Origin of the sequence: Ewingella americana (genome assembly GCF_006438725.1) — a bacterium.
GTDB classification, from domain to species: Bacteria; Pseudomonadota; Gammaproteobacteria; order Enterobacterales; family Enterobacteriaceae; genus Ewingella; species Ewingella americana_A.
Map to the genome: position 1 here is coordinate 1 of NZ_RCZD01000011.1, position 57,671 is coordinate 57,671.

General features: G+C 54.3%; 50 protein-coding genes (1 of these 50 running past the window's edge). 28 read left to right on the forward strand and 22 right to left on the reverse strand.

The window, feature by feature from the left end; translation table 11 throughout:
- From EAH77_RS18445 to EAH77_RS18460, 4 genes are all read left to right on the forward strand, one after another.
- The coding region (locus EAH77_RS18445; RefSeq protein ID WP_140474286.1) for an RcnB family protein at window positions 1-117 on the forward strand (117 nt) is incomplete at its 5' end.
- A 71-nt stretch (window positions 118-188) separates the two neighbouring features.
- On the forward strand, window positions 189-1,169 hold the full coding sequence (locus tag EAH77_RS18450) for a GlxA family transcriptional regulator (RefSeq protein WP_140474287.1): 981 nt from the start codon (window positions 189-191) through the stop codon (window positions 1,167-1,169).
- A gap of 77 nt (window positions 1,170-1,246) precedes the next feature.
- Entirely contained in the window at window positions 1,247-2,257 is a 1,011-nt protein-coding gene (gene gap / locus EAH77_RS18455; RefSeq protein ID WP_140474288.1) for a type I glyceraldehyde-3-phosphate dehydrogenase, read from the forward strand.
- Between the two features lie 332 nt (window positions 2,258-2,589).
- Window positions 2,590-4,320 carry an ABC-F family ATP-binding cassette domain-containing protein gene (locus EAH77_RS18460; RefSeq protein ID WP_140474289.1) on the forward strand — a complete coding sequence of 577 codons (1,731 nt, stop codon included), beginning with the start codon at window positions 2,590-2,592 and terminating at the stop codon, window positions 4,318-4,320.
- Window positions 4,321-5,161: 841 nt separating this feature from the next.
- Here EAH77_RS18460 and EAH77_RS18465 read toward each other — a convergent pair.
- Window positions 5,162-6,235 (reverse strand): LacI family DNA-binding transcriptional regulator, encoded by a 1,074-nt coding sequence (locus EAH77_RS18465; protein WP_140474290.1) that lies wholly within the window; start codon window positions 6,233-6,235, stop codon window positions 5,162-5,164.
- A gap of 267 nt (window positions 6,236-6,502) precedes the next feature.
- Between EAH77_RS18465 and EAH77_RS18470 the strand changes: the two genes are divergently transcribed.
- Window positions 6,503-7,762, forward strand: a complete 1,260-nt coding sequence (locus EAH77_RS18470) for a maltoporin (protein WP_140474291.1) — start codon at window positions 6,503-6,505, stop codon at window positions 7,760-7,762.
- Between the two features lie 200 nt (window positions 7,763-7,962).
- Here the strand turns inward: EAH77_RS18470 and EAH77_RS18475 are convergent, their stop codons facing one another.
- The 6 genes from EAH77_RS18475 to EAH77_RS18500 form a co-directional block, all read right to left on the reverse strand.
- The gene (locus EAH77_RS18475) at window positions 7,963-8,280 is read right to left on the reverse strand and encodes a glucose PTS transporter subunit EIIB (RefSeq protein ID WP_140474292.1); all 318 of its coding nucleotides are present in this window, start codon (window positions 8,278-8,280) and stop codon (window positions 7,963-7,965) included.
- A gap of 99 nt (window positions 8,281-8,379) precedes the next feature.
- Window positions 8,380-10,440: a beta-galactosidase gene (locus EAH77_RS18480; RefSeq protein ID WP_140474293.1), complete on the reverse strand. Its 2,061-nt coding sequence runs from the start codon at window positions 10,438-10,440 to the stop codon at window positions 8,380-8,382.
- 53 nt (window positions 10,441-10,493) lie between these two features.
- On the reverse strand, window positions 10,494-11,654 hold the full coding sequence (locus tag EAH77_RS18485; RefSeq protein WP_431306781.1) for a glycoside hydrolase family 53 protein: 1,161 nt from the start codon (window positions 11,652-11,654) through the stop codon (window positions 10,494-10,496).
- A gap of 46 nt (window positions 11,655-11,700) precedes the next feature.
- Window positions 11,701-12,552: a sugar ABC transporter permease gene (locus EAH77_RS18490; protein WP_140474295.1), complete on the reverse strand. Its 852-nt coding sequence runs from the start codon at window positions 12,550-12,552 to the stop codon at window positions 11,701-11,703.
- 10 nt (window positions 12,553-12,562) lie between these two features.
- Complete coding sequence (locus tag EAH77_RS18495) at window positions 12,563-13,870, reverse strand: carbohydrate ABC transporter permease (RefSeq protein ID WP_140474296.1); 1,308 nt, start codon at window positions 13,868-13,870, stop codon at window positions 12,563-12,565.
- A 58-nt stretch (window positions 13,871-13,928) separates the two neighbouring features.
- Entirely contained in the window at window positions 13,929-15,164 is a 1,236-nt protein-coding gene (locus EAH77_RS18500; protein WP_140474297.1) for an extracellular solute-binding protein, read from the reverse strand.
- A 364-nt stretch (window positions 15,165-15,528) separates the two neighbouring features.
- Here EAH77_RS18500 and EAH77_RS18505 point away from each other — a divergent pair, with 364 nt between their 5' ends.
- Window positions 15,529-16,635, forward strand: coding sequence for an ABC transporter ATP-binding protein (locus EAH77_RS18505; RefSeq protein ID WP_140474298.1), 1,107 nt, complete (start codon window positions 15,529-15,531; stop codon window positions 16,633-16,635).
- A 130-nt stretch (window positions 16,636-16,765) separates the two neighbouring features.
- On the opposite strand, the gene EAH77_RS18510 is transcribed toward EAH77_RS18505, so the two are convergent.
- On the reverse strand, window positions 16,766-17,374 hold the full coding sequence (locus EAH77_RS18510; RefSeq protein WP_140474299.1) for a TetR/AcrR family transcriptional regulator: 609 nt from the start codon (window positions 17,372-17,374) through the stop codon (window positions 16,766-16,768).
- A 291-nt stretch (window positions 17,375-17,665) separates the two neighbouring features.
- Between EAH77_RS18510 and EAH77_RS18515 the strand changes: the two genes are divergently transcribed.
- From EAH77_RS18515 to map, 7 genes are all read left to right on the forward strand, one after another.
- A complete protein-coding gene (locus EAH77_RS18515) occupies window positions 17,666-18,328 on the forward strand; it encodes a DUF3313 domain-containing protein (protein ID WP_140474300.1) in 663 nt (220 codons plus the stop codon).
- A 14-nt stretch (window positions 18,329-18,342) separates the two neighbouring features.
- Window positions 18,343-18,963, forward strand: a complete 621-nt coding sequence (locus EAH77_RS18520; RefSeq protein WP_140474301.1) for a paraquat-inducible protein A — start codon at window positions 18,343-18,345, stop codon at window positions 18,961-18,963.
- Complete coding sequence (locus tag EAH77_RS18525) at window positions 18,956-19,582, forward strand: paraquat-inducible protein A (RefSeq protein WP_140474302.1); 627 nt, start codon at window positions 18,956-18,958, stop codon at window positions 19,580-19,582. The genes EAH77_RS18520 and EAH77_RS18525 overlap by 8 nt, the downstream gene beginning before the upstream one ends.
- The gene (locus EAH77_RS18530) at window positions 19,575-21,200 is read left to right on the forward strand and encodes an intermembrane transport protein PqiB (protein WP_140474303.1); all 1,626 of its coding nucleotides are present in this window, start codon (window positions 19,575-19,577) and stop codon (window positions 21,198-21,200) included. Before EAH77_RS18525 ends, EAH77_RS18530 begins: the two co-directional genes overlap by 8 nt.
- A complete protein-coding gene (locus tag EAH77_RS18535; protein ID WP_140474304.1) occupies window positions 21,197-21,841 on the forward strand; it encodes a PqiC family protein in 645 nt (214 codons plus the stop codon). Before EAH77_RS18530 ends, EAH77_RS18535 begins: the two co-directional genes overlap by 4 nt.
- Window positions 21,842-21,964: 123 nt before the next feature.
- On the forward strand, window positions 21,965-22,219 hold the full coding sequence (locus tag EAH77_RS18540) for a ParD-like family protein (protein ID WP_140474305.1): 255 nt from the start codon (window positions 21,965-21,967) through the stop codon (window positions 22,217-22,219).
- Window positions 22,212-22,973 (forward strand): type I methionyl aminopeptidase, encoded by a 762-nt coding sequence (gene map / locus EAH77_RS18545; protein WP_140474306.1) that lies wholly within the window; start codon window positions 22,212-22,214, stop codon window positions 22,971-22,973. Before EAH77_RS18540 ends, map begins: the two co-directional genes overlap by 8 nt.
- A gap of 62 nt (window positions 22,974-23,035) precedes the next feature.
- Here map and EAH77_RS18550 read toward each other — a convergent pair whose 3' ends face one another.
- Together EAH77_RS18550 and EAH77_RS18555 are read right to left on the reverse strand one after the other, a co-directional pair.
- On the reverse strand, window positions 23,036-31,621 hold the full coding sequence (locus EAH77_RS18550; protein WP_140474307.1) for an autotransporter outer membrane beta-barrel domain-containing protein: 8,586 nt from the start codon (window positions 31,619-31,621) through the stop codon (window positions 23,036-23,038).
- Between the two features lie 487 nt (window positions 31,622-32,108).
- Window positions 32,109-32,504 carry a (R)-mandelonitrile lyase gene (locus EAH77_RS18555; protein WP_140474308.1) on the reverse strand — a complete coding sequence of 132 codons (396 nt, stop codon included), beginning with the start codon at window positions 32,502-32,504 and terminating at the stop codon, window positions 32,109-32,111.
- A gap of 185 nt (window positions 32,505-32,689) precedes the next feature.
- On the opposite strand from EAH77_RS18555, the gene EAH77_RS18560 reads away from it, so the two are divergent.
- The 4 genes from EAH77_RS18560 (at window position 32,690) to EAH77_RS18575 (ending at window position 36,194) form a co-directional block, all read left to right on the forward strand.
- Window positions 32,690-33,583, forward strand: a complete 894-nt coding sequence (locus EAH77_RS18560; protein WP_140474309.1) for a LysR family transcriptional regulator — start codon at window positions 32,690-32,692, stop codon at window positions 33,581-33,583.
- A gap of 191 nt (window positions 33,584-33,774) precedes the next feature.
- Entirely contained in the window at window positions 33,775-34,197 is a 423-nt protein-coding gene (locus tag EAH77_RS18565; RefSeq protein WP_140474310.1) for a hypothetical protein, read from the forward strand.
- 318 nt (window positions 34,198-34,515) lie between these two features.
- Window positions 34,516-35,760, forward strand: a complete 1,245-nt coding sequence (gene mtr / locus EAH77_RS18570; protein ID WP_140474311.1) for a tryptophan permease — start codon at window positions 34,516-34,518, stop codon at window positions 35,758-35,760.
- Complete coding sequence (locus tag EAH77_RS18575) at window positions 35,760-36,194, forward strand: hypothetical protein (protein ID WP_140474312.1); 435 nt, start codon at window positions 35,760-35,762, stop codon at window positions 36,192-36,194. The genes mtr and EAH77_RS18575 overlap by 1 nt, the downstream gene beginning before the upstream one ends.
- On the opposite strand, the gene cynR is transcribed toward EAH77_RS18575, so the two are convergent.
- Complete coding sequence (gene cynR, locus EAH77_RS18580; protein ID WP_140474313.1) at window positions 36,151-37,080, reverse strand: transcriptional regulator CynR; 930 nt, start codon at window positions 37,078-37,080, stop codon at window positions 36,151-36,153. The two genes, EAH77_RS18575 and cynR, sit on opposite strands and share 44 nt — an antisense overlap.
- 112 nt (window positions 37,081-37,192) lie before the next feature.
- Between cynR and EAH77_RS18585 the strand changes: the two genes are divergently transcribed.
- Together EAH77_RS18585 and cynS are read left to right on the forward strand one after the other, a co-directional pair.
- Window positions 37,193-37,846, forward strand: a complete 654-nt coding sequence (locus EAH77_RS18585; RefSeq protein ID WP_140474314.1) for a carbonic anhydrase — start codon at window positions 37,193-37,195, stop codon at window positions 37,844-37,846.
- Between the two features lie 34 nt (window positions 37,847-37,880).
- The gene (cynS, locus tag EAH77_RS18590; protein WP_140474315.1) at window positions 37,881-38,351 is read left to right on the forward strand and encodes a cyanase; all 471 of its coding nucleotides are present in this window, start codon (window positions 37,881-37,883) and stop codon (window positions 38,349-38,351) included.
- Here cynS and EAH77_RS18595 read toward each other — a convergent pair.
- The 6 genes from EAH77_RS18595 to EAH77_RS18620 form a co-directional block, all read right to left on the reverse strand.
- Window positions 38,348-39,166, reverse strand: a complete 819-nt coding sequence (locus EAH77_RS18595) for a Cof-type HAD-IIB family hydrolase (protein ID WP_140474316.1) — start codon at window positions 39,164-39,166, stop codon at window positions 38,348-38,350. The two genes, cynS and EAH77_RS18595, sit on opposite strands and share 4 nt — an antisense overlap.
- Before the next feature lie 93 nt (window positions 39,167-39,259).
- The gene (locus EAH77_RS18600) at window positions 39,260-40,420 is read right to left on the reverse strand and encodes an MFS transporter (RefSeq protein ID WP_140474317.1); all 1,161 of its coding nucleotides are present in this window, start codon (window positions 40,418-40,420) and stop codon (window positions 39,260-39,262) included.
- 136 nt (window positions 40,421-40,556) lie between these two features.
- Window positions 40,557-41,552, reverse strand: coding sequence for an ROK family protein (locus EAH77_RS18605; protein WP_140474318.1), 996 nt, complete (start codon window positions 41,550-41,552; stop codon window positions 40,557-40,559).
- 40 nt (window positions 41,553-41,592) lie between these two features.
- Window positions 41,593-42,630 carry a Fic family protein gene (locus EAH77_RS18610; protein WP_140474319.1) on the reverse strand — a complete coding sequence of 346 codons (1,038 nt, stop codon included), beginning with the start codon at window positions 42,628-42,630 and terminating at the stop codon, window positions 41,593-41,595.
- 18 nt (window positions 42,631-42,648) lie between these two features.
- Complete coding sequence (locus EAH77_RS18615) at window positions 42,649-43,074, reverse strand: thiol-disulfide oxidoreductase DCC family protein (protein ID WP_140474320.1); 426 nt, start codon at window positions 43,072-43,074, stop codon at window positions 42,649-42,651.
- 28 nt (window positions 43,075-43,102) lie between these two features.
- Window positions 43,103-43,864 carry a FadR/GntR family transcriptional regulator gene (locus tag EAH77_RS18620; RefSeq protein WP_140474321.1) on the reverse strand — a complete coding sequence of 254 codons (762 nt, stop codon included), beginning with the start codon at window positions 43,862-43,864 and terminating at the stop codon, window positions 43,103-43,105.
- A gap of 222 nt (window positions 43,865-44,086) precedes the next feature.
- Between EAH77_RS18620 and EAH77_RS18625 the strand changes: the two genes are divergently transcribed.
- The 8 genes from EAH77_RS18625 (at window position 44,087) to lldD (ending at window position 51,530) form a co-directional block, all read left to right on the forward strand.
- On the forward strand, window positions 44,087-44,827 hold the full coding sequence (locus EAH77_RS18625; RefSeq protein WP_140474322.1) for an SDR family oxidoreductase: 741 nt from the start codon (window positions 44,087-44,089) through the stop codon (window positions 44,825-44,827).
- Window positions 44,828-44,872: 45 nt separating this feature from the next.
- Window positions 44,873-45,715, forward strand: coding sequence for an ureidoglycolate lyase (locus tag EAH77_RS18630; RefSeq protein ID WP_140474323.1), 843 nt, complete (start codon window positions 44,873-44,875; stop codon window positions 45,713-45,715).
- A 31-nt stretch (window positions 45,716-45,746) separates the two neighbouring features.
- Complete coding sequence (locus EAH77_RS18635; protein ID WP_140474324.1) at window positions 45,747-47,024, forward strand: L-fuconate dehydratase; 1,278 nt, start codon at window positions 45,747-45,749, stop codon at window positions 47,022-47,024.
- 20 nt (window positions 47,025-47,044) lie between these two features.
- A complete protein-coding gene (locus EAH77_RS18640) occupies window positions 47,045-47,905 on the forward strand; it encodes an amidohydrolase family protein (protein WP_140474325.1) in 861 nt (286 codons plus the stop codon).
- A complete protein-coding gene (locus EAH77_RS18645; protein ID WP_140474326.1) occupies window positions 47,883-48,659 on the forward strand; it encodes an SDR family oxidoreductase in 777 nt (258 codons plus the stop codon). The genes EAH77_RS18640 and EAH77_RS18645 overlap by 23 nt, the downstream gene beginning before the upstream one ends.
- Window positions 48,656-49,000, forward strand: a complete 345-nt coding sequence (locus tag EAH77_RS18650) for an L-rhamnose mutarotase (RefSeq protein WP_140474327.1) — start codon at window positions 48,656-48,658, stop codon at window positions 48,998-49,000. Before EAH77_RS18645 ends, EAH77_RS18650 begins: the two co-directional genes overlap by 4 nt.
- A 105-nt stretch (window positions 49,001-49,105) precedes the next feature.
- Window positions 49,106-50,335: an L-fucose:H+ symporter permease gene (gene fucP, locus EAH77_RS18655; RefSeq protein WP_140474328.1), complete on the forward strand. Its 1,230-nt coding sequence runs from the start codon at window positions 49,106-49,108 to the stop codon at window positions 50,333-50,335.
- 49 nt (window positions 50,336-50,384) lie between these two features.
- Window positions 50,385-51,530, forward strand: a complete 1,146-nt coding sequence (gene lldD / locus EAH77_RS18660) for an FMN-dependent L-lactate dehydrogenase LldD (RefSeq protein ID WP_140474329.1) — start codon at window positions 50,385-50,387, stop codon at window positions 51,528-51,530.
- A 68-nt stretch (window positions 51,531-51,598) separates the two neighbouring features.
- On the opposite strand, the gene EAH77_RS18665 is transcribed toward lldD, so the two are convergent.
- The 4 genes from EAH77_RS18665 to EAH77_RS18685 all read right to left on the reverse strand — a co-directional run bounded on the left by EAH77_RS18665 (window position 51,599) and on the right by EAH77_RS18685 (window position 56,813).
- Window positions 51,599-51,820, reverse strand: coding sequence for a hypothetical protein (locus EAH77_RS18665; RefSeq protein WP_140474330.1), 222 nt, complete (start codon window positions 51,818-51,820; stop codon window positions 51,599-51,601).
- A 101-nt stretch (window positions 51,821-51,921) separates the two neighbouring features.
- Entirely contained in the window at window positions 51,922-53,235 is a 1,314-nt protein-coding gene (locus tag EAH77_RS18670) for an NtaA/DmoA family FMN-dependent monooxygenase (RefSeq protein ID WP_140474331.1), read from the reverse strand.
- Between the two features lie 420 nt (window positions 53,236-53,655).
- Complete coding sequence (locus EAH77_RS18675; RefSeq protein WP_140474332.1) at window positions 53,656-54,678, reverse strand: hypothetical protein; 1,023 nt, start codon at window positions 54,676-54,678, stop codon at window positions 53,656-53,658.
- Window positions 54,679-55,703: 1,025 nt separating this feature from the next.
- Window positions 55,704-56,813: an AI-2E family transporter gene (locus EAH77_RS18685; protein WP_140474333.1), complete on the reverse strand. Its 1,110-nt coding sequence runs from the start codon at window positions 56,811-56,813 to the stop codon at window positions 55,704-55,706.
- 254 nt (window positions 56,814-57,067) lie between these two features.
- Here EAH77_RS18685 and EAH77_RS18690 point away from each other — a divergent pair, with 254 nt between their 5' ends.
- The gene (locus tag EAH77_RS18690) at window positions 57,068-57,292 is read left to right on the forward strand and encodes a YgdI/YgdR family lipoprotein (protein WP_140474334.1); all 225 of its coding nucleotides are present in this window, start codon (window positions 57,068-57,070) and stop codon (window positions 57,290-57,292) included.
- Window positions 57,293-57,362: 70 nt separating this feature from the next.
- On the opposite strand, the gene EAH77_RS18695 is transcribed toward EAH77_RS18690, so the two are convergent.
- Window positions 57,363-57,671, reverse strand: the end of a protein-coding gene (locus EAH77_RS18695) for a cation:proton antiporter (RefSeq protein WP_140474450.1). 1,047 nt of this gene lie beyond the right edge of the window; the window shows 309 of its 1,356 coding nt (coding positions 1,048-1,356); its start codon lies off the right edge, out of view — the gene reads right to left on this strand; the stop codon is at window positions 57,363-57,365.

Consider the following 57,671-nt stretch of genomic DNA (forward strand, 5'->3'; position numbering starts at 1 on the left):
CTGCCTGCACCATCCGCTGACAGCCACTGGACCTACATTGGCGGCAGCTATGCGTTGATCACCAACACTGATGGCAAAATCCTCAAAGCGGAATCTGGCGATATCTTTTTCCAGTGATCGTGTTCAGGCAATAGAGCTTTCTCAGAAGTGATTGTTGACTTATTTTGTCATTTTTGTATTTTAAGGACATGCAAACATTTCTAATTATCGTCCCCGAAGGTGGCATGCTGTTTGAATCGGCAGGTATCGCCGACATTCTGATGCAGGCAAACCGCCTGAGGATGGGGAGTACCGGTAAGCCGCTTTATCAGGTGACCGTTGCCACCACGCAACCGCATCGCGTCGTCCACGGACTGTCGGGCTTAAATCTGCTGGCGGATCACAGACTGCAGGATGTTGACCCTGAGGTTACCCGTGACACCATCATGATCACCGGACGGGGAACCACTGAAGCGGAAGGCGATGCCGTTGTTGAATGGGTCCGCCGCGCGGCACCTCATGCACGACGCGTGGTCTCTATTTGCGGCGGCGCCTGGCTGCTGGCGCGGACCGGTCTGCTTGACGGCAAACGTGCCACCACGCACTGGCGTATGCTCGACAGTCTTCAGACCTGTTTCCCTGAAGTGAACGTCGAGAAGGGGCCGATCTATGTTCAGGACGGTGCTGTCTGGACTTCGGCAGGCGTCAGTTCCGGTTTTGACCTCACGCTGGCGTTGGTGGAAGACGACCACGGTTTTACTCTCGCCCGCGACGTCGCACAGGATCTGGTGATGTTTCTGCGCAGGCCTGGCGGGCAGTCACAGTTCAGCCGTTTTCTGCATAATCAGGCTCCCTCGCCCGGTCCCCTGCGGGATCTGCAAAGCTGGATCATCGAAAATTTGGACTCAGACCTTTCGGTTGAAAAACTGGCCGAACGTCTTGCCATGAGCCCGCGTAACTTTACCCGCGTCTTCACCCGCGAGACCGGTACCAGCCCGGCAAAATATGTAGAAGAAGTGAGGCTGGATAGCGCCCGACAGAGGCTGGAACAGGGCTCAGAAAAAATCGAACAGATCGCTGCCGTCACCGGTTTTGGCAATAGCCTGAATCTGCGCCGGGTATTCGAAAGAAACCTTCAGCTCACGCCCACAGAATACCGCGAACGCTTCTGCTCCCGCTCATTGGCGTAAATTGATTCTTTATTGTCATTTACGCCAAATGGCTGCCCGTCTATTTTTAAGTCAGGCAGATAACTAAGGAGCACATCATGGTTAAAGTAGGCATTAATGGATTCGGCAGAATTGGTCGTAACGTATTGCGCGCTGCGCTGGGTCGCGACGATTTTCAGGTCGTTGCCATCAACGATCTTACCGACAGTAAAACCCTCGCCCACCTCCTGAAATACGACTCACTTTCCGGCACATTGCAGGCCAGCGTTGAAGCGGGTGATAACCAGCTATGGGTTGATGGCAAAGCGATCCGCGTTTTCTCCGAACGCGACCCGGCAGCGATTGCCTGGAGCAGCGTGGGCGTGGATGTCGTGATTGAAGCGACGGGTTTCTTCACCGAGAAAGCCAAAGCCGAAGTTCACATCACCCAGGGCGGCGCCAAACGTGTGATTATCTCGGCACCCGGCAAGGATGATGACCTGACCATTGTCATGGGCGTCAATCATGAGAAATACGATCCCACCAGACATACCGTGGTCAGTAACGGCAGTTGCACCACCAACGGGCTGGCCCCGGCGGCGCAGGTTCTGCATCAGAGTTTTGGTATTGAACACGGCCTGATGAACACTACACATGCCTACACCAACAGTCAGGCACTGCACGACCAGCCGGAGAAAGATCTACGCGGGGCGCGTGCCGCCGCGCTGTCTATCGTGCCCTACTCCAGCGGTGCGGCGAAAGCGCTCGGCAAAGTTATCCCTGAACTGGACGGCCGTCTGACCGGTTACTCCCTGCGTGTGCCGGTGCCGGTAGTTTCTGTGGTCGATCTTACCGTCACGCTTAAACGTGATGTCACGGTCGAAGAAGTGAATGCCGCATTCCGTAAAGCCGCAGAGTCTGGTCCGCTGAAAGATATTCTGGGCTACAGCGATGAACCGCTGGTGTCGAGTGATTACCGGGGCGACCCGCGTTCATCCATCATCGACGGACTCTCCACGCTGGTGATCGGTGGCAATCTGGTGAAGATCCTCGCCTGGTATGACAACGAGTGGGCCTTCTCCAACCGTCTGGTTGATCTCGCCGTGCTGATGGAAAAACGCGGCCTCTGATAGCACATGGCAGTCTGCGGGCCGGAGCTGCTTAATATTAGCGCTCCGGCCCTTTTTTTATCCTGCTGGCGAAAACCCTAATTCCCCAATATAATCAGTCCATTCATTCACCAACGTTATATTAAGGAGGATTGCCATGCTGACCCGTGAATTGTTTTTAACTTCACTCGTCCTTAGCGATCGTCACTGCTCAAGCGTTACCGGTATCGTGCTGCGATAACCTGCTTGAGCGAAGCTAACTGACAATCTGAGAACTTCCCTCCGGCTTACCGGTTATCGTCGGCTTTATTGACGAGAGGCATTGCTATGCCTAAAAACCTTGAGTAAGCACTATGACTTTACTATCTGCACAATCCCTTTCTTTTGATAACACCTTCGGCCCTCTGCTGGCTGGGATCTCCTTTGGCCTGAAAAAAGGCGACCGCATCGGACTTATCGGCCATAACGGCTGCGGTAAAAGTACTTTACTGAAAATCCTCAGCGGCGATCTCGACGCGACTTCCGGCACACTCACCCAGTCAAACCAGTGCCTGATGGCAAGGGTTGAACAGCACCTCCCTGACGAACTGCATGATTGTGCGCTGCTCGACGCGGTGCTTAACCACCTGCCCGACAGCCTGCATCAGCCCGAACGTTGGCAAGCGGAAGTACTGCTGGTTAGTCTGGGATTTGATGAAGCGTCCTGGACGCTGACGGCCGGAACACTCAGTGGTGGGCAGCACACCCGTCTACTGCTGGCCCGCGCACTGATCCGCCAGCCGGATTTACTGCTGCTGGACGAACCCAGCAACCATCTGGACTTGCCAACGTTATTGTGGCTGGAGCAGTTTCTAAAAAACTGGAGCGGCAGCTTTGTGCTGGTCTCCCATGACCGCAGCCTGCTGGACAACGTCACCAACAGCACCTGGATTTTACGCGATAAAACGCTGCAATTTATCCGCCTGCCCTGCACACAGGCGCGTCAGGCACTGGAGGACAAAGACGCTGCCGATGCTCTGCGTCGCAGAGCCGAGCAAAAAGAGATCGACCGCGTGGCGAAAAGCGCCAAACGGCTGGCAATCTGGGGCAGCGTGTACGACAACGAAAAACTGGCGCGCAAGGCCAAGCAAATGGAGAAACAGGTCGACCGGATGAAAGATGACCAAACTGAAATCACGGCCGGGAATCTGTGGAAGCTGCGTCTGAATGGCGAAGCATTGCCGGCCGACCGCGTGCTGGCATTATCTGCATTGCAGGTGCGGCCTGCGCCGGATGCGCCTGTGCTGTTTGAACTGGACGAGATGCGGGTGAAAAGCGGCGATCGTATTGCACTGGTTGGTCGCAACGGCTGCGGTAAATCGTCACTTCTGCACCGCTTATGGCGGGCGTTCTGCCAGCCGGAAAGTACTGAGCCGGGCGTGGTGTTCCATCCGAAAGTGCGTGTGGGTTATTACGATCAGAGCCTGCATCAATTGCTCGACGAAGATACGTTAAGTGAAGCTCTCGCACCTTTTGCACCGCTGACGGAAGACCAGCGTAAAATGGCACTGATTGGTGCCGGTTTCCCTTACGTTCGCCATCAGCAAAAAGTCAGCACGCTGAGCGGCGGTGAACGGTCACGGTTGCTGTTTATTGGCCTGACGCTGGCCAACTATTCGTTGTTGCTGCTTGATGAGCCAACCAACCACCTGGATATGGAAGGCAAAGAGGAGCTGGCGGAAACACTGAAAACGTTCAGCGGCGCGGTGTTACTGGTTTCCCATGACCGCACGCTGATTGAGCAGAGCTGCAACCGCTTCTGGCTAATCGATAAACAGCGGCTGAAGGAGTGGCACACACTGGCACCGGTGTATGACATTCTGGCTGATATTTCTGTACCCGCCACATTGGCCGCGCCGAAACAGAGTACAGGGTCAAGGATATTGCCGGAAACCGAGGAAGAACGCCTGCTGGCGACGCTGCTGGAGCTGGAAAGTAAACTGGAAGAAGATCTGTCGCGTAAAGTCAGGCACCAGAAGCCAGAATTGCAACGCCAGTGGCAACAACAAATTGCTCAGCTCAGCGCTCTGCTAGATTTGGGATAAAGTTCTGATTGATGTTGACGGAAAGTAAGCTGACAACGCCCTAATGATAAAAGCCCCGGCGTGATTGCCAGGGCTTTTAAGGTACTACAGACTTAATATTTAACATTAATCAACTTAGTAACATAACACTACACTAAATATTTCTTCAAAAGATGTACTTTTATCACAGGATATATTGCTAACACTGTTTGGTCTTGTCCTCCGATAAATTATTGAATGAGATGACAATCCTGTTTAGCTCACTTAACCATTTCAATACTCATTTGGTTATGTGATGTACATCACCCTCGCGATATATACTCTTTGATGCGTTGCCTTACTTTCGTCGCGACATTCTCGATTTCAAATTTACACACCCAAAATCGCGAACATTACTCTTCACAACAAGGCCTTACATCATCGCGTTACGTTCCCAGCATGCGATTGCAGAGATTTACTGCGTGGCCTCAGAGCACCGTCGAATGAGTTGGATATTAAACTCAACATCGACTCTCCCATACTAAAATACTTCGTGGCCTTCATCGCACTTTATTGACTGCTGTACTAATAACTGTCTTTACAGTTATTTAAAACACCGGGTTAAAAAACATCTTACTGCCGTTTGCGCCGGTGCTGAGTTCTAATCTACTCACTCTCAGCGAGGTGTCAACACTGTTTTTAATAACATGATTTTATTATCAGTAGTCCAGTAAGATTCTTTAAGACGTTGATGCCCCCCCTCCACGGATAATAATTATTTGTTATGGCAACACTCGCTTTTTTTCAGCATCTCGCCCAAGGCAATTAATCCCGCGACAACAACCCATTACGGCACATTTCCCCGCGAATGCTCACGATGTTCTCAACACTCCAACCGCTGGGCTATCTGTCGCAACGCCTCGGCGATGCTGTGTAAATCTTTTTCTTCATGGATTTTCGGACCCGTTGAATGGCGGATAACCAGCCTGGCAGGCAGTATCGATGATGAACGCTGCATCTCATTCTCACTGGCGCTCAGCACTCGCCTGACGGCCTCTTTACCCTGCAAATCCAGATCCAAAGAAACCGTAGTCAATGCCGGGGAAAAAAAAGCACTTTCATAGGTATCATCGTAGCCAATGATGGATTTTTGTCCCGGCACGGTGAGCTGATTTTGATGGAAAGCACTCAAGACTCCGAGCGCCATTTGGTCATTTCCCACTAGCAGCGCAGAGAAATTGGGCGTTTCCCGCAACATCTGCAACGCGCCCGCATAGCCGCTCTTCGCATCCCACTCACCGTGCAGCATGTTGACCGGGCTAAGGCCGTAATCACTGAGTGCATCCAGCCAGCTTTTCAACCGTAAATTGGCAGAAATTGAACGCTTGGGGCCCGCCAGCAAAGCAATGTCACGGTGGCCGAGTTCATACAGATATTTAACGCTGGCACGGGTGCCATCTGCCGGATTGAACGAGACATTGAAGACCGAACTGTAAGGGTCAACATCGAGGAAAAGACAGGTAATGTCATTGTTATCTTCGGCGATTTTTTCTGCGGCAGCGGTTTCCAGCGGAACGTTGATGATGACCTTTTCTACCCGCTGCGACTTCAGCTCATTGATAGAATCCTGTACGGCATGATTGACGTTCTCATCAATCATGGAGATCAGTACCTGGTAATCTTCGGCATTGGCATAACTTTTTACCGCCGCAGCCACTTGAGACGGGGCGTGGAGAGCCAGTGAAATAGTGACCAGCCCCAGCGTTTTACTCTCCTTACCGACTAACTGCTGGGCCAGTCGGTTGGGCACATATCTGAGCAACTCGATGGACTGTTGCACCTTGCGGCGTGTGGTTTCAGATACGCTTTCAGACTTGTTGAGTACACGAGAAACTGTCTGGTAAGACACCCCGGCATGGCGTGCAACATCCTCTAATGTGGTGTTCTTCGATTTCATCTCAAATTCTCTGCGTTTAATCCTGCTGCAATTGTAACAGGCACCTTTCAGTCAACATAGTTCCCTCATCACACACATGGCAAATAACACAAAAGTCATTCGTTCACATTATTCCATGCAGTGATCCCCCTCACTAAAAATTATAAATCCCCTTGTTTTATTTGCACTAACTCACAATAACTCGATAAACAAATTGTTTGTTTGTCACATTTTGTCATCTTACAGCCTCCTTATGTGAACGTATTACAAATAAAATATGGGGCATACATGAAGACTAAGCTGCAAACCGTTGCATTAGCAATGGCCATTACCTCTCCCTCCCTGTACGCGGCTGATCTCAGTGCCGTTGATTTCCATGGCTATTTACGCTCTGGCCTTGGTGTATCTCGTGATGGCGGATTAGAGCAGTATCAAAAGAACAAAGTGGGGCGTTTGGGGAACGAGTCCGACACCTACGGTGAGATTGAACTAGGCAGTGAAGTGTATAAAAAGGACGACGTGAGTTTTTACGTAGACAGCATGGTGAGCATGGTGTCGGATGGTTCTAATGACAATGAATCTACCCTCAATGATGACGCTGAGTTCGGTTTGCGCCAGCTTAACCTGCAAATTAAAGGGTTGGTACCTGGGGATCCGAACGCGGTCATTTGGGGCGGGAAGCGTTACTACCAGCGGCATGACCTGCACATCATCGACACAAAATACTGGAATATTTCCGGTGCGGGCGCGGGCATTGAAAATGTCACCTTCGGTCCCGGCGCGGTATCTGTCGCCTGGATCCGCGGAGACGGTAACGACGTCGACTACCGGGTGGACAACGATAACGATCTGAACATCAATTACCTTGATGTCCGCTATGCCGGTTGGAAGCCCTGGACAGGTGCCTGGACTGAATTTGGCGTGGATTACGCCATGCCTAACCCAACCAATAAACAAAAAGAGTACGGCGGGCTGTACGATGCCGAAAACGGCGTCATGCTGACCGGTGAGATCAGTCAAGACATGCTGAGTGGTTACAACAAGACGGTGTTCCAGTACGCCACCAAAGGATTGGCGCAGAACATGATCTCTCAGGGCGGAGGCTGGTATGACGTTTGGAACAATACCGAAGACGCCACCGGTTACCGCGTTATCAACACTGGTTTGATTCCCATCACTGAAAAGTTCTCGCTTAACCACGTACTGACCTGGGGTTCAGCAGACAATATCAGCCAATACATCGACAAAAGCCGTCTGGTATCCCTGGTGGGTCGCGCACAGTATCAATTTACCCAATATGTTCGCGGTATTGGTGAGGTCGGCGGGTTCTACCAAAAAGATGACAACCACGATGGCAGCCACTACAAGCAAGGCGGCGAGAAGTACACCATCGCGTTAGGTCTGGCGGATGGCCCGGCCTTCATGTCCCGCCCGGAATTGCGTGTGTTTGCTTCTTATCTGAATGACGCTGAAAACGGTAAATCATTCCAGGACGGCACGGCCAATAACACCTGGAACTTTGGTGTTCAGGTCGAAGCCTGGTGGTAACCATCAGGTAATGGCATTAAAGCATCTGTTTATTATTTATAAGTAAATACCTCTGCTCATGGTTATTATCTGGTCTTGACTGACTCGTGTCGCTGCTGTTTTTGATTGACGAAGGTTATTAATTTTTCATCATAATTAATAACGCCCTCCGGCTATTGTCATCAATGGATAACCCCCTGCCGGGGGTTGTCCATTTTTTATTACGGTTTGCTGACAGAAAAACGCGCTTCAAGTAATTTCCGCAAGTTGTCTGACTGTTTACCAAATATAGCATGCACCTCCTGACCAATAATAATTACACCCAGCGCCCCTGCCTTTTGTAAACCCTCGGAATCTACATCGGCGAGGTTTTTGACCGTCACACGCAAGCGCGTAATACAGGCATCCATATGAATAATATTTTCCCTTCCGCCAAAGCATGCCATGAGCAAAGCTAAATAGTCGCTATCAATATTATGCTCTTTCGGCGGTTTTTGAGGATGAGTAAAATAATGAATAAACGATTTTAAACTGACCATAATGAATTCCTTATGCACGTAAATAATTCAAGTGAGTGGGAGCAAGATACAGGGTATAAAAAAATACCCGTTCAACTGAACAGGTATGTGAGAGATGAATTATGCCAGTCGGCGGGAGAGCACCCGGCAACCCCAGGGCGGCAGCGTCAGGTTCCCACTGAGTTCGCCACCCTCGATCATATCCTCATAGCGCGCCGGGAGGGCGAGCGTTTGCGTTTTCGCACTGTAGTTCTGCACCACAATGAACTCGTTTTCACCGTCAGTGCGCCGGTGTGCGGTAACACCGGCCGGGAAATCCGTCGCTATGGCGGGCGGCAAGGACAGATCAGCCGCAAGACGCTGGAAGAAGTCGCGCTGGAAGGCCGCATCGTTGCGTGAAGCGACATACCACGCTTTGCCCTCACCGAACGCATTGACCGTCACCGCCGGGCGTCCTGCATAGAAATCATCACCGTAGACCGCCAGCGCCGTGGCACCTTCAAGATTGATCAATTCGCAGAGATGGCGGACCTGATATGTGCCCTGTAATCCCAGTGTATTACCCGGTAACCCGTGTATGCGGTTGTTTTCATTATCAGTCAGGCAATCAATTTCTTCAGCCCAGATGCCCATCAGCGGCCGTAACGGCCCGGGGAATCCCCCGAGATGACAGAGGTCGCTTTCATTCACCACACCGCTCCAGTAGGTTGCGACAAACTGACCGCCCTGCCGGACAAACGCCTCCGCTTTTGCCGCAAAACCTTCGCGAACCATGTAAAGCATTGGCGCAATCACCAGTTTGTAGCCGCTGAAATCACAGTCAGCATTGATGATATCCACCGCGATCCCTTGCTCCCAGAACGGACGGTAGTGTTCGGCGACGGTTTTTTCGTAATGCAGGCCGCTGTTTCTTGGCCCCTGTGCATCGTCCATCGCCCAGCGGCTTTCCCAATCGAAAATAATGGCGACCTGCGCCTCGACCCGGCTACCAGCCAGCGGCGCCATCGCAGCCAGCATCCTCCCCAGTTCGCTGACCTCTTTCCCGACGCGGGTATCCAGCCGGCCGGAGTGGTCAATCACCGCACCGTGGAACTTCTCTACTGAGCCACGGCTTTTTCGCCACTGGAAATATTGAACGGCATCCGCGCCATGGGCCACCGCCTGTAGCGATGACAGAATATGCATACCCGGTTTTTTCAGTTTACTGGTCGGTTGCCAGTTGGTGACGCTCGGGGTGGATTCCATAAGCACAAAGGGTTTGCCCTGCTTTAGGGTGCGCATCAGGTCATGGTACATCGCGGTATAGCACGCCAGCTCGGTTTCATCCTGAGCGTTGTGCCACATCGGGTAGCTGTCCCAGGAGATAAAATCAATCACCTGGGCCATCTGCCAGTAATCGTAGTCGTAGAAGTACTCCATGAAATTGGTGGTGGCGGGAAGTTCAGGGTTAGCCGCCTTCAGCGGAGCCATTTCCTGCGCACAAAAATCCGTAGCCTGCGCAGTACAAAACCGCCGCCAGTCCAGATTTAAACCATGAATGGAGACTTCGCCCTGCGGCGCAGGGGATTCAATCTGCGACCAGTCGGTGTAGGTATGGCTCCAGAAGGTACTCCACCAGGCGGCATTGAGCTGATCCAATGTCTGGTAACGCTGTTTTATCCAGTGCCTAAATTGCGCCTGACACGGGTCACAATGGCAATCCCCGCTGTATTCATTGGAGATATGCCAGCCTATTACGGCCGGATGATGGCTGTAACGCTGCGCCAGCTGTTGGTTGATGGCCTTCACTTTCATGCGATAAACCGGCGAAGAGAGGCAGTGATTGTGCCGCCCGCCGTGCAGCGCTTTCACCCTGTCACGGCCGACACGCAGCACTTCAGGGTAGCGTTGCGACATCCAGGCAGGCCGCGCACCGCTGGGTGTGGCCAGAAAAACGTGGATGCCCTGCGCATACAAGCGGTCAAGCACATCATCCAGCCAGTGAAATTGATATTTCCCTTCTTCCGGCTCGAGCATCGCCCAGCTAAAAATGCCCACCGACATGACATTACAGTGGGCCTGTTTCATCATCGGAATATCTTGTTCAATCACACCGGGATCATTAATCCATTGTTCCGGGTTATAGTCTGCTCCATGCAATAGGCCATGAACCTTTGCACTCAAAGGAGGAAATTTATTCATTAATAATTCCTTAAAAATTTACGACAGAAATCATGTGTGGCTTATTGCAGGGATTATTTAAATACTTTGAGGGAAGGGAGTGCTTTACCCTTACAATCAAATAACGCCTGGTTTTCGCGGGCATTCCCTTGCTTACCCGATTCTCCAATATATTTCATACCCGCGGGGGTAGCCCAACCTGCACCTGTTACGGCAATCCATGTCGGCTCCCAATAAAACAGGCCCTTACCGCGTTTGCCCGGCACATTTATAATACTTTGCATTAAATCATGAATATAATCAGCCTGCCCTTGCACTGACCCCGGATACCCGCCAGCCTTTTCTTCTTTTGCAGAGAAACTATTTTCAAGATCATCGCAATTATCAAGTGAATAACCATAGGCGGCCTCCACCACAATCACGTCTTTATTATAACGCTTGCTGATGTCGTCCATATTGGTTTGCAGCGCAGAAATCGGGCCATCCCAATAGGTGTACATTGACAGGCCAATAATATCGAACGGGACGTTGCGTTTGGTTATTTCATCAAACCACCAGCGGAAGGTGTCATTTTTAGTGCCTTCAGCCAGATGTAGCATGATTTTGACCTGTGACGGCGAATCAAGATTTTCCCTCAGACCAGAAATGGCGGCATTCAGTAACCCCGCCAGACGATCAAATTCGCCGCCGCCCTGCCCCCAGCTTTTACCTTCAGGCCACAATATCCCGCCGTTAATTTCATTGCCGATTTGCACCATATCCGGCAATACGCCCTGCTGCTTGAACGTGGCGATGGTGTCACGGGTATAGTCGTGGATAGCCTGCTTCAGCTGGTCATTGCTCATCTTTTCCCAGGCTTTAGGCTTAAATTGTTTACCCGGATCGGTCCAAAAATCACTGTAATGGAAGTCAAGTAACAGCTTCATCCCCTGCGCTTTCACCCGCTTCGCGAGGGCCAGGGTGGTCACGAGATCGTTATTTCCGGCACCATAAGGATTGCCCGCGCTGTCTTTCGGGTCCACCCATAGACGCAGGCGCACATAGTTGACCCCATCATGCTTGAGGATCACCAGTGGGTCCTGCCTGACATTGTGCTCGTCATAAAACACGCCGCCGTGTTTTTCGACATCTGCCAGCGTGGAAATATCCACCCCTTTGATAAAATCGGCGGGCTGATTGACCCGCGGTTTCAGTACGACAGACTCCGCCATCGCCAGGGAGCAGCCCAAGCCCATAGCCAGACTGAGGCTCAAAAATGTAGGTTTAAACACGTTCATCACATTATCCTTTCGTGCTGCCAGAGGTCAGGCCGGAGACAAAATACTTCTGCAAGGCCAGATATAAAATCGCCACCGGTACGGCGATCAGTACCGCGCCCGCCGCATAGAGGGTGTAACTGGCCCCCATCTTCTGGGACACCAGGTTGTACAGCCCAATCGGCAAGGTGTACTGGTCCGGGGTGCGTAAAATGGTGCTGGAAAGGATAAAATCCCCCAGCGGCCCGGTGAAGGAGAACAGCGCAACCACGGCCAGGATCGGCTTGGAGAGTGGCATGATGATCTCGATAAAAATTCGGAAGTTACTGGCGCCATCCATGCGGGCTGACTCGTCGAGATCCTTCGGGATAGCATCGAGATAGCCTTTCATCAAATAGGTGTTCATGGGGATCATTCCCCCCACGTAAATCAGCACCAGTGCCAGATGGCTGTTAATCAATCCCAGCAACTGCGACAGCACAAAAATCGCTATCAGCGCGGAAAACTGCGGGATCATCTGCAATAACAGAAACAACATCAGGCCGTTCTGACGCCCCCGGAAGCGAAAGCGTGAAAAGGCATACGCGGTAAAACTGACGCTGACCAACGTCAGGATCATGGTCATGAAACTGATTTTCATCGAATTCCAGTACCACGTCATGTAATTGACCTGCCCATTGAACAAATCTGCGTAGTGTTGAAATGAGAGGTTTTCAGGAATGATCGAACTGCTGAGCAGGCTGTTACCGGCATTGAGCGACGCGCCCAGGGTCCACACCAGCGGGTAGATAATGATCGCCGAGACGGCGAGGATCACCAGCCAGGAGAGCGATAACCGCACCCATTTCTCTTTCTTAATACTTTTTGACCTTGCCATCGTTATCTCCTTAAGCCATCTCATCATTTTTGAATGACTTCGTGGCGCGGAACTGCCACAGCGCGATACCCACCACAAAAATTGACAGCAAAATAGTGATGGTGGCGGCAATGGCGTACTGCGAAGAAGACATCGTCAGTTTATAAATCCAGGACACCAAAATATCGGTCCCCCCCGCGTTCGATCCCGCCACCGCGGGCCCGCCATTGTTGAACAGATAGATGATGTTGAAATTATTAAAGTTGAAGGTGTACTGCGTGATGATGATGGGCGCGATGGAATAGAGCACCAGCGGCAACGTAATAGTACGCAGCTTGGTCATGCTACTGGCACCATCCATGGTGGCGGCCTCGTATAAATCATCAGGAATGGCCTGCAACACGCCCGTGGTCATGGCAAAAACAAACGGAAAACCCAGCCAGGTTTGCATCAGAATCAGCGCAGTTTTGGTCCAGAACGGATCGGTCAGCCATGCCTTTGGCGCAATGCCGAAAAACGCCAGAATCGAGTTATTGATCACCCCAAAGGAATCATTAAACATCCCGGCGAACACCAGAATGGTGACAAAGCCGGGCACCGCCCACGGCAGAATAAAAATCGTGCGGATCAGCGCCTTGAAACGTAAATCCTTCTGATTAACCAGGATGGCCAACATCACACCGACCGAGCATTGCAGCGTGGTCGCCAGCAGCGTCCAGATCACCGTCCATTGCAGCACATCAAAGAAGGTGGAGCGCCAGATCGACAAAGTGAAAATATTGACGAAGTTTTTAAAACCGACCCAATCCACCAGCTTGGCTGGCGGCGTGTGGTACAAGTTGTAGTTGGTGAAGGCAATCGAAAAACCAAACAGGATCGGGAATATCACCACGAACACCAGCAGGATAAAACCAGGGGTGATCATCAGATACGGAAACCCCTCACTCAGCAGCATTTGGTACTGCCGCCGCACGCTGTTTAGCGGCCTGCCCTCATCCCGCTTTTTGCCGTTTATCCATGCGTCATACAGTGATAAACCGTAAACCCCCAGTCCGAAAGCGATCACTAACAGACTGATTATCCCTTCGGCCAGCAGGAAGATCGAGTTATCGCGCGGCACTTCCTCACCAAGGGTGTATAAGCCCCACATCCCTTCGGCCAGGAAATCGTGGAAAATCCCGATAAAGCTGCAGAGTAACATCAGGAAAATAAGGCCTTTAGCCCATTGCCGGTGATAGAACTGGCCGAAGCCGGGTATCAGCGCCAGCAACAGCCCAGCCATTGCGTGGCGGCGGCTCACCTTGTCGGCGGCAAAATTCTCACTGGGGGTGATAATCACAGAGTATTCCTTCTTTTAACGGGAGAAAGCCTCCCGTTCAGATGAGATGAGTCAGGTTTTACTGATTGCTGGCCTGCATCGCCTCGATTTGCATCTTGATCTGATTTACCGCTTCTTTCAGCGCGACATCAGGTTGTTGCTTACCGGTCATGCTCAGCTCAAGGGCGGCATTAGCCGGACCCCAGACTTCCTGCATTTCAGGCACGCCCGGCATAGCGGTGGCGAGGCTGGCCTGAACCGCAACGGCGCTGGCCTTCTCGTCATTCTTAATCAGGGGATCATTAATCATCGCCACCAGCGGCGGGATTTCATTGGTGACCTGGTAACGGATTTTGACGTACTCCGGCTGGTTAATGAATTCAATGAATTTCTGCGCCAGCACCTTATCTTTGCTCCAGGTCGACAGCACGTAGCCTTTCACCCCGAGGAACGAATTCATGGGTTTGCCATTCGCCAGTTTCGGCAGTGGCGCAACACCATAATTGATGCCCGCCTCGGCATAAGGTTTGAACGCCCAAGGGCCGTTGATCACCGCCGCGACTTTTTTCTCAGTAAACAGGGAGTCAATTGCATTCAGACCACTGTCACCGATGATCCCCGCAGGGAAAAGGCCGTCATGGTAAAACTTCTTCAACTCATTCACTGCTGCAATACTGCCTGAGGTGGCGAGCCCAATATCATGGGTGTTCAGTGCCCCGTTATCCTCTTTGCCGAAGATATAGCTGCCCATGGCGGCCATCACGCCCCAGCTGTAATAAAGCTGATCGAATTTTGCCAGCAGGCCGTATTTATTCTCCGCCCGCATTTTTTTAGAGAAATCGTAATAGGCGTCAAGCGTATCCAGCGGTTTAGGCAGCAGATCTTTGTTGTAAATCAGGACCAGCGTTTCAACGGTTTTCGGCATGCCATACAGCACATTATTCATGGTGAAAGCGTGAATGGATGGCTTGGTAAACGCGTCGATTTTCGCCTGGTCCACTTTCATCGGTGCCAGCAGGCCCTGCACCACGGCAGCACCCAGCTGATCATTGGGGATCACCAACACGTCAGGACCAATGCCCGCCGGACCGTCCAGCCGCAGCTTTTCTATCTGTTGTGCAAACGGCATCTCCTGCACCGTGATCTTCACGTTGTTTTGCTTTTCAAAATCGCTGATAGCCTGCTTAATACCGTCGGATTTTTTAATGTCTTCCCAGACCGTCAGCTGCTGACTGGCCGCAGCGGACGCAAAACCAGAATATTGACCGGCGGCCAGTGCGACCAATACCAGAGCGGTGATTTTATTGGTTTTCATTTCCTGCCTCATGTGAAGGTATTACATTTTTTGGTTTCGCCATCGGATTTTTTAAAAAAACCTGGGTCAATATCCTTATTTTTACAGCTGTCGCCTGAAGAGTCCGCCTTCACCTTGTTTTGTTACACGTTACCTTCATGTGACTGATAACACTATACGAACATCGCTATTCTGTGATCATGATTACAGAAATGAAAACCGATGATATAGCCAGTAATCATGCGCAGTTATAGTCACATCAGGCTTTTTCATTGACCACGTTAGGTTACATCACGACTGTTATACGTATTACATACAAACCAAATAACGCGTGAAAACACCGACTGATATGGCCAATCACTGATAATTTTCTGAGGAACCATTAATGGCCAGCATAAGACTGAAGAACGTCACCAAGCGTTTTGGGCAAAACGTGACACTCAACAGGATCAACCTTGAGATAAATGATGGCGAGTTCGCGGTATTTGTCGGGCCATCCGGCTGCGGTAAATCGACCTTATTACGTATGATTGCCGGGCTGGAAGAGGTCACAGAAGGGGATATTCTGATTGATGAAGAACGTGTGAATGATGTGGCGCCCGCGCACCGGGGTGTCGCCATGGTGTTCCAGTCCTATGCGCTTTATCCACATATGACCGTCGCTGAAAACATGGGGTACGGGCTGAAAGTCAACGGAATGCCGAAAAGCGAAGTCCGGCATCAGGTCGAAATGGTGGCCAAAACGCTGCAACTTTCTCATTTACTGGATAGAAAGCCCAAAGAGCTATCCGGCGGGCAGCGTCAGCGCACGGCGATCGGCCGCGCTATCGTGCGGGATCCGAGGGTTTTCATGTTTGATGAACCGCTCTCTAACCTCGATGCCGAGCTGCGCGTTGATATGCGCCTGCACATTGCCAAATTGCATCACGAGCTGAAGACCACCATGGTGTATGTCACCCATGATCAAGTCGAAGCCATGACGCTGGCCGACAAAATCGTAGTGATGAACTACGGCAAAGTCGAACAGGTCGGTTCACCCATGGCGCTGTATTACAACCCGATAAACCGTTTCGTGGCCGGCTTTATCGGTTCCCCCAAAATGAATTTTCTGCCGGTCACCGTAGTCAGCTGGACGGCCGATTTACTGACCGTCTCCCTTGGTGGCAGCCAAACCCTGGCGCTCGCCCTCAAAACCCGGCAGGTGGAACCCGGAGAAAACATCACGCTGGGTATCCGCCCGGAGCATCTTTCAACATTGAGCCACTCGCCCCTGCGCCTGGATTTTCAATGCGAAGTGGTCGAACGGCTGGGCAACAGCACCTATTTATTTGGCCAGTGCCACGGTCATGATGGTTTCAAAATGTTATTGCCGGGTGATGCTCATTTTCAGCCTTATCAGAAATTACAGCCTGGATTTGAAGCCACGCAATGCATGGTGTTCGATGCCGATGGCCTGCGTATCAGCGCAGAGATAGCGGTCCCTCATCCTTAAACTGGAAAACAGTGATTCTCACTGCACTCTCCCATCCAGGCAAACATCCACGTTTGCCTGGCGGGCGGAGGGGACTCCGAGGGCGATGACCCCTGCGGGTAAATAACGCAGAGGTGAACGTCAGGATGAGCTAACGCGCGCCGTGGAGAAACATCTCCACCGCATTTTTGACCAGATGACGAATCTGCTCCAGATCGAGCGGGGCCGGGTTGCGCTGGTAAATACGTATTTCTGTTTCAGCCGTCACTAACGCTAAAAACTGTAACGCCCGCAAGTGCGCATCTGCGTGCGCCAGCTGGCCTTTTTCCATCGCCATACTCATAAACGACGCCAGCATCGCGATAGACTCGCTGGGGCCAGAATCATAAAACAACATGCCAATATCTGAATGACCCGCTTCGGCGATCACCATCCGGTAGAGCGCCAGCGCACTGCCATCGTTGGTCAATACCAGTAACATCCGTTCGGCAAAACGGGTCAGTATGGTGGCCAGATCAACGTCTGGGCCGCTGGCGGAGAGTTTACTGACGGCCTCCGAAAGATGACCCGTCGCATAAGCCTGAACCACCGCCACCAGCAGATCCTCTTTCGAGGCAAAATAGCTGTAAAGCGTGGCTTTTGAGCCGCCAAGACGTTTGGACAGCGCATTCATGGAGGCCCGCTCATAGCCCGTTTCTTTGAACAGACTGGCAGCAGCATCGATGATCGCTTCCCGGCGAGCCTCTGTTTTCACCTTCATGGTCACTTCACTCCTCAAAAGAGCCTACAGACGCGATACTGTCGCAAACTCAAACGCTTATCGAAAACTGTACCGTACAGTTTTCACATTACTTCACTCTAACGTCGGGATCCGTGGTTGTAAAGCCAGCTCATTTCACGCGGCTTCGCAGACACTGCACTTTCATAACCGTACCGACATGTACATTTCTATTTGACAGGTGAAAGCTAACCGGGCATAAGTGTACCGTACTGTACGGTTTATAAAAAGCCGACACCGATTCCCCTTCGCCCATTAAAAAAGGTTCTGCCCATGTCAGCACTCCCTAAAAGTTTTTCTCTGGCGGCTTTGCTCTCTGTCACCGTGTTAGCAGGATGTGCGGATAGCCAGCCTGTGCCCTACGCCGGGGTTTCCTCTTCATCACACATGAAACCCGACCTCAAGGATGAAACCGGACACATTCCTTACAGCTATTCCGTTCCCACTGATTGGAAAAAATACTCGCAGATGATGATGGATCCGGTGGTGGTGTATCAGGGGCATGATGCGCAGTTTGACGATGTGTCACCGGCAGACCAGCGCATTCTGGCCAACGGACTACAGCAAAAATTTGAAGATGCGCTGAGCAAACGTTTCCGCACAACGGATACCCCGGCCCCCGGCACGTTGCGGGTCCACCTGACACTCACCGGGGCGGAAACCACCACGCCGGTGCTGGGCACGTTCTCACGTTTTGATTTGATGGGTGGCCCTTACAACCTGGTGCAAACTGCACGCGGCAAGAAGGGGTCCTTTACCGGCTCGGTCAGTTACGCCGTGGAAATTTACGACGCCTCGACCCGCCAGTTACTCAAAACCTATGTCAGCAAACAGTATCCAAGCCCGATGAATATCAGCGCCAGTTGGGGTTCACTCAGTGCAGCACAGGCCGGGTTAGATAACGGGGCAGAACAGCTGGCAGAGCAGCTGCAATAACGGCGGGACCGAGCATGAAAATCTACCCAACGTTTGTGGTGTGCAAATACTGCGACAGCCTGTATGCACGAAAACGTCTGCAACCCCGTGAGGCGGCCTATTGCTCGCGCTGCTGTACGGTACTGTGCCGCGGTCCGTGGCTGAATCTGCAACAATGGCTGGCACTGACCGTCACTACCGCGCTGCTATTTATTATCACCAATCTGTTTCCGGTGATTGAGATTCAGTTTCACGGCCAACATCAGGCAGCAACGTTATGGGAAACCGCAGCGGCACTGGCGCACAGTTATGCGTCTCCGCTGGTGATCCCCATTGCGCTGCTGATTATCGTTTGCCCGGCATTACAGATCTTGCTGCTCAGTTGGGTACTGATTTATGCCTGCTCGCAGAAAACCGCACCGGGTTTTTCTGCCGCCATGCGCTTACTGGCAGGGCTGGCACCCTGGAGCATGGTGGAGGTCGCGCTGCTCGGCGTGCTGATCGCGGGCATCAAGCTGTCGAGCATGGTGCAAGTGGCTACCGGGCCTGGTACCTGGGCACTGGCAGGCCTAAGCCTGCTGTTGCCGGTGATCATTCATCAGGATTATCACCGCCTCTGGGCGCTGAAAACCGTCCGGGGACGCACTCATGACTGACTCACCGCGTGCGCTGACCATCACCATTGTTCGCTGCCCGCTGTGCGGGCTGGCCTGCGAACACATCAGGGTCATTAATCATGCGGGGATCTGCCCCCGCTGTCAGACCGTGCTACATCCACGCTACCCCGACAGCCTGAGCCAGTGCTGGGCGTTGCTGATCACCAGCATGATTTTGTACCTTCCGGCCAATCTGCTGCCTGTCATGTTTAATAGCATCGCCAGTAACGGCCACGAAAATACCATTATGGGCGGCATTATCGCCTTCTGGAATGCCGGTTCTCAGGGCATTGCGCTGATCATTTTCGTCGCCAGCATTCTGGTTCCCTGCCTAAAATTTTTGGTGATGGGAGGGTTGCTGATCAGCGTACAACGCCAGCAAACGCGCCACAGGGCTGAACGCACCCGTCTTTTCAGGCTGATGGAGCATATCGGTTATTGGTCGATATTGGATGTGATCGTGGTGGCCCTGGTGGCGGCCTTAATCAATATTCCCGGCCTGAGCCGCGCTGAGCCGCGCATCGGTATTTTGTTCTACGGCGCGGTGGTGCTCATCACCCTGCTCGCCGCTCTCAAATTTGATCCCCGGTTAATCTGGGATGGTACCCATAATGAATGATCCCCACACCTTTCTGCCGCCCTCACCTGAAGTCAACCCCCCTGCGCCCCGGCTCTCAGTGTTCTGGCTACTCCCCGTCGCGGCAGCGCTGAGTGGGCTTTTTCTGCTGATGCAGATCTGGAGCGTTACTGGCCCGGAGATTGCCATTACCTTTCAGGCCGCCAGCGGACTTGAGGCAGGAAAAACCAGCGTTAAATACAAAGATGTCACTGTCGGCACCGTAAAAAATATCACCTTAAGCGGGGATAATGAGCGCGTTATCGTGACAGTGTCACTGACAAAAAATGCCGAGAGCCTGGTCAGGACCGACAGCCGGTTTTGGGTGGTGCGACCGAGAGTCGGCATGGGCGGCGTTTCGGGCATCGACACGCTGCTGTCGGGCGCTTATATCAGCATGGATACTGGCATATCGACCGAACCGGCACGGCATTTTCAGGGGCTGGAATCTCCCCCGGCGGTGATTAACGGCCAGCCCGGTACACGCTTTGCCGTGGTGACCGATGATCTCGGGTCGCTGGATGTCGGCTCCGCCGTCTATTACCGCCGGGTCCCTGTAGGCCGGGTGGCATCGTATGCGCTGCGCCCGGACGGCAAAGGCGTCAGCCTGAATATTTTTATCGATGCCCCTTACGACCGTTTCGTGACCGCCAATACCCGTTTCTGGAATGCCAGCGGGGTAGATGTCTCGCTCGATGCCGATGGTCTGCGGCTGAAAACCCAAACCATGGCATCCGTGATTGCCGGGGGTATCGCGTTTGCCACACCGGATACCCCTGCGGTCACGCCTGCTGAAGCACCGCGCACGCTGTTTGTCCTGGCTGAAGATCAGGCAGCGGCGATGGCACCGCCTGACGGTCCGGCGAACTTTTTCCAGCTGCGTTTCGATCAGTCACTACGCGGCATGAAAGTGGGCGCGGCGGTGGAATTCTCCAGCATAAAAATTGGCAAGGTGACGTCGGTTAGCCTTGATTACGAGAAAAAGGGGTATTTCACCTCCGTGGTGGGCATTGAAGTTTACCCAAGCCGGTTGGGTACGGTGGTGGATAAACTGCCCAAACCGGAAAAAGACACCCAGAAACAGGCGGCACTGCTGCTGCGCGATATGGTCAAAAACGGGCTGCGGGCACAGGCGCGGTCAGGGAATTTGCTGACCGGCCAGCTGTATGTCTCTCTCGACTTCATTCCTAATACACCGCCCGTACCTTTTGACCTCACCGCCAGCCCACTACACATTCCCACGATTAACGGCGGCTTTGATCATTTGCAGGAAGAGATGGCAACGCTGATTGGCAAAGTGTCAAAAATGCCTATCGAGTCGATTGGCAATAATCTCAATACCACGCTGGGCAACCTCAATCAGGCTTTAGTGCAGGTTAACGGCCAGCTATTACCCCAGGCCTCGCAAACGCTGGACCAGCTCAACCGAACACTGAATTCTGCGCAGGATCTTATGGCCACCGACTCCCCGTTCCAACAACAACTGTTTCAAACGCTGGCCGAATTCCAGCGCACGCTTTACTCGGTGCGCACGCTATCCAGCCTGCTGACCCGTCAGCCGGGTGCGCTGATTTCAGGGCGGCAAAAGCGCGTCGAGATCCCCGTTAAGGAGGCCCAATGAACCGAACCGGCCCACGCCACCCCGCAGTAAAACTCGGTCTGGCCGCGCTGTTGTTAAGTGGCTGCGCCTCATCACCGGTGCATTATTACACGCTGGTTCCCGCCGGTGACGATGCGGTTGCGCCCACCGGGCAGGCACCCTATGTCATTGATGTACAACCGGTGTCGATCCCCGGGCCACTCAATCAGCCACAGCTGATGCTGCGGCACGGCGAAAGCGAAATGATCATTGCCGAAGAGGCCCTGTGGGCATCGCCACTGGATCAGGAGCTACGGGCAGCGCTGATTTTCCAGCTGGAGCACAAGCTGAATACCACCAACGTGGTGAGTTATCGCCTGTCAGCAGGTAAACCGGTGATTAAAATCAACGCGACGTTTGAGCAATTCGATGGCTGGCTTGGCCAGAAAGCAAGGATTGCGGTCACCTGGCAACTCAATTTCACCGATGGCAGCCCGCAACAAGTCTGTTACACCCGCGCTGTGCAGGCATCAGCCGGGGGATATCCGGATCTGATTGCTACGCAGCAGGCGTTGCTGCGTCGTCTTTCCGGTGAGATCGCCACCGCCATCGGGCAGGGACATTGCGGCAGAGGATCTCTTGTGAATGTTCAAACCCAAGCGGGACGTTTCCCACCCCCTTAAGGCAAGGGGTGATGAGCTCAGCTCATCAATCGCAAAGGGGCGGGTTGAAAGGGGTATCGTGGCTCGTGTATGATACGAAGAATATATAAAGCATATACAGACCATATACCACAGGTACCCACGATGGGCATTATCAAAATCTCAGAAATGATGCACGAAAATCTGCGCATCGCCAGTCTGGCGTTCACCCGTTCGATGAATGCGCAGGCCGAACACTGGATGAAAGTGGGCATGCTGATGGAGATGCACCCGGACTTGTCTCACCGCGATATCTGTCAGCTACTGGTTCGCGCCAGCGCAGAATCGACGACACATTTCGATGGCATCAAAACCCTTCTCAATGATGGCGTCACCGCAAGGAAAACCCACAATGACTGACCAGAGCTTTATCAAACCGGCGGAAGGTATCGCCAAAGCACGCATCGCCGGACAGCTTGCCGCACGCGTGCTGCAGATGATTGAACCACACGTTCAGCCGGGTGTGACTACCGATCACCTCGATCAGCTGTGCCATGACTTTATCGTCAATGAACTTCAGGCGATCCCGGCCAACATCGGCTATCACGGCTATGAAAAAACCACCTGTATTTCGGTCAATCACGTGATTTGCCACGGTATTCCGTCAGAGAAAGTGCTCAAGAAAGGCGATATCGTCAACGTTGACGTGGCGCTGATCAAAGATGGCTGGTACGGCGACACCAGCCGCATGTTTTATGCCGGTGAGCCCTCGATTCTGGCCCGCCGCCTGGTCGATACCACACTGGAAGCCATGCTCGCCGGCATTAACGTGGTGCGCCCCGGCGCCACCTTGGGTGATGTCGGTTTTGCTATCGCCAACGTGGCGAAGCGCGAAGGGTTCACAGTAGTGCAAGAGTATTGCGGTCACGGTATTGGGCAGGGTTATCACGAAGAGCCGCAGGTGCTGCACTACGGTCAACCCGGCACCGGCGTGGTGCTGAAAGAGGGCATGTTGTTTACCATCGAACCGATGATCAACGCCGGTCAGCGTCATTCAAAAGTACTCAAAGACGGCTGGACAGTGGTAACTAAAGATCATTCGCTGTCGGCACAGTGGGAGCACATGGTGCTGGTGACCAAAGAAGGCCACGAAGTATTGACGCCCTGGCCGTGATTGAGGCAAAGAGAACCGGAAACTGAGTTTCCGGTTCTCTTTCCTCATCAGTTAACCACTGACTACCACTGGTATCTCACCCCCACCATGCCCTGATAGCCCTGATAGTCGTTGTTCCCCCAGGTGCTGCTGACGTGTCCCCAGGTTTGCCAGTTTTGGCTGATATTCCCGGTGACACCCGTTTTCACTTCATAACGGTTAACCGACGTGGCGTTTTCAAAGCGCACCTGATTGAAGTCCACGCTGTCCGATGCCGGTTTACCGTTATACCAGTTCACTTCCACAAACGGCTGCGCACTGCCTGCCACCCGCGTATTCTGTCGCGTCAGGCGCACACCCATGCGCGTTCTGATCCCATCATCACCGTTGGCATTAACCTGGGTACCGTTATCTTCGGTGTGGCCTGAGGTCTGGTAATGGCTGTAAATCAATTGCGCCTGCGGCGTCACCATCCAGCGGACATCATCAGACTGTTTCAACGCGAAGCCGTAACCGGTTTCGACTGACACGTCCGTCCCCTGACTGTTGTAAGACTCCTGCGGCAGGTCGTCACCGTTCACATCGTTTTTGTACCAGGCGTGCTGGATCCAGCTGTCCACATACGCACCGCTGACACGATCCGCCCGAGCATACCAGGTGCCATAAGCCCCCACGCTGTAACCGTTGACCTGCCCTTTCGCCTCATAACCACTATTTTGCACGCTGACATTGCTGGTGGAATGGCCGTAGCCGCCCATCACACCGGCGTTAATCTGGTCGCCATTCACGCCGTCTAACTGATACACATCACTACCGAGTTGAACCAGCGTGGTGTGGGTTTTCTCATCAAACAACCCGCCATCACTCTTCTGCTTGGTATAGTCACCCCCCAGACGTACCCAGCCTTTTGCCATGTCAGTCTCTGACTGGCTGCGCGCGGCCCCGGAACGATCGTAGAGGGTATGCAAGAACATGTTCTGTGCCGCACGCTGGTTCGCCAGATAAGCGCCCGGCTCAGGACGATAGTTCGACGCAGGCGTTGGGGTCGGCGGCGTTGGGGTGCTGTCTTGTGATTGCAGGTACCAGTCGCCATTGCTGCTGTTTTTCACCAGATGGTATTCATACGCCCCGGCTACCGCACGGCCATTGAGGTTAAACACGCCGTCCGATTGCCCACCGACATCCACCACCTGAATCCCGGTGTTAGTTTGTGCGCCAGCACCGCCTGCGTTTTTCACCGTCACCTGCGTGGTGCCCGAAGTATTTCCGGCTACCACCAGTTTATCGGTCACCGAATTGTCACCCCCCAGCACGGTTTGCAAAGCCAGCACGCCGCCGCCAATGTAATTACCGCCCACCGACAGCGTGTTCCCCACCGAAGCACCCGCCAATTGCAGCAGACCGCTGTTGGTAAGATCACTGCTGAGGTTCAGTATGCTGGCCGCCGCCGATCCGTATGCCGACAGGCTGTTGAGTGACGCCAGCGTACCGCTGTTGTTGACGCCGCCACTGACCGTGCCGTCACCGGCAAGGGTCGCCCCCGAAGCCACTGTCACTGCACCTGCACCATTAGCCCCCAGTCTGGCACCGGACTGCGTTCCGTCACCGACGACCAGCGTACCGCGGTGGATGGCGGTAGTCCCGGAATAGGCAGGCTGATAAACCGTCAACGTACCGCTGCCAGATTTAACCAGATCGCCGGTGCCGGTCAGGCTGTTGGCAAGCGTCATGTTGCTGCTGTTATCAATCTGCAACGTGCCGTTATCGGTGATGGAAGCGGTGCCGAGGTTCTGCGACGCAGAGGCGATCAGCGTCGCATCATTGCCAAGGGTGAAATTACCGTTGAACGTGGCGTTATCCGCCGCCAGGCTGATCACTTCACTGCTGTCGAGCTGGACAGAACCCAGGCCAAGCAGTGTATTGTTCAGCGCGCCGCTGGCGGTCTGGCCGTTGGAAGTCTCGAAAGTGAGCAGGTCACCGGCGGCGTCCAGGGTAATGCTGCCGGTGCCTAAGCCCTGCACGTTGTTCAGGCGCACGGCAGAACCGCCGGTGATCACCGTGTTAGCCGAGAGGGTCGGATTTGCGCCGTCAATGGTCAGCACGCTCGGGTCAACAACCAGCGTACCGCTGCCGGTCAGTCCCCCGAACACCGTACCGCCGTGGGTATTGCCCGCAGTACGCTGGCTGTCGGTGAGGGTCAGCGTACCGCCATTCAGATTGAGGAGCGTCCCTGCCGCACTGTTCAGTGCGCCGACACTCTGGGTTTTACCGTTGAGATCAACCTGACTGGTACCCAGCAGATCCAATGACGACGTATTCCCCAATGTGTGATTAAACCCGAGGCGCAGCGTGCCGTTCGTGACGGTCGTCTGGCCGGTGTAATCGTTGAGCGGGTTATTGAGCGTAGCAATGTCCATCACATTGACATTCAAACCACCCGCACCGGTGATCAACGCATGCATCTCGTTACCACCCAGTGGTGCGTTGCCGTTCTGAATCAGTGACACTTGCTGCCCCGCCAACAGGTCGAGTTTAATCAGCCCGGAGTAAAGGAACACCCCCGTTTGCCCCTGGAGATTGTTGTCTGTCAGCCCGTAACTGTAAGTGCCCACACCCACCACGTTGCCCAATTGAGTGACATCTGCGGTGGTCAATCCCAGCGGGTTGCCCAACCCATCGGTCAACGTCAGGTTAGCGGAGGAGCCGGTATTGCCCTGTGAGAGAATCAGCGCATCACCGATAATGTCATCCTGTTGCAGTAACGGCTCACTGGCTGCATTGGACGGATCTGGCAGCGTATTGAGCCCGTTAACCCGGATTTCACCGCCATTTAGCGCTAACTGGTTGGTCTGAATCAGGCTGTGCGTCAGCACATCGAACGTACTGCTACCGCCGTTGAGTACCAGATTACCGACGTTTTGCGTCCCCACACCGACCGTCTGATGAGCGGACTGAATTTGCAGCGTAGCATTGGTCAGCGCCTGGGTATCCGTGCCGGACAAGGTAAACGCGCCCTGCCCAAGATTCACCAGACCGGCGAACGCACTGCCGCTCCCGGTGCCAAAGGAGAAACGGTCCGCCGCCGCGGCCATCGCCACGTTCAGCACACCCTGACCGTTCAGTAATTGGGTGAAGACGTAGTTACCGCTCGCCGGGGCAACGTTCAGTGTCCCGTTAAGCCCGACGCTGCCTGTCCCAAGGTTTTGCGCCGCTGTGACGGTGGAGGAACTGCCGGAAGCCAAATCCCATACGCCATCGAAGCCGCTGTTATCACCGCTGATGGTCAAATGGGTGGCGAGAACCCGGTTGGTACCACTGCCGCTAATGTCACCACTGAGCTGGTTACCATCACCACTGAGGGTCAGTAAACCGGCGTTATCCACGGCGTTGCTAAAGTTACCGTTGGTGACGTTAACCGCCAGCGTGGCCGGTGCCGCGATGGTGGCCGTTCCGCTACCGGCGCCCTGCGCATTGGTCAGCGTGAGGGTACCCGCGCTGACTGTTGTACCGCCGGTGTAAGTGTTCGCGCTGTTAACAGACAGGTTGCCGCTGCCCGATTTTTCCAGCGTCCCGCTGCCACTGACCGTGTTGATGAAGGCCCAGTCAGTGCTGCTGTCCAGCACCAGTGCGCCGCTATTGTTGATCACCGCCGTGCCCAGATTCTGCGCCACACCCGCCGTCAGCGTCGTGCCATTGTCCAGGGTGAAACTGCCGCCGAAGCCGCTGTTATTGCCGGAAAGCCCCACCGCCGCATTGCTCAACAGATGGGTATCACCGGTTCCGCTCAGCGCATTCGCCAGCGCGCCGGTTGCACCATTAAGCTGGAGTTCTGTCCCTGCTCCGTTGAGATTCACCGTGCCGGTACCCAGTCCCGCGACATCACTGAGCAGCGCCTGCGCGCTATTATTGAGGATCACCGCCGCACTCAGCCCGCCGTTGGCGCCATTCACCGTCATGGTGCCATCGTTTAGCGTCAGAGACCCTGCGCCAGTCAACGTGCCGTCACTTTGTCCGCCCTGGCTCAGGGTCAGGTTACCGCCGTTGATGTTCAGCGTAGATCCTGCGGCACCGCTCAGGCTGCCGACCGTCTGCGTTTTACCATTGAGATCAAACCCGGTGGTGTCTTGCAGAATCAACTCAGACGTCGCACCCAGCGCATTATTACTGCCCGCCACCAGCGTGCCGCCACTGACCGTCGTCGTACCGGTGTAGCTGTTTGCGGCGTTATTGAACGTGAGAGTCTGCGCAGCAGAGGCACTGCCGTTGACGTCCAGATTGCCGCTGCCGGTCAGTTGCGCATTCAGCACCGCACTGTTTGAGGTGGCGCCGCTGTCCGTGGACAGATGCAGCGTCTGCCCGCTCACTAAATCCAGCCCTTTCAGGCCATAACCGAGATACAGCCCGTCGTTATTGCTCCCGGTGGAGAGCAGGAAGTCATAGCTGCCGTTGGCCACCGTGGCTCCGCCTTCAGTGATCGCCAGCGTCTGCGGATTATTCACCGCCTGACCCGTGCTATCGACCAGCACCAGCCCCGAAGCATCGCCGGTGACGCTGCCGCTGGCGGCCACCAGTTGAGTCTGAATATCGCCGTCATCCTGTGCCAGCAGGTTCAGCCCCGGAGACAGCACCGGGTTAGCGATCCCGCCAGTTTCCGGGACATCCACCTGAACCGTGCCGCTGGTGAGCGTAAGATCGGTCACGTTCACTTTGCCCACCGGCGTTTGCGGCGGTGTCTGGCCGCTCCACGCGATGGTGCCGCCGTTCAGCGTTAAATTACCGATGTTTTGATCGGCCGCCGCCACTGTGGTGGTGTTGCCGGTATTGAGTTGCAGCGTGGCGTTAGTCAGCGCAGCGGTGTTATCACCCGACAGCGAGAACTGACCTTGCCCCAATTGAACGCTGCCGCTAAAGGCATTGCCGGTCGTCGAGCCGAAGGCGAAGGTATCCGTGGTCGCGGCGAGGTTAGCTTGCAGGGTACCGCTGCCGGTCAGCACATGATCAAAGGTGTAGCTGCCGCCGGTAGGTGTATCAATGTGTAAGACCCCCGGCGTAGCGATCTCCACCGCACCGCTGCCCAGCGTGCCGCCATCGGTCAGACGCAGATTGCCGTAGACATTGGTGCCACCGCTGTAACTGTTGGCACCGGTTAAAGTGGCGGTCCCTGCGCCCAGCACATCCACCCGCCCGCTGCCGCTGATCGCACCCGCGAGGGTCATATCATTACTGCGGCTTAACGCCAGAACACCGTTATCAATGATATCGCCCTGTACGCTACCGGTCGTGGTACCGCGCCCCAATGAGAGCGTGGCAGAGTTATTAATGGTAGTACCGCCGGTGTAGGTATTGTCTGCGGTTAAATCAATGACACCCTGCGTAGTGAGGCGGCCAGTGCCGTCGATAAGCCCGCTGGCGTTGATACCTGCCGTACCGATCAGGGTTCCACCCCCGCTGCCAAGGGTAATATAATGCATGAATTCGCCCGGCGCCCCGACGTCCAGGATGGCGTTATTATCGATGGTCACGCCGCTGGTTGCTGCCCCAAGCGAGTTTTCGGTGAGGGCTGACAGTTTCCCGCCATTGATCTGCGTGCCGCCGGTATAAGTGCTGTCACCTGTGAGCGTAAGCGTTCCCGCCCCCTCTTTCACTATGCCGCCGGTGCCACTGATAACACCATTCAGCCCACTGTTACTGCTGTTATCCATCGTCAGGGTGGCGGTACCGAGCGCAATATCCCCGCCACCGCTGATGTTCTGCACCTGCTGATTGAAATTGTTCAGATCAAACGTAGAACCCAGTCCGACCACCAGGGATGCACTGTCGGCAAAGGCATTGGCAATACCGGTTTTTAATGTGCCCGCCAGCAGCCGCGTCACGCCGGTATAGGTGTTAGCCGCAGAAAAGGTGAGCGTGCCGTCACCCAGTTTGGTCAGTGACTGACCATCCCAGGTCAGGCCGTTGGCCGCCTGATCGGCCAGAACCACATCCACGTCAAACGCATCGCTGGCATTGGTCAGCGTAAAAATGCCCGATGAGAGCGGCGCAACCGCATTCCATGCCAGTGAACTGCCGATGCTGTAGTCGTTACCGTCGGTGGATTTTTTCGCATCGACGACAATGTAATCAGCATTGCCCGCACCGATGCCTTCAACAGCGCTGAAATCACCGGTAATGCCGCCTGTGGTGTGAATCACCACCGTGCGGGCGGCGTCGAGATCGCTGGCTTTCGCCACTGTGCTGCCGCTGTAGCCGGAGATATTCAGCACGGAACTGGAGGTGTTGAGGGTGGCATCTGCGGCGGTCAGCATGGGCGTTGTCCCACCCAAAGTGACATCCAGCGTGCCGTTCACCGTAGACGTTCCGGTGGTGGCAATCTGCGCCGTGCTGTCGAGCTGCGCCGTGGCACCGCTGTCCACCAGCAGACTGGCGGCGTTGAAGGTGCCGGTTTGGGTCAGATGCAAAATACCGGCGGCAATTTCAGCCGCGCCGACACTATTGCCGGCATGGGAGAGTGTCAGCATGCTGGCACCGGTTTTAGTTAACCCGCCACTGCCGGTGATCGTGCCGTCAAAAGTCGTATCGGTGTTGCTCTGCGCGGTCAGATCCCCTGAGCCCAGAGTGAGGGTTCCCGCGCCGCTCAAATCCTGCAATACCTGGTCGAAATTCTTCAGTGCCAGCGTGGTGTTACTGTCAACGTCAACGGATGTGCTGCTGGCAATCGCGTTGGCTATGCCAAGATTGACCGTCCCGCCGGTAATTTTTGTACTGCCGGTATACGTGTTCACGCCATCCAGCGACAAAATACCGGTACTGGTTTTCGTCAGATCCCCCAGGCCGCCAATCACGCCATTCACCGTACCGGCACCCAACTGTAAAATGGTATCCACGTCGGTGATATTAACGATGCCGTTCGCATCGCTGCTCAGCGCAGTCACTACATGCGTATTACTGCCGTTAAAATTCAGCGTCTGCGCACCGGTGATCGACCAGGCCGCCTGTCCAAGCGGGGTATTGACATCCACACTATAAGCGTCGCCGTTCAGACTGACCGTCCCGGTGTAATTATTCGTCGCACCGTTAAACGACAAGTTGAGTGACCCGGTATTGTTCTCCGACATATAGAGACTGAGTGTGCCAGAACCGGTCAGGTTGCCGTTCATCGCCAGCGTATGAACGCCGCTGTCGCCGACATAGTTCAGCGAGCTGGTGTTGATGGCGTCGACGTCGCCATCGAAAATACTATTCACACCCGCAGTTTGCTCAAAATCCAGCGTCGAGTTCGACAGGGAAATCGGTGCAATCAGGTTGTCAAAATGATACGTCACATCGCTGCTCAGCGCCGAGGCCTGGGTACCGTTCATCCGCAGGGTAGAAGCCTCCAGTGAAAGCGCATTCGCTGAAAAATAGTAATCAGTAAACGTAGAGGCATCGCCCAGTTGCAAGATAGCGCCGTTAGTGACATCCACCGCCCCCGTGCCCAACGCATTGGTGGCCGACATCCCATTGAGCGTGCCGGAGGTGACTTGCGTCCCCCCACTCCAGGTGCCACTGCCCGCCAGATTAGTGAGGCCGGTGCCGGCCTGAACCACATTACCGGTTCCGCTAATATCGTCGGTGAACGTGACGTCATCACTGCGGTTGAACGTCAGGGTGCCGTCATTGATCACCGTGTCATTCAACACGCCAGTGGTGCCACCGTTGCCCACCTGGAATGAACTCCCTGAATTGATCGTCGTTCCCCCGGTACCGCTGTTGGTCAATGTGCCGGTCAACAACACATTTCCGCTTTGAAGATGAATAGCGCCAGCCACCGGCAAGGTTCCTGAAATATCCCATTCTTTCCCAGGCGCATTAATATTAAGTAAATTAATCGTGTTGCTATTCACGTAATTACTGAAGGTGCCGGTCGCTGCACTCCCCCCCAGCAGATTAATGGTGTTGTTTGTTTGACCGGTTGCAAGTTGAATATCACCGGTAATAGCGGAGCTGGTATTAAGATTAATAGTATTATTGCTGCCGAAGAGTTTTATCGCTACCCCTCCACTACCATCATCAGGTGTGATCGCCCCGGCATTATTGATGGTGACACCGCCGCTGGATAACACGCCGTCAATGACGGTATGCGAGCCTGAAATAGTCGCACCTTCATTGTTGGTCAGGGTAAATCCGCTGCCGAAATTACCCAGACCATAGAAGGCTGCACCACCGTTACTGTCAATTAACCCATTATTAATAACAGTGAAATCATTGCCGCTGTTAAAATTAATACCGTGACCGCCCTGAATTGTACCGTCGTTGGTTATAGTGTTGGCGCTGCTGCCGCTGGCAAAATTGAACCCGGCACTGGTGATGCCTCCCGCGACAGTCACGCCGCTCCCGACGGTGAAGGTGCTGCCCGTCACGGTAGCATCGGCGTTGATGGCATGGCCTGGGGCGTTAATGCTACTGGTGACATCAAAATCAGTACCCAGCGTACTGGTCACACTACAGGTGGTCGTGCCACCATCACAACCCGCATCCAACGAGGGCAGATCGACCGCAAAGGCTGCAGGCATTCCCATGGAAGAAGAGAGCAGGATAATCTTTAAAGCAATATAGAGTTTATTTAAGGGGTAATCTTTTAGTTGGCGCTGGCTGGGGTCAGTTGCTGTGTCATCATTTACGCATAGCATAGTTTATTCACCCTATATTCGAGGTATTGATTTCCATGAGGTTTAATTAAATAAGCAATAAAATAACGCCGCCCGTTTAATAGGGAGTTAATGTGAAACGACCTCTGCATAAGCAGATACAATTGAAACAGGTTTTTCACGCGATGAAGTCATTCATCGGCGCCAGAAATTCATAGTCAATAAGTTATAGCCAAACCCAAGAATAATTCCACTTAAGCATTACAATATCCTTACTGATCTTTGAATAAGTTCATATCAACAAAATATAATTATTACTGAAATGATTTTTTATTATCGCTCTATGCTGATTTTGTGATTTATATTTGAATTTGAGATTTGATCTTTAGAGGTTTTGACGCGAAGAACAGGGAACATCATGCAGAAGAGGGGGATTTACAGTGCGAGTGATGGCAATTAGCCCACTCAATTGATGTGTGTGATACCTGTGTTAGCTATCACACACATCATTAAAAAAGATTTATGCGGTTTATGGCTGATATTGCGCGTCTGTGACGTGCTCCATCCACGCCACCGGGCTACCGTTCAGTGATTCGGCAATCGCGATGTGTGTCATTGCCGTTTGGGAGGTTGCACCATGCCAGTGTTTAACCCCTTCAGGGATCCAGACAATATCGCCCTGATTCATCTCTTCAATCGGGCCACCCTCTTTCTGGATCCACCCACGACCTTGCGTAACGATCAGCGTCTGACCCAGCGGATGGGTATGCCACGCCGTGCGGGCACCCGGCTCAAACGTCACAATCGCGCCGCCGACACGAGCAGGTTCAGTGCCGCTGAAGGGAGCATCAATGCGCACCGTACCGGTAAAATAGTCAGCCGGGCCGACTTGGGAAGGTTGGGAACCACTGCGAGTAATTTTCATATTTTCCTCTGATCTATCATGCGATGTCTTTACGTTACCCCGATTCATTTGGCATAACCATAGGGCAAAATCCGCATGGACCTATGAGCTGTGCTCATTAATAAGGTGACAACGCGGCTTCTTCTCAACCAGATTATAGAGGTACAATTCTGATCAGGATTTCATCGCATCGTCAAAGGGCCAGAATGTTAAGAGAAAATGTGAACGATCTGATTTTTTTTCTGGCCGTGGCAAAAGAGCGCAGTTTTACCCGTGCTGCCGCGAAACTGGGCGTATCACAATCAGCCCTTAGCCATGCCATCCGCGGGTTGGAAGAGCGACTGGAACTGCGTTTACTCACCCGCACCACCCGCAGCGTCTCCACCACCGAAACCGGCGAAAAGCTGGTAAATGCTTTTGGCCCGCGTTTTGCCGAGCTGGAAGATGAACTGGAAGCATTGAGCGAAATGCGCGACAGGCCGGTCGGTAATATTCGCATCAATGCCGCTGAACATGCCGTTGACTGGGTGCTATGGCCCAAACTGAAACCCTTCCTCGAAAAGTACCCCGATATCAACGTTGAAATTAGCGTAGATAACGCGCTGACCGATATTGTCAGTGGCCGCTTTGATGCGGGTATCCGCCTGGGTGAACAGTTGGCCAAAGATATGATTGCTGTGCGTATCGGCCCGGAGATGCGTATGGCGGTGGTCGCTTCTCCCTCCTATTTCGATAAAAATGCCATTCCGCACTCGCCCGCAGATTTGCAACGACACCGCTGCATCAATATGCGCCTGCCGACGCTCGGCGGGCTGTATGCCTGGGAGTTCGCAAAAGAGGGCCGGGAAATTAAAGTCCGCGTTGAGGGTCAACTGACCTTTAACAGTCTGCGGCAGAGAATTGATGCGGCGAAGAGTGGGTTAGGGCTGATGTTTGCACCGGAAAATTCAGTGGCCGAGGATATTCGGCAGGGTCAACTGGTCAGCGTCTTAGAGGACTGGTGCCCGCCATTTCCCGGCTACTATCTCTATTACCCCAGCCGTAAACAGCACACCACGGCGTTTTCACTGCTGGTAGACGCATTGCGCTATCAGCCATAACGGGAAAACTCAGGTTGGGACTGCCCGGCTTTAGCCTTTGGGGCTATTTCTATGGCGATTTCTCTGAGATCAGGATCCGTGCATTCATCCCGGTAGGGATATCAGTTATATTATCGCGCTGACCGTTGCCGGGCATGAGCCGGGCGTCAAGCTATTACCCTAACTGATGCACTAAAGGACAACACTGCACTATGATTCATCGTTTCTCCCTGGCCGTAGCTGCGGCCGCTATCGTACTGACAGGATGTGCGAAGCATCACGCCACTGGCGAACCGGCGGAAAATTTTGCCAGCGGTGATACGCTGGTCACCGTGACACATGTTCACGACAAAACTGACGATGGCACCACCGTTTTTGTGACTGTCGATGGTACCGACGCGGCGGCGCTGGCTATAGGTCAAAGCGTTGACTTACACGTTCCCGCAGGTGCGCACAAGGTTGGCGGTTATGCCCGCACACTGATTGGCCGCGTCACGATTGCACCGGTGGAGGTCACGACCGCGGCCGACAGCGCTAAGCACGTCGCCTATACCGTCACGAAGAACAAGCCCGCATTTTCAGAATTGAGCAATAGCCCTAAACAGCCGGAGCAACCGCAGAACCCACCGGCATAACGTCTCACCGCCCTGTCCAGGTGACGAAAGGTGCAAAGCGTCAGCCAGCTCTGCACCTTTCGTCATTGAGCCGTCAATCGAAAAGAGTCAACAGCAAGCCCCTTCACGACTGCGATACCCCGGCAATAATATCAACTAACAGAATAACTCACCCCTCATCGTACTAGTGAACTAGTCAAGCATATACATTGCTGCCCATTTGCACTATATTGCCGCGCTTAAGGCCAGACCCGCAGCATAAACGCAGGTTTTTTGCCTTCTCACTTTTTGCCCTCCTTTCAGGTCAATACACATTAAAGCCACGCGAGGATCCGCACTATGGCTACGCTTGCTGTCAACATGCCGCACCGCTCTGTATTGGGTGGCGCGATGATCATTGGGGGAACTATCATCGGCGCGGGAATGTTCTCATTGCCGGTGGTGATGTCCGGTGCCTGGTTTTTCTGGTCAGTCGCCGCGCTGATTTTCACCTGGTTCTGTATGTTGCATTCCGGCCTGATGATTCTGGAAGCCAACCTGAACTACCCGATCGGATCCAGCTTTAACACCGTGACCCGCGACTTACTCGGTAACGGCTGGAATATGCTCAACGGGGTCACCATCGCCTTTGTGCTGTATATCCTCACCTACGCCTATATTTCCGCCAGTGGCTCAGTGATTCAGCACACGATGCGCGAAATGTCTGTCAATGTTTCACCCCGTCTCGGCGGCCTGCTGACCGCGCTGGCCGTGGCCTTTATCGTCTGGCTGAGTACCCGCGCGGTAAGCCGCATGACAGCCATCGTGCTGGGCGCGAAGATCATCGCTTTTTTCCTCACCTTCGGCAGCCTGCTGTGGCATATCAAACCCGTTAACCTGCTCAACAGTGTGCAACTCAACCCGAGTTACGCGCCCTATGTACTGGCGACGTTGCCGTTCTGTCTGGCGTCGTTTGGGTATCACGGCAACGTGCCGAGCCTGATGAAGTACTACGGCAAAAATCCGCAGGTGATTAAAAAATGCCTGCTGCTCGGCACCCTGATGGCGCTGGGGCTGTACGTCATCTGGATGCTGGGCACCATGGGCAATATCCCGCGCCCGGCGTTTATTGGTATCGCTGAACGTGGTGGCAATATTGATGTGCTGGTGCAGTCACTGAGCCAGATCCTCAACAGCGCGGGGTTGGATCTGCTGCTGACTATTTTCTCGAATTTCGCCGTCGCTTGTTCATTCCTTGGTGTGACCCTGGGGCTATTTGACTATCTGGCTGACCTGTTTAAGTTCGACGACAGCCGTATGGGCCGTTTTAAAACGGCGCTGGTGACCTTCATCCCGCCAATGGTTGGCGGCGTGATCTACCCAGACGGCTTCATCTATGCCATCGGTTTTGCCGGTCTGGCCGCCACCGTCTGGGCAGTGATTGTCCCTGCGTTGATGGCGCGGGCTTCGCGCCAGCGCTTCGGCAGCCCGCAGTATCGGGTATGGGGCGGTAATAAAATGATTGTGCTGGTGCTGCTGTTTGGCGTGCTCAATGCGGCGGTGCATATTCTTTCCAGCCTTAATCTGCTGCCGGTTTACCGCTGATGGGGCAGGAAGAACTGCGGGGCACACTGATAAAACGGGGTGCCGTCATTGAGAAAGCCCTGAAAGGGTTGGGTGCACAGGGACAGGGTCTGAAACAGTTGACCCTGTCGGTGGATGACCAGCTGACGCCGGAAGTCCGCGCCGCGCTGCGCCATATCACCCATTTGCGTAACGCCGCGGCTCACGATGCCGATTTCAGCGTAGATGCGCAGAACCGTGCGAAGCTGGAGCAAAACCTGACGATTGTTAACCGTTTCTTCGCGCAACTGCCGCGCAAAACGCGATCTTCACGCAAAAATGCGCAGTCCCGCCAGCGCCCTGCTTCGCGCGTCAGACGGGGGGTCCGGCTGTTCTTTATCGCGCTGGTGATTGCGGCAGGGTACTTTTTGTTTACAGGGAATTTGTTTCCGGGGAATTGGTTTCCGGGGAAATAGTGTGCAAGCCGGTGGCGTAATCACTCAGTAACTCAACAAAGGCGCGCGCAGCCGCACTGCGGTACGCGTCTTTGCGCTGTAACAGCACGGCCTGCCGCACGCTGATGGGTATCTCCAGCCGGAGCGGGTGCAACTGCCGGTCAGCGCTGGCGATGGCCTGCGGCAGGATTGTCGCCAGCTGCCCGCAACGTACCATGTCGATAATCGCGCTGATGGTGCTGGCTTGCATCACCACCCGCGGACGTACCGAAATCCGCTGATAAAACAGATCGATAAACTGCCTCGTCGCGAAATCCCCGTTGAGTAAGACCAGCGGCTGACGCGCAAACGCCTCCGGATCCAACTTTTCGCGCCTGCCTGCCAGCGGATGTCCTTCCCCCACCATCAGATTCAGCGTCTCCGCAAACAGCCGTGTAGAGGCGATCTCCGCCGACTGCACCGGCTCAAATGCAATGCCCAGATCCAGCTGGTCCTGCGCCAGCAACACCTCGATTTTATCCTGCGTCATTTCGCCCAGTTCCAGCCGAATCCCCGGATAGCGCCGGTAAAACTCGCCCACCACGGGCGCGGTCAGGTAAGACGTAAAGGTCGGCGTCATCGCCAGACGCAGCGTCCCCTGCTGTAAATCTTCCGCATCATGAATCGCCCTCGCGCCGGCCTGCAAGTCCTGCAACGCCCGCTCGGCATAATGCTTCCAGGCAACACCCGCATCCGTCAGTGTCACCGTCCGGCCGGAGCGGTCGAACAACTGCGCGTTCAGCGAGGCTTCAAGTTGTTTAATTTGCTGCGACAGGGTCGGCTGGGAGACATGCAACACCTCAGCCGCGCGGGTGAAATTCCCCTGCTCAGCCACGGCCAGAAAGTAACGGATGTGTCGCAGTAGCACAAACACCTCACTATAAGTAAAACCAATAGCCCCCATTATAAATGGGTCTTAGACCCTATAGCCAGTTACGTTCATCATCTGCCCATCGAAACATCAATGAGTGGAAGTGAATATGCAGGAAATTATTGACGGGATTTTGAAATTCCAGCGCGAGGCCTTTGTCGAGCGCAGCGATTTATTTAAACAACTGGCGACACGCCAGAACCCGCGAACGCTGTTTATCTCCTGTTCCGACAGCCGTCTGGTACCGGAACTGCTAACCCAGCGCGAGCCCGGCGATCTGTTTGTCATCCGCAATGCGGGCAACATCGTCCCTTCGTTCGGCCCTGAGCCGGGCGGCGTCAGTGCCTCGGTGGAGTATGCCGTTGCTGCGCTGGGCGTCGAAGATATCGTGATTTGCGGTCATTCCGACTGCGGCGCAATGACCGCTATCGCCACCTGCCAGTGTCTGGACCACATGCCCACCGTCGCCAGTTGGCTGCGCTATGCCGATGCCGCCCGTAGCATTACTCAGGCCAATGACTATGCTTCTGAACAGGAGCGTGTGAATGCCGTGGTGCGCGAGAACGTGATTGCTCAGCTAACCAACATCAAAACCCACCCGTCCGTTGCCCTGGCGCTTGAACAGGGAAAACTCAAATTGCACGGCTGGGTGTATGACATTGCCAGCGGCGGCGTTGATGCCCTTGACGGTAACACGCGCCGTTTTGTCCCGCTGGCTGCCAACCCACAGGTTACGGCTACCCCCTCCGCCACCTGCCTCTAACGCTTTAATTAATTGATAGCCTAAAGGAATTTTTATGACTCAGTCACTGCACACCCAAACTTCACGCCAGCATCTCACCGACATCATCATGGATGCCAAAATCCGCAAGAACCTGACCTTTGAAGCGATCACCGAAGGCACCGGCCTGAGCCTGGCCTTCGTGACTGCCGCCCTGCTGGGGCAGCATCCGTTGCCAGAAACAGCCGCCAGAGCGGTAGCCGCTAAACTGGAACTGGATGAAGACGCGGTGCGCCTGCTCCAGACTATCCCGCTGCGCGGCAGCATCCCCGGCGGCGTTCCCACCGACCCGACCATCTACCGCTTCTATGAGATGGTACAAATCTACGGCTCCACGCTGAAGGCGCTGGTGCATGAGCAGTTCGGCGACGGCATTATCAGCGCCATCAACTTCAAGCTGGATATCAAAAAAGTGCAGGACCCGGACGGTGGCGAACGCGCCGTGATCACTCTCGACGGTAAATACCTGCCGACCAAACCGTTTTAGTTTCGGTCAAACGGTGCGCGCCCTTCCAGGCAATCGTCAATAACCTGTAACACGCCCTCCTCATGATGCAGGCCCGCCCGGTAACGGGCGGCGGCCAGTACAGCAGGCTGGGCGTTTTGCATGGCAAAACCGAACCCCGCGTGTTGCAGCATTTCGAGATCGTTGCCGCCGTCGCCAAACGCCAGCACGTCACTGTCTTCAACACCATACAGCTGCTGGATTTTCTTCAGCCCATTGGCCTTATGGTTGCCGGGGATCACCAGATCCACTGAGCCGTGACCACTGGAAACCGGCTTCACCATCCCGCCAATATTTTCTTCCACCCGCGCCATCAGCCCGGCCAGTTTTTCATGTGGCACTTCCAGTGCAAATTTGAAAATAGGTTCGTTAACGTCGGCATAACTCGCCACCCGGTTCAGGCGGAAATAGTAACGGTTCATCTTTTTAAAGAAGTCTTCGCCGAACTTTTCCAGCATGTACGCGCCGTTTTTGCCGCACACAGTGACTTCGATGTCATCAATGCCGCTGATAAACGCCAGCACCTGCGCGGTCTGCTCTGCGGGCATGTGCGCACAGTAGATTTCCTGCTGTTTATCCACCACGTAAGCGCCGTTTTCGGCCACGTAGGCGATGTCCGGGTCGAGCGCATCGAAGAAGGTTTTCAACTGGTAATATTGATTGCCACTGGCGACCACAAATTTGATGCCGCGACGCTGTAATTCGGCGTACTGGGCGGCAAAGCGCGCACGGTTGTAGTCGCCCTGCGTGTTGAGAAAGGTGCCATCCATATCCACGGCAATGAGTTTGACGGTCATCGTGACTCCTTAGAAAGACAATGAGAGAGTTGAAGAGTGAAAAAAAACCAGCGCCGGAGCGCCGGCTGGCAACATGCCACTCAGTTTAAATCGTTAATATTTCAGCTTAAAAGCACCCAGCGTAATGACCAGAAACAGGATGGCGACCGCAGAAAATGCCACCGCCAGGCTGGAAAGATGCGCGATATACCCGATGATCGCCGGTCCGCCGAGCACCCCGAGATAGCCCAGTGTCGCCACCATCGCCACCGACATATTGACCGGCATCACCTTCTCCTGACCGGCGAGGGTGATCAGCACCGGCACGATATTGGCCGCCCCGGCGCCCACCAGCGCAAAGCCCAGCAGCGAGAGATTCCAGCCCGGCAGGGCTACCACCATCAGATAACCGGCGATGCCCAGAATGCTGCCAAAAATCAGTACCCGCTGGCGGCCCAACGCGCTGACTACCGCATCTCCGGTTAAACGCATCAATGACATGGTGACGGCAAACACGGCGAAGCCCCACCCGGCGTGTTCCACCGCCAGACCGCGATCCTGGGTAAGGAATATTCCGCCCCAGTCCAGCACCGCGCCTTCGGCCATAAAGCAAATCATCGCCATCGCGGCCATCAGGATCAGACGGAAATTGGGGCGTGCTTTGGTCGCAGGTTTAGCCGGACCGGACTCATGGTTGCCGAATGGCAGCAGTTCTGTGAATGACAAACCAGTAATCATCAGCACCAGTACAATGGCCGAGAATGTACTGGCCAGCGGCGACAGACCGGCGCCGAGCAGCAGCGACCCCCCTCCCGCACCGACAATGCCACCCACGCTGTAGAGGCAGTGAAAACCGGACATCAGCGGTTTGGCCGACACCTGTTCTATCAGCGAGCCCTGTACGTTCATCGCCACATCGGCGAGGCCAATCCCCATGCCGAACAGGAACAGCGACACCGCCAGCCAGCGGATATCGCTGAAAGTCGCCAGCGCCGGAAACAGCACACAGAACAGCGCCACCGCAAACAGGATAATGGCCCGGCAACCAAAGTGACCAATCAGCCGCCCGGAACCCAACATCGCCAGCAGTGAACCGCCGCCGAGGCAAAGCAGCAGTAAGCCCAGATCTCCCGCTGCTGCTCCGGTGCGCAATTGCGCGTAAGGCACCAGCGCGGCCCAAAGCCCCATGGCCAGGCCGGTGACGAAGAAAATCGCGCGGGTTGCAACGCGTTTGCCTTTGGCGTCGGTCAACGTAGTGGTGATGTCCAGTGACATAAATAGGGTTCCCATGGCGGAAAACAGTCATCCCGGCAAGACCAGAATCACTTATTAAAAGACTTTTAATAAGTGATTACTATACAGATCAGCCGGAAATGAAGTCAAGCGTCAGACAGAAGAAATACGCGGAGGATCAAAGTTCAAAGATGAGATGGAAGTTATAGCTTTCGAGCGTCAGTTCAGCGATGCCCTGCAGATAATCCTGCTCAATAGAGGGGCGGTAGATCAGGGCAGGCAGATGCTGCTCGGGAATATGGTCCTGGCAATGACGGCGAATGTCGGCCAGATCCTGCGCTTTTAGCTGTGGCCCGGACAGCGCCACCGTGACCGGGTTAATCACCGCCACCAGCGTGACAATAATATGGCTCAGCCGCTCCGTCATCTGCCCATCCGCAGGCGGCAGCGGAATGTGGGAAACCTCACCGGCGAAATGGCTGGCGCCCTGTAACACGCGGCCATTGATCACCATGCCGCAGCCGGTGCACTCTCCTTCCGGCTGCAACAGGTAGGCAACCGGCCCCGTTTCCTGCGGGCAATTGCTGCGGTAAAAACCGTAGGCGGTGTAGTTCATGTCATTACCGACCTGCACAAACAGACCGAATTTTTCCCGCAATATCTGTACCAGCGGCAGACCGTTAAACAGCGCGATATCACAGGAAGCCACCACGCCATCAACGATCACCCCCGGCAGGCCAATACCCATGGCTTGCAGGTTGGGATATCGGGAAACGATATCGCCAATATAATCAAAAAATTGCGCCAGAGAGAGTGGCTGAAAGACGGTGTCCAGCTGTTCCAGCGTGGTGCCGGTAGCGGAAGTGATCAGGGCGGCGATACGGGCGGAGGTGGTGTTACCTTCAACATACAGACTGAGTACCGAGAAGAAATCCGGGTTATAGGCATAACGCTGGGCCGGACGCCCGCCGCTCGACGCATCCAGCGCCAGCGACAACACCTCGCCGGTCAGGCAGAGGTGGTTGAGAACCGTGCCACAAGTGGCGACGCTCAGCCCGGTTTGCTCCGAGAGATCTGCCTTGGTGGCAGAATTCAGCGCTTTCAACGCATTGACCACCAGCACCACATTGTGTTTTTTCATTTCTCGGGTCGTGCGGGTAACCGGGGTATTCATAGCGCCTCATCAACAGCCATTGATCATTAAGGATATTTTATCACATCACGCGCCAGACGCCGCTTTTGGTGGAACCCTCACGTTGCAGCCTGCCGTTGTCCTGCAACGTCTTAATGTTACGTTCAACCGTGCGGGAATTGATCCCCAGAGCCTGTGCCAGCTGAGCGATAGTGATTGACGGCGTGGCTTCAACGGCGGCAAGGATCTTGCTTGCTGTTACTGATAGATTTCCGGCATTTTCTACCGGCATTTCTACCGGCATTTCTACCGGCATTTCTACCGGCATTTCTACCGGCATTACATTAACGTTTGGCTGTTGCGCGTCAATCCCTTCTCTTAATGCCAGCCTCAGTTTTTCCAGCATAAAGGCGATGAAAGCCGTGCAGTCACTGGCCCGGTCACACTCCCCCAGCACGCGGTAATAGTCCTGTTGCTGATCGTGAATCAAGGTTTCAACAGGCAGCCAGGCCAGTTCAGCGCGCCAATCACTGAGGATCAGCGTCTGCCAAAGTCGCCCCATCCTGCCATTACCGTCGGCGAAAGGATGAATAAACTCGAACTCATAATGGAAGATTGAACTCGCAATGAGCGGGTGAATATCGGTGTGTTCCAGCCATGACAACAGGTCATCAACCAGACGCGCCAGCTGGTGGGCAGGTGGCGCCATATGAATCAACTGTTTATCGCGGTAAACACCCACGTTGCCACTGCGCAGTTGCCCCGGCACATCCACCAGACCACTCATCAACAGGCGGTGTGCCGCCAGTAAATCCGCCAACCGGTGACAATTCCAGTGGGGAAGTTGCTCGTAAGCCAAAATGGCATTACGCACTTCCTGAATATCCTTCGCCGGTGCCAACACGCGCTTGCCATCCATAATCGCGGTGACCTGTTCGGCGGAGAGGCTATTATGTTCAATCGCGAGGGACGCCTGAATAGTGCGGATACGGTTTTCTTTACGCAGCAACGGAGAGGCGCGGCCAGCCTGAGCCGCCCAGTGCCCCAATAACTCCCCCACCTCAACCACAAGGTTCAGTATTTCTGCTGTTATGTTGAAAGGTGGTTGATAACCTGCCATCCCGCTCTCCTGCAATCCCTAATCCAAAAAACGCTGACTATGGTCGGCATCCAGTTTTTGCACTGCATCATAACGCCCAAACAGTCGGTAGCGGTTGATCGCAATGCGGTTGTAGCACATGTCGCGAAATGACTGCGGAAAAATCCTCAGTACACTCATCCAGCGCCACGGCGCCGGCAACCCGCTCATGGCGCGGAAGATGGCTTCGGAGCGCAGGAGTACCTCACCGTGATCGATAAGCACGATGGTGTTGATTTTATCCGCATCCAGCCCCGACCAGGCAAACAGCGCCTGGCCCTTTTCCGACTGTACCGGCACCATCCGTACGCTGCGGTGACGGTCATGGCGGATCAGGAAATTCACCCAGCCGATGCACAATTTGCAGGTGCCATCGAAAATCACGATGCGTTCGCCGGGCCGAATATAAGGGGGATCACTGCGCATACGCCAGCTCCAGGGTTAAGTGAGTCAATCAACCACGCCCGAAAATGGCGATCACCGCATCCAGATGCTCTTTCATGGCCTTTTTAGCCGCGCGGGTATCACGGGCTTCCAGCGCTGTGAGGATCGCCAGGTGTTCCACTTCGGAGCGGTGCGGCATGTCCTGCGGCGTGTAGTGCAATTGCAGGCCACGGAACATGGTGCCGTAACGGTGGCCCAGCAGGTGCGCGATGATAAACGCATAGGCCGGATTACCGCTGGCCTGCGCGATGCGGATATGAAACAGCCGGTCGCCGGGGTGAGTTGCCGATCCTTGCCGGTTATCGCGGCAGTTCTGTTCATATGCCTGTCTGATCGCTGCAAGTTCATCATCGGACGCGTGACGGGCAGCCAGCGCGGCGGTTTCCGGTTCGATCAGCCGCCGGGTTTGCAGCAACGAGAACGGCGGCAGCTCGGCGGTGAAATCCAGCTCAATATTCAGCTCGTCATCCACGTCGGCCCACTGATTACGCCCTGCCCGCGCCATTACCGGCTCCTGCGAGGGGGCCGCCTGTGACACCGGCGGCTCGCAGACAATCACGCCGTTGCCGACGCGCACGTCCACCAGACCTATCACCTCCAGCGCAATCAGTGCTTCACGCACCGATGCCCGGCTGACCTGCAACTGGCTGGCCAGTTCGCGCTCGGCCGGTAGTCGGCTGCCGGGCGGAAATTCTTTATTGTCGATCAGCGTTTTAAGTTGGTCAGCTATCTGCCTGTATATTCTCGGATTTTCTAATTTTTTTATCGGCATCGGACACCTGAGCTCTTTTTCAATTAAGTGATTCAGCTAGCATTTATCGGACAAAAATCTTGCTGATTTGTTTTATACATGTAAAAAATTAGTTAAATGAAAAAGCGTTTTAAGTTGAAGTCTGCTGAACATCTTAGCAAAAGAACCTCACTTAACGCGTTTTTTTTCGCAGTCAATGGCCTGACCATTAGACCTAAATAACCGATTTTACCGGGAGTAGCTATGAACCTGACGGGGAAAAAAGTGCTGATCACCGCCGCCGGACAAGGGATCGGTTTTAATACCGCCGCCCTGTTCGCCAGCCACGGCGCCGAGGTGATCGCCACCGACATCAACATCGATAAGTTGCACGGCATTGCGGGCATTCACCCACGCTTGCTGGATGTCACTGACCCGCAGGCGATCAACGCCGTCGCCGAAGAGATTGGCCCGCTGGACGTGCTGTTCAACTGTGCGGGCGTGGTCCACAGCGGCGATATCCTGACCTGCAGCGAGCGCGAATGGCAGTTTGCGCTCGATCTCAACGTTACCGCTATGTTCCACACTATCCGCGCCTTTCTGCCCGCCATGCTCGAACGCAACAGCGGTTCCATTATTAACATGTCGTCGGTCGCCTCGAGCATCAAGGGCGTGCCAAATCGCTTTGCCTACAGCGCCTCAAAAGCCGCCGTCATTGGCCTGACCCGCTCGGTGGCGGCGGACTACGTCACCCGCGGCATTCGCTGTAACGCCATCTGCCCCGGCACGGTCGAATCGCCGTCGCTGCGTCAGCGCATCGCCGCGCAGGCCGAAGCCGAAGGCCGCAGCGAAGAAGACGTTTATAAAGCCTTCGTGGCCCGCCAGCCGATTGGCCGCATTGGCAAGACCGAAGAGATCGCCCAGCTGGCGCTCTATCTGGCCTCCGACGCCAGCTCCTACACCACCGGCACGGTACACATTATTGACGGTGGCTGGAGCAACTGACCTCCGGCCCCTCTCAGCCTCACTTTTCCAGATAAGGATTTTGACATGAAATTATTACGTTACGGCCCGGCAGGTCAGGAGCGCCCCGGCTTACTCGACGGTCACGGTAAATTGCGCGACCTCTCGGCGCATGTTAGCGACATCAGCGGTGAGTTTTTACAGCCTGAGACGCTGGAAAAGCTGCGCCAGCTGGATACTGCCAGCCTGCCTTTCGTCAGCGGCGACCCGCGTCTCGGCGCCTGCGTGGGCAAGGTCGGTAAATTTATCTGCATCGGTCTCAATTATGCCGATCACGCCGCCGAAACCGGGGCAGACATTCCCAAAGAGCCAGTGATTTTCAGCAAGTGGACCAGCGCCATTATCGGGCCGAATGACGATGTGGAGATCCCGCGCGACTCGGTGAAAACCGACTGGGAAGTGGAGCTTGGCGTAGTGATTGGCCAGGGCGGGCGTTATATCAGCGAAGCCGACGCCCTGTCACACGTGGCCGGTTACTGCGTGATCAATGACGTTTCCGAACGCGAATTCCAGATTGAACGCGGCGGCACCTGGGACAAAGGCAAAGGCTGCGACACCTTCGGACCCACCGGCCCGTGGCTGGTCACCGCCGATGAAATTCCTGACCCGCATCAGCTGAATCTGTGGCTGGAGGTGGACGGCAAGCGCTATCAGAACGGCAACACCCGCACCATGATTTTCAAAGTGCCGGAGATCATCAGCTACCTGAGCCGTTTTATGAGCCTGCAACCGGGCGACATCATCTCCACCGGCACCCCGCCGGGCGTGGGCCTCGGGCAAAAACCACCGGTTTACCTGAAGGCCGGACAGGTAATGCGTCTGGGTATTGAAGGCTTGGGCGAGCAGCGTCAGAAGACGGTGCAGGCGTAACCCCACAATGTTTGCTGATGGAATCTAAGCGATGACAACGATTACTGCATTGCGTGTTGAAGATGTGCGTTTCCCGACCTCACTGGCTCTGGATGGCTCTGACGCCATGAATCCGGATCCCGATTATTCGGCGGCTTACGTGATTTTAGATACTGATAACCCGGCGCTCAGCGGCCACGGGCTGACGTTCACCATCGGGCGCGGCAATGAGATTTGCTGCGCAGCGATTAACGCGCTGGAACATCTGGTGGTCGGGCGTGACTTAGCGACTATTACCGCCGATATGGGCAAGTTCTGGCGTGAATTTACCAGCGACAGTCAGCTGCGCTGGATTGGCCCGGACAAGGGTGCCATTCATCTGGCGACCGGCGCGGTGGTCAACGCCGTATGGGATTTATGGAGCAAAGCCGCGGGCAAACCGCTGTGGCAACTGGTGTCAGATATGTCGCCGGAGGAATTGGTGCGCTGCATCGATTTCCGCTACATCACCGACTGCATCACCCCGCAGGAAGCCCTGACGTTGCTGCAACAGCGCGGCGACAACAAAGCGCAGCGCCGGGAGAAACTGCTGGCCGAAGGTTACCCGTGCTACACCACCTCGGCAGGCTGGCTCGGTTACCCCGACGACAAACTGCGCCGCCTGTGTCAGGAGGCCGTCGATGCCGGTTTCGATTACCTGAAACTCAAAGTAGGCCGCGATCTGCAAGACGATATCCGCCGGGTGCGCATCGCCCGCGACGTGATCGGCCCCGACCGCAAACTGATGATTGACGCCAATCAGGTGTGGGAAACCAACGACGCCATTCCGTGGGTCAACGCCCTTGCCTTCGCTAAGCCCTGGTTTATCGAAGAACCGACCAGCCCGGATGACATTGAAGGCCACCGCAAAATCCGTCAGGCCGTGGCGCCGGTCAAAGTCGCCACCGGCGAGATGTGCCAGAACCGCATCATGTTCAAGCAGTTCATCATGCGCGAAGCCATCGACGTGGTGCAGATCGACGCCTGCCGCATGGGCGGTGTCAACGAAGTGCTGGCCGTGATGCTGATGGCCGCCAAATACAACCTGCCGGTCTGCCCGCATGCCGGTGGCGTCGGCCTGTGCGAATACGTGCAGCACTTATCGATGATCGACTATCTGTGTATCGCCGGTACGCATGAGGGCCGCGTGATTGAGTACGTTGACCATCTGCACGAACATTTTGTGCATCCTTGCGATATTCGCGGCGCGGCCTATATGCCACCGCAGGCACCGGGCTTCTCCATCGAGATGCATCAGGCCTCGATCGATAAATACCGTTTCCACGGCTAACCATGTGCAGGAGAACCGCGATGATGCGAATCGATGCCCACCAGCATTTCTGGCGCTACAGGCCGCAGGACTATCGCTGGATAAGCGACGAGATGGCGGTACTGAAAGCGGATTTCCTGCCGGAACAGTTGCTGCCGACGTTACAACGTCACGACATGCAGGGCAGCATTCTGGTTCAGGCCTGTTCTGATATCGCCGGGACGCAGTGGCTGCTGAATATCGCGGAGCAGACGGAATTTGTTCGCGCCGTCACCGGCTGGGTGGATCTGGCGTCGCCGCAGCTTGCAGGGCAACTGGCGTTACTGGCCCATCCGCTGCTGCGCGGGTTTCGTCATCAGGTGCAGGATGAACCGTCGCCCGCACACTGGCTGGCCGATCCGGCAGTGAACAACGGTTTGCGGCAAATCCAGCAGCAGGGGTATGTCTACGAAATACTGGTCACGCACCGCCATCTGGCTGACGCGGCGCAGTTTGCCGCCCGCCATGACCGGCACGCGCTGGTGCTGGATCACTTTGGCAAACCGGATCTACACCTGGGCGCAGCGCACTGGGCGAAACAGATTGCTCCGCTGGCGGCACTGCCCCACGTCAGTTGCAAAATTTCCGGGCTGCTGACCGAACCACGACCGGCGGGCGTCACGCTTCACGATCTGCTGCCCTATTTCGAGGTGGTGCTGGAGGCGTTTGGCAGCGAACGGCTGATGTTTGGTTCCGACTGGCCAGTGTGCCTGCTGGCCGGACGTGACGAAAACCCATGGGCATTATGCGAACAGGCCACGGCCACACTCAGTTCTGACGAGCAGGCAGCCCTTTACGGCGGCAATGCCTGCGCGATTTACCGACTACAGGAAACAAGCAATGAATCTGCATCTGCAAAATAACGTGGTGATCGTCACCGGCGGCGGCTCGGGTATTGGTGCTGCCATCTCAATGACGCTGGCAGAAGAGGGGGCTATTCCGGTGATCATCAGCAATACCGAACCGCCCAACGAGCTGATGCACAGCTTGCAACAGCATCAGCCACAGGCCAGTTTTTTCCTGACTGAACTCCGCGATGAAGCCAGCTGTTCTGCGGCTGTCAGCCAGATCCTGGCACGTTATGGGCACATCAACGGACTGGTGAATAACGCCGGTGCCAATGACAGCGTGGGCCTGGAGGCCGGTCGCGCCGCCTTCGTGCAATCGCTTGAGCAGAACCTGATTCATTACTATCTGATGGCACATCTAAGCCTCGACGCCCTGCGCGCCAGCCGGGGTGCCATCGTTAATATCAGTTCCAAGACCGCGCTGACCGGCCAGGGCAACACCAGCGGTTATGCCTCGGCCAAAGGTGGCGTTCTGGCACTGACCCGCGAGTGGGCCGCGTCGCTGCTGAAAGACGGCATCCGCGTCAACGCGGTCATCCCGGCGGAAGTGATGACGCCACTGTATGAACGCTGGATCAAAAGCTTCGACCATCCCGAAGAAAAGCTGCAACAGATCACCTCGCACATTCCACTCGGGCACCGCATGACTACGCCGCAGGAGATCGCCAACACCGTGGTGTTCCTGCTCTCATCGCGGGCCTCGCACACCACCGGCCAGTGGCTGTCGGTCGATGGCGGCTACACCCACCTTGACCGGGCATTAACATGAGCCGCCGCTTCTGTCAGGCACTGGATCTGGTCGATGACCCGGCGCTCATCGAGGAATACCAGCAGCACCACCGGCAAATCTGGCCGGAGATCGCCACCCATCTTCGCCAGTACGGTATTCAGCAGATGGAGATTTACCGGCTCGGTAACCGCCTGATGATGGTGATGGAGACCACGGACGACTTCGACGGCGGCCTGTTCGAACGCCGCAGTCTGGAGAACCCTAAAGTCGGCGAATGGGAAGCCCTGATGTGGAAATATCAGCGCCCCACGCCCTGGACCCCCGCCGGAGAGAAGTGGGTGGAAATGACACGAATTTTTTCCCTGGCGGAACAACCCTGAAAAGGGATGAGTCAATCAAGACATTGTTTTTCACGTTATCTGACATAAAAAACCAGCCGCTCTGAGCTGAAACAAACCCTGCAACCAGATATCAAGGAATTAACCATGCTCGCAAACAAAACTGCCACTCCGGCTTATGCCGGGCAGAAAGCCACGTCCAGCTTCCGGCTGGCATTTATTCTGGTCACCACGCTGTTTTTCCTGTGGGGGTTATCTTACGGGCTGCTGGATGTGCTGAATAAGCATTTCCAGGAGGTGCTGCACGTCAATAAAGCCCAGTCCGGTTTATTGCAGGCGGCCTATTTCGGTGCCTATTTCATCATCGCCCTGCCCGCCGGTTTCTTTATGGATCGCTACGGCTATAAGGCCGGGATCCTGGTCGGTTTATGCCTTTATGCACTCGGCGCATTGCTGTTCGTTCCGGCCGCGGCCGCAGGCAGTTTCGCTATGTTCCTGTTCGCGCTGTTTGTGATCGCCCTCGGTTTGGGCTGTTTGGAGACGGCTGCCAATCCTTTCGCTACCGTATTAGGTGACCCCGCCGGTGCAGAGCGTCGCCTGAATCTTTCCCAGTCCTTCAACGGCCTTGGGCAGTTTGTCGGCCCGATCATCGGCGGTTCACTGTTCTTCACCGCGACACAGGGCACCACGACGGAAGGTCTGGCGTCGGTCAAAATCACCTACGTTGCCATCGCCGTACTGGTGCTGCTGATTGCCCTGCTGTTTGGCCGTACCCGTCTGCCGGATATCCGCGAGCAGAGCACGGATCTCACCGGTGGCGTGGAAAAAGGGCTGTGGCAGCACGCGCACTTTACCGGCGGCGTGGTAGCCCAGTTCTTCTATGTAGCGGCACAGGTTGGCGTCGGTGCGTTCTTTATCAACTACACCACCGAGCACTGGCATACGCTGTCGAATCAGAATGCCTCTTACCTGCTCTCCATCGGTATGATCAGCTTTATGGTCGGGCGCTTCTTCAGCACCTGGCTGATGGGTCACGTGCGCCCGGCCACGCTGCTGGTGGTTTACGCCCTGATTAATATCGTGCTGTGTGGCGTGGTGGTGGCCGGGATTGATAATGTCTCGGTGATTGCGCTGGTGGCGGTGTTCTTCTTTATGTCGATCATGTTCCCGACCATTTTTGCGATGGGCGTCAAGAACATGGGCAAACAGACCAAACGCGCCAGTTCGGTGATGATCATGGCGATTGTCGGCGGCGCCATCATGCCGTACCTGATGGGCGCGGTAGCTGATCACTACAATACCGCCGTCTCCTATATTCTACCGATGGCTTGTTTTGCCGTGGTGCTGGTCTATGGTTTACGTCAGAGAGCGCGTTAAATGCGCCGGACCCGCAAACACTGACAGAATAAAGGGACACTGAATCAAGATGATTATTTCTGCTTCGACCGATTACCGTGCGGCAGCGCAGCGCAGGCTGCCGCCCTTCCTGTTTCACTACATTGATGGCGGCGCATACAACGAACATACGCTGCGCCGTAATACTGCCGATCTTGCTGATATCGCCCTGCGTCAGCGCATTTTGAAAAATATGTCTGAACTGAGCACTGCCACCACGCTGTTTGGCGAAGAACTGGCGATGCCGGTGATCCTCGCCCCGGTCGGTCTGACCGGTATGTACGCCCGGCGCGGCGAAGTGCAGGCCGCCCGTGCCGCAGCCAGAAAAGGCATTCCCTTTACGCTCTCCACGGTGTCCGTATGCCCGATTGAAGAGGTGGCACCGGCCATCAACCGGCCAATGTGGTTTCAGCTGTACGTGCTGAAAGACCGGGGCTTTATGCGCAATGCGCTGGAGCGCGCGCAGGCAGCGGGGGTTAAAACGCTGGTATTTACTGTCGATATGCCGGTGCCGGGCGCACGTTACCGCGATGCACACTCCGGCATGAGCGGGCCTCATGCCGCCGCGCGCCGCATGTTGCAGGCGGTGACGCATCCGCAGTGGGCGTGGGATGTCGGCCTGAATGGCAAACCGCACGATCTCGGTAATGTATCGGCGTATCGGGGCAAACCCACCACGCTGGAAGATTATATCGGCTGGCTGGGGACCAACTTCGACCCGTCGATTTCATGGAAAGATCTGGAGTGGATCCGCGAATTCTGGAAAGGGCCGATGATCATCAAAGGCATTCTGGACCCGGAAGATGCCAAAGACGCAGTGAAGTTTGGCGCAGACGGCATCGTGGTGTCCAACCACGGTGGGCGGCAACTGGACGGCGTGCTCTCGACCGCCCACGCGCTACCGGCCATCGCCGATGCGGTGAAAGGCGATATTACCATTCTGGCGGATTCGGGTATCCGCACCGGGCTGGACGTGGTGCGCATGATAGCGCTGGGGGCCGACAGCGTGCTGCTCGGCCGCGCCTTCGTTTATGCGCTGGCCGCCGCCGGTGAAGCCGGGGTGGTAAATCTGCTGGAGTTGATCGAAAAAGAGATGCGCGTGGCCATGACCCTGACCGGTGCGAAAACCATTGGTGATATCAGCCGCGCTTCTTTAGTTGCGGGCGGTATTCGCTGATTTCAGGCGCAAAAAAGCCGGTGGGGATTAACACCACCGGCCTGTTTTATGACAACGATATTTGGCGCTTAACGGGTCAGCGCGACAATCCCGAGCGTGACGGCAGCAACGGCGGCCACGCCACCGGCGACGGCGCCTGCGGTATCCCAGTTATCCTGCGTGGTGCCTTTCATGCAGGTATTGGTGTGGACCAGACGCCCTTCTGAGTCGTACACCGGAACACACGGAGATTGCGTGGCACACCCGGCCAGCAGGGTGGCTAAAAGCCCGGCGATAATGATTTTGCTCATGGTATTCCCTTCATGGTGTCACTCTCTGCAATGGCAGGTTGAATGATATTCGCCGATTTTATCACTAAAACCGTGCGCCATGACGGGGCAATTTTTGCAAATTATTTTGAATGTAAAGAACCCATGTTTAAAGCGGGTAACCCCAGGTTTTCCCGGAAAGTATCCCCCTGATAATCCTCATCTAATAGCCCGCGCTTACGCAATTCAGGCAGCAAACCATTTACCAACAGATCTTCCTGATCGGGCTGCCCCAGTCCGTGAAGGGAGATAACATCCAGCACTCCGGCGCGGTAACGCTGCTCGATGGCGTCGGCCAGCTGTTCGGGCGTCCCGGCGGTGAACCAGTGACCGGTCTCCTGCGCCTGAATAATTAACTCGCGCAGGGTCAGCCCCTGAAGGGCAAACCGGCGGAAGATCTCCGCACGTCCGCGACGGCGGTTGACCTGCGCGACGTCAGGCAACCGCGCCGCAGGCAGGGGTTGGTCCAGCGGAACATCACGCAGGTCAACCTCACCGCCCAGCATATCCGCCAGCTTCAGCCGCCCCTGCTGGTAATCGATACGCTCATGTTTTTCGCGCAGCCTGCGGGCCACATCGGCGTCGTTTTCGCCGATCACCGAGTGGAACGAGTTCATCACCAGTGGCAGGTTCTCCGCCCGGCCAAAGCCACGCGCCCGCTGATGCAGTTGTTCGACAAAGGCCACGGCGTCTTCAAAGGTGGGTTGCGAGGTGTAAATCACTTCGGCATAGCGCGCGCCGAGGGTTATCCCCTCTTCCGACTGCCCGGCCTGAAATTGCACCGGCCTGCCCTGCGGCGGCACCGGCACATTCAGCGGCCCCTGCACGCGGAAAAAATCGCCGTGAAAGTGAATCGGGTGCAGTTTTTGCGGGTCAATCTTCACGCCGCCGGAGGCTGCCCGCTGCACGGCGGAAGGGTCATTGGCGTCCAGCAACGCGTTGAGTACCTGAATAAACTCGGTGGCGCGCGCATAGCGCTGGGCCGGATCGGGCAGAGTGATATCGCCGAAATTTTCCTCGCCGACTGAAGACGTTACCGCATTCCAGGCCGCCCGCCCGCCGCTGACGTGGTCCAGCGTGGCAACCAGACGGGCCAGATTATAAGGATGTTGATAGGTGGTGGAGACGGTGGCAACCAGCCCGATACGTGAGGTCACCTGGCTCAGCGCCGCCAGCGTGATCAAGGGATCCTGACTGCCGGTGCTGCCCGCCAGCCCCGCCGGGTCGGCCTGCAGCAGGTCGGCGGTAAACAGGCCGGTGATTTTCGCCGCCTCGGCCTTACGCGCCAGTTCGACAGCCCGTTGTATACCCGGCAAAGGTTTCTGGTCATTAGCCGCGTAAAGATAGCTGCCTGCACCCACCAGCGTTTTCAAGCGTCGTTTATTGTTGCCAGCCACGTTATCCCCTTCTCTTGTAAATCAAACCCCTAAAGTAGTGCGTGACGGTTTTGATTGGCTACCAAGAAAAAGAGATGAGCTTTCCATAATAAAACATAAGGCAGATGGCGGGATACCGGCTGGCGCTGAGATTATTATGACACCCAGGCGATTGACATGACCTGAGCCTAATCCGCCTTCGAAATTGGCATGAACGCAGATTAGTATAGACGTGAATGACGCTGTATTCGCTGCAGGTTGGGTGGCAAGACCTGTAAATCGTTAAAGCGGATAAAACCCGCTTTAACGGAATTCTAAAATTGGGTTATCATTTTGTTAACTTTATCCGTAGATGGATTTAAGTCTACGATATCTAAGAAGATAAACCAGTGCGTTTTTCAAAACGGCCTGGTACTCTGGAAATAAATCACTCGGTCATATTTATACCATAATGTGAATTTGAGGCAAGACAGCAGTAAATTGTTTTTTAAACGCATCGCATTTATTAAGATATTCATTCTCATTCATATACTCAAGAACAATGGGGCCACTGTCCATGGGGATATTTTGACTCACACACTCTTCTCTTAAATAATATTCAGACTCATACTCATATACCGTTATTTTATCCCGCGGTGAAAGCTCCCTCACTTGATCCATATGCGAAAAGAGTAAGGCTAATTGTTTATGGAGTTCATTTCGATGACTCGTGTCTCGCTCTGATATGACGGGTTCCTGCTGTATTTGCGAGTTCCTTCGAACGGGTGCTCGAGGCGCTCTCCGCGGTCCTACGGGGAAACGCTGAGTCGCCACTTGGTTTCTTAAATCTTCGATTCTATTTCTTATCACATCATTGCCATACTCCTCAACGTAGGTAATACTGCGCAAGCGAGTAGCATGATTATTTTTAACATGATCAATTATCTTGGTTGTCAGTGATGAAATAAATCGCTGACGTTCTGCTTCTGAGATATGTACAAAATGCCTGCGAGTATCAGGATAAAGAATGGGAGCCACATTAGCAATTTCTCTCCTGAGCCGGTTATCTTCTTCAACCTTAATGCTACGTAAAAGTGCCAAAACCAACTCTCGGCGTTGTCCATTTGTTATAAGAGCAGGGTTTGTTAATATTGCGATGCTTTTAGTGATCTCCTCACAAAAATAAATCCTTCCCGTAATGGCGGCAAGGGCATTTCCTAATGGCCGATAAGAAGGATCTTCAGTATTGTTGATACCTGCATCAGTTAAAAAATGAAGAAGTAATCCATGCACCAGATTTGTATTTCTACCGTTGTGCTGACATTGGCCTTTAACCCTGTTGTATTTTACATGCTCATAAATGAGGGTGAGAATTTTTGTTTCCGACTTATAAGAGAAGTCCTTTTTTTGACATTTCAACATGATTGCCTGAGAAAGCGTACTTGTACTCATGTCTATTTTTTTCTTGCTACTAAAAATACCCATACTTTGTTCCTTTGATTGTAAGTCATTGATTTTTAATATACCAATGTATTCTATGGTTTTATAAAATTTGGTTTTTATTTTTGCATGGAAGCATAAATACTTATTTTTATATATTTCATATTTTTCACAATGGCGAATAGTTATCTATTGGGATTATATGAAACATAAAATGGGTTTCTTCTGTATCTCAATTAAACGGCAGTGTAACGCTGCCAGGTGCTGAGAGATGGTGTTAATTTCCACTGGGCTGATAGGTTGATGGCTTTCCTGCTTTATGCGCAAATCATCAAGCTGTGCCAGCACCGGTTCTCCACCTTGCTGAAGGCTGCTTAACGGAGGGTTTACCTGTGCCCAAAGGGAGGCTTTGCTGCTGGAGTAACTCGGAGAGTTGTTCTTTCAGGCACCCGTTGCTCGCTGCCCGGCTACCTAAATCGCACAGTTGCTCACACAGTTCGATGTGATTGACCCACAACACGTTAAGTCTATATTTTAGTTTTTTCATGAAATTATAAATAGAAGTGTGAACCATCAGCTAATACTTATACCTTATTAAATATGAAGTTCCACAGTAGCCTTACCTCTCTTGGCTCGAAACATAAACGATTGTTATTCTGATGCGGAGAGGGTGCTACATAAACATTTAAAATGCACCCCACACTTTCTGACCAAAATTGAATAAAATAGGACACAAGGGAAGAGATTGATTCATGAAATACATTAATTAACTATAATTCATTTTCGGTGACAATGTATTTGTGCGCAAAAAGAGCAATAATGGAACGCATTAAAGATTATTGTCACTAACAAATAACCAGGTAGTTACTAACTATTTCAACCAGAGATCATGTTTTCTTGAAAGTTAGATTTTGTAAGTTTTAATGAAATAATAATGAATTATTAATAGACGCGGCGGCCACACCTGTCGTTAAAATACATAACGCCCGATAACGTTCATCGGGCGTTATAAGGCTGACAAGCATCAACCTATAGCAGAACGAGTCAATAATGGGAACGGCGTCGCCCCACTACGCGTCGGGGTGATTCTTCCCTTCTTCGATAAATTCTTCGTCAATTTCGTCCATCGTTCCCTGATTTTCACGGCCAGAGAAGATGTTCCAGCAGGCGATGAACAAAGCGGCGATAAGCGGACCGATGACAAACCCGTTTATGCCGTAAATCTCCATCCCCCCCAGGGTAGAAATCAGGATCAGATAATCGGGCATTTTGGTGTCTTTTCCGACCAGAAGCGGGCGAAGGATGTTGTCAACCAAACCGATAACCACCACGAAGAAACCCACCAGGAAGATCCCTTTCCACAGCATGCCTGCACCGAAGAAATAGATCGCAGCCGGTACCCAGATGATGGCAGAGCCGACGGCTGGAATGATCGACAGGAATGCCATCAACGCGCCCCACAGCAAGCTTCCCTCTATGCCGGTGAAGTAGAACGCAAGACCGCCTAAAATCCCCTGCACAATGGCCACCACCACGGTCCCTTTCACCGTGGCACGCGATACGGCGGCGAACTTAACAAACAGATGATGCTTTACATCCTTGGACAACGGGAGGGACTGCATGGTCAGGTTAACCAGGTAAGCCCCATCTTTGAGCAGGAAAAACAGCAGGTAAAGCATGATCCCGAAACCAACGGTAAAGCCGAAAGTACTCTTGCCGATCACGAATACGCTACCGGCCAGGTACTGCCCGCCTTTCAGCGCCACGCCAGAGAGTTTCTGCTGAATTTCTGTCGTGCTGTCCAGATTGTGCTCAGTCAGGAAATGGCGCACCCACACCGGAAGATGCTGCATGACATCGGCCAGCATCGCGGGCAGCTGCGTGTCATGGCTCTGCAATTTGTTGTAGACCACGTTCAGTTCAATAGCCAGAGAGGAAAAAATGATCCCCAAAGGCGTAAAGACAATCAAACAGATCACCATCACGGTCAGGAACGACGCCAGCCCGTTTTTCTCTCCGATATGCTGTTTAATCCGGTTTTTCATTGGATGGAAAATCACCGCCAGGATGATGGCCCACAGTACCGACGAATAGTACGGCTCCAGTACATCCAGAAAAGCGATGGTCACAATGAACAGGATCAGAATAAAAAACCCCTTCGAAATACCGTCAAATCTCATATTAACTCCCTTGCTTACACCTTATTCCCGCCAGACACCGAATCCGCTGGTGGCTTAAAAATAAGTGCCGTCACTGGTCACTTTTACTTAACTGGCGGCCTTTCTTATCAAAACTTTTCCGCCTTTTTTGCGAATCTGACTTCGCAAACCCCGACAGAGTATAGATAGAGTTATGAAGAAGCAGAGAAAAATCCACTGGCCCAATTTCCATCCTGTGCTAAACCTAAATCAGGTTTAACGACAAGGAGTAGGTTATGAAAAAAGGCTATCTTTTGGCATCTGCCATCGTTTTTTCCGCCCTGCTGGCGGGTTGTTCGAGCAATTACGCCATTCAAACCAACGACGGACGCACTATTGTCAGTGAGGGCAAACCCAAAGTTGACCAAGACACCGGCCTGATTAAGTACAAAGATGCCTGGGGCAAAGAGCGTCAGATTGCCCAAACCGATGTGAAGGTGATGTCTGAAATCGGCAAATAAGCATTGATAAGGTGTTTGATTGTTTGACTGACGGGCGCAGAGTGCTGCGCCCGTTACATAAATGAGCTAATCACTTCTCCTTTTCCTGCTCTGCGCGCAGCGCCTGACGCCCCTGTCGCCAGTTGAGCAGCGGCGTCACCGTTAAACCATGTACTAACACGCTGGTGACAATCACCGTAAAGGCGATATCGGCCATGCGGCCAGCTTCTGCCCCCGCCATGCCGTGGGTGTAGGCGTAAGCAATGTAGTTAATGCTGCCGATGCCCCGGATCCCCAGCCAGCCAATCATCAAACGCCTCGCACGTGGAACCTGACCGCCGAGAGTCGCGATATACACCGAGGCCGGGCGAATCACGATAAACAGCACAGCTGCAATCAG

Bases quoted from the DNA above. Each gene is read 5' to 3' on its own strand.
- EAH77_RS18450 (WP_140474287.1), top strand. From the start codon at position 189: ATGCAAACATTTCTAATTATCGTCCCCGAAGGTGGCATGCTGTTTGAA.
- gap (WP_140474288.1), top strand. From the start codon at position 1,247: ATGGTTAAAGTAGGCATTAATGGATTCGGCAGAATTGGTCGTAACGTA.
- EAH77_RS18460 (WP_140474289.1), top strand. From the start codon at position 2,590: ATGACTTTACTATCTGCACAATCCCTTTCTTTTGATAACACCTTCGGC.
- EAH77_RS18465 (WP_140474290.1), bottom strand. From the start codon at position 6,235: ATGAAATCGAAGAACACCACATTAGAGGATGTTGCACGCCATGCCGGG.
- EAH77_RS18470 (WP_140474291.1), top strand. From the start codon at position 6,503: ATGAAGACTAAGCTGCAAACCGTTGCATTAGCAATGGCCATTACCTCT.
- EAH77_RS18475 (WP_140474292.1), bottom strand. From the start codon at position 8,280: ATGGTCAGTTTAAAATCGTTTATTCATTATTTTACTCATCCTCAAAAA.
- EAH77_RS18480 (WP_140474293.1), bottom strand. From the start codon at position 10,440: ATGAATAAATTTCCTCCTTTGAGTGCAAAGGTTCATGGCCTATTGCAT.
- EAH77_RS18485 (WP_431306781.1), bottom strand. From the start codon at position 11,654: ATGGGCTTGGGCTGCTCCCTGGCGATGGCGGAGTCTGTCGTACTGAAA.
- EAH77_RS18490 (WP_140474295.1), bottom strand. From the start codon at position 12,552: ATGGCAAGGTCAAAAAGTATTAAGAAAGAGAAATGGGTGCGGTTATCG.
- EAH77_RS18500 (WP_140474297.1), bottom strand. From the start codon at position 15,164: ATGAAAACCAATAAAATCACCGCTCTGGTATTGGTCGCACTGGCCGCC.
- EAH77_RS18505 (WP_140474298.1), top strand. From the start codon at position 15,529: ATGGCCAGCATAAGACTGAAGAACGTCACCAAGCGTTTTGGGCAAAAC.
- EAH77_RS18510 (WP_140474299.1), bottom strand. From the start codon at position 17,374: ATGAAGGTGAAAACAGAGGCTCGCCGGGAAGCGATCATCGATGCTGCT.
- EAH77_RS18515 (WP_140474300.1), top strand. From the start codon at position 17,666: ATGTCAGCACTCCCTAAAAGTTTTTCTCTGGCGGCTTTGCTCTCTGTC.
- EAH77_RS18520 (WP_140474301.1), top strand. From the start codon at position 18,343: ATGAAAATCTACCCAACGTTTGTGGTGTGCAAATACTGCGACAGCCTG.
- EAH77_RS18525 (WP_140474302.1), top strand. From the start codon at position 18,956: ATGACTGACTCACCGCGTGCGCTGACCATCACCATTGTTCGCTGCCCG.
- EAH77_RS18530 (WP_140474303.1), top strand. From the start codon at position 19,575: ATGAATGATCCCCACACCTTTCTGCCGCCCTCACCTGAAGTCAACCCC.
- EAH77_RS18535 (WP_140474304.1), top strand. From the start codon at position 21,197: ATGAACCGAACCGGCCCACGCCACCCCGCAGTAAAACTCGGTCTGGCC.
- EAH77_RS18540 (WP_140474305.1), top strand. From the start codon at position 21,965: ATGGGCATTATCAAAATCTCAGAAATGATGCACGAAAATCTGCGCATC.
- map (WP_140474306.1), top strand. From the start codon at position 22,212: ATGACTGACCAGAGCTTTATCAAACCGGCGGAAGGTATCGCCAAAGCA.
- EAH77_RS18550 (WP_140474307.1), bottom strand. From the start codon at position 31,621: ATGCTATGCGTAAATGATGACACAGCAACTGACCCCAGCCAGCGCCAA.
- EAH77_RS18555 (WP_140474308.1), bottom strand. From the start codon at position 32,504: ATGAAAATTACTCGCAGTGGTTCCCAACCTTCCCAAGTCGGCCCGGCT.
- EAH77_RS18560 (WP_140474309.1), top strand. From the start codon at position 32,690: ATGTTAAGAGAAAATGTGAACGATCTGATTTTTTTTCTGGCCGTGGCA.
- EAH77_RS18565 (WP_140474310.1), top strand. From the start codon at position 33,775: ATGATTCATCGTTTCTCCCTGGCCGTAGCTGCGGCCGCTATCGTACTG.
- mtr (WP_140474311.1), top strand. From the start codon at position 34,516: ATGGCTACGCTTGCTGTCAACATGCCGCACCGCTCTGTATTGGGTGGC.
- EAH77_RS18575 (WP_140474312.1), top strand. From the start codon at position 35,760: ATGGGGCAGGAAGAACTGCGGGGCACACTGATAAAACGGGGTGCCGTC.
- EAH77_RS18585 (WP_140474314.1), top strand. From the start codon at position 37,193: ATGCAGGAAATTATTGACGGGATTTTGAAATTCCAGCGCGAGGCCTTT.
- cynS (WP_140474315.1), top strand. From the start codon at position 37,881: ATGACTCAGTCACTGCACACCCAAACTTCACGCCAGCATCTCACCGAC.
- EAH77_RS18595 (WP_140474316.1), bottom strand. From the start codon at position 39,166: ATGACCGTCAAACTCATTGCCGTGGATATGGATGGCACCTTTCTCAAC.
- EAH77_RS18600 (WP_140474317.1), bottom strand. From the start codon at position 40,420: ATGTCACTGGACATCACCACTACGTTGACCGACGCCAAAGGCAAACGC.
- EAH77_RS18605 (WP_140474318.1), bottom strand. From the start codon at position 41,552: ATGAATACCCCGGTTACCCGCACGACCCGAGAAATGAAAAAACACAAT.
- EAH77_RS18610 (WP_140474319.1), bottom strand. From the start codon at position 42,630: ATGGCAGGTTATCAACCACCTTTCAACATAACAGCAGAAATACTGAAC.
- EAH77_RS18615 (WP_140474320.1), bottom strand. From the start codon at position 43,074: ATGCGCAGTGATCCCCCTTATATTCGGCCCGGCGAACGCATCGTGATT.
- EAH77_RS18620 (WP_140474321.1), bottom strand. From the start codon at position 43,864: ATGCCGATAAAAAAATTAGAAAATCCGAGAATATACAGGCAGATAGCT.
- EAH77_RS18625 (WP_140474322.1), top strand. From the start codon at position 44,087: ATGAACCTGACGGGGAAAAAAGTGCTGATCACCGCCGCCGGACAAGGG.
- EAH77_RS18630 (WP_140474323.1), top strand. From the start codon at position 44,873: ATGAAATTATTACGTTACGGCCCGGCAGGTCAGGAGCGCCCCGGCTTA.
- EAH77_RS18635 (WP_140474324.1), top strand. From the start codon at position 45,747: ATGACAACGATTACTGCATTGCGTGTTGAAGATGTGCGTTTCCCGACC.
- EAH77_RS18640 (WP_140474325.1), top strand. From the start codon at position 47,045: ATGATGCGAATCGATGCCCACCAGCATTTCTGGCGCTACAGGCCGCAG.
- EAH77_RS18645 (WP_140474326.1), top strand. From the start codon at position 47,883: ATGAATCTGCATCTGCAAAATAACGTGGTGATCGTCACCGGCGGCGGC.
- EAH77_RS18650 (WP_140474327.1), top strand. From the start codon at position 48,656: ATGAGCCGCCGCTTCTGTCAGGCACTGGATCTGGTCGATGACCCGGCG.
- fucP (WP_140474328.1), top strand. From the start codon at position 49,106: ATGCTCGCAAACAAAACTGCCACTCCGGCTTATGCCGGGCAGAAAGCC.
- lldD (WP_140474329.1), top strand. From the start codon at position 50,385: ATGATTATTTCTGCTTCGACCGATTACCGTGCGGCAGCGCAGCGCAGG.
- EAH77_RS18665 (WP_140474330.1), bottom strand. From the start codon at position 51,820: ATGAGCAAAATCATTATCGCCGGGCTTTTAGCCACCCTGCTGGCCGGG.
- EAH77_RS18675 (WP_140474332.1), bottom strand. From the start codon at position 54,678: ATGGGTATTTTTAGTAGCAAGAAAAAAATAGACATGAGTACAAGTACG.
- EAH77_RS18685 (WP_140474333.1), bottom strand. From the start codon at position 56,813: ATGAGATTTGACGGTATTTCGAAGGGGTTTTTTATTCTGATCCTGTTC.
- EAH77_RS18690 (WP_140474334.1), top strand. From the start codon at position 57,068: ATGAAAAAAGGCTATCTTTTGGCATCTGCCATCGTTTTTTCCGCCCTG.